The organism is Alteromonas sp. CH_MED4-4 (assembly GCF_037029575.1).
Lineage (GTDB): Bacteria > Pseudomonadota > Gammaproteobacteria > Enterobacterales > Alteromonadaceae > Alteromonas > Alteromonas macleodii.
The window spans coordinates 57,672-115,342 of sequence record NZ_JAYMEU010000008.1 but is presented as its reverse complement, the minus strand read 5'-3'; the positions used below and the strand labels follow the sequence as shown (position 1 = coordinate 115,342).

The following is a 57,671-nucleotide window of genomic DNA, read 5'->3' as shown; positions in this document are numbered from 1 at the left end:
CCAGAGGCACTTGAAAAGTGGCCTGCGCGCATGATTGAGAAGATCCTTCCTCGTCATCTAGAAATCATTTATGAAATTAACCACCGCTTTATGGCAGAGGTTGATAAGAAGTGGCCTGGCGACAATGCCATGAAAGCTAAGCTTTCAATCATTGAAGAAGGTAACGAGAAGATGGTTCGTATGGGCCACCTGTCGGTAATCGGTTCATTTGCCGTTAACGGTGTGGCAGAAATGCACTCTCGTCTTGTTAAGTCGTCTCTGTTCCCAGAGTTCGATGAACTGTATCCAGGTAAGCTAACTAACGTAACCAACGGTATTACACCACGCCGCTGGTTGAAAGCGTGTAACCCAGCGCTGTCTAAGCTAATCGATAAAAAGATTGGTGAAGACTGGCCGCGCGACTTAGACAAACTGCAAGGGTTAGCTAAATTTGCGAGCAATAAAACGTTTCAGAAGCAGTTCATGAAAGTGAAGCTTGAGAACAAAGAGTTGCTAGCAGAGGAAATTCGCAAGTCACTTGATATAGAAGTAGACGTTAACGCCATTTTCGATGTGCAGATTAAGCGTTTGCACGAGTATAAGCGTCAACACTTAGCGCTTCTGAATATTATGGCGCTGTACCGTCGTATTCTAGAAAACCCTGATTACGATATGCACCCGCGTGTATTTGTGTTTGGTGCTAAAGCGGCACCGGGCTACAAGCTTGCGAAAGATATTATCTTCGCTATTAACAAGGTAGCGGATAAGATCAACAACGATCCGCGCGTAAATAACAAGATTAAAGTAGCATTCTTACCAAACTACCGTGTATCACTCGCTGAAAAAATGATTCCAGCGGCAGACGTATCTGAGCAAATCAGTACGGCAGGTAAAGAGGCATCAGGAACCGGTAATATGAAGCTTGCGCTGAACGGTGCGGTAACTATTGGTACACTTGATGGTGCAAACGTTGAAATTGCTGAAGAAGTGGGCGATGACAACATCTTTATCTTCGGACTTACAGTAGAAGAAGTGAACGAGCTTAAAGCGAATGGCTATAACCCACATGACTACTACTATAAAGATCCAGAAATTAAAGCTGTGCTGGATTGGTTAGAAACGGATTACTTTACGCCAGGTAAACCAGGTGCATTGGTGTCAATTAAGCAAAGCTTACTTGATAACGGTGACCCGTACATGGTGCTTGCAGATTTCCGTGCTTATTCTGATGCACAAATTGCAGTTGATGCTGCATACCGCGACAAAGAGCGTTGGGCAGAAATGGCCATCATCAATACAGCGAAGATGGGTAAATTTACCTCAGATCGTTCAATTCGTGACTACGTAGAACGCGTTTGGAAACTTTCACCGTGTAAGATTGAAAGCTAATCGCAGAACCGTAAAGAAATAGCCCGGCAGTGGTACACTCGCCGGGTTTTTTATTACCCTCTAAATACTTCTTCATTGTTTCGTATCGGGTTCAAAATACGGCACAGTTTGTTCTTAACGTCACCAGAAATAAGTACTACAGCCATGTTTTTTGTCCAATATTAGGCTAATGTTGTACAAAAGTATAAGACGGTATACAAAATAATACGTTACTGTCGTTGCGCCTTTCGTAGCGCCATGGTTTTATATAACTAGTTGTTTTTAGTACCTCGAAGCGTAAAGCTCAAGGAAAACATCATGAGCCAACACACATCACTGGCAACCATTCCCAATCGCTATGCGTTTATCGATAGCATTTCGAAGCAAGCGTCTCGCAGTGCTTCTATTTCATTGATGCTGGTCGATGTAGTGCGTTTTTCTGATGTGACAACCAGTCTGGGCATTCATGTAGGCGATCGCTTTTTACTTGAAATAGCCAACCGCATCCAACTCCTATTTGGAACTGCGGTATCGATTGGCCGTATCAGTGGTGATGTTTTTGGCATCGTTTTTCCTAATGAAAGTAATGAAACCGTAATGCGACAAATGTTCGAACGCTTAGTCGAGCATTTCAAAACGCCTATGCATTATGATGGTACGGCTTTTATTGCAGACTTTAACGTAGGTGTGGTGTGCAGTATTAAGAATGACTTTGATATCACTTCCTTTGTTTCCCGAGCGGAAACGGCTTTAAAACAAGCAAAAGAAAACAAATACGAAAATTACTTCGCGTTGACTAAGTCAGACAAAACCGACACGGGCAGAAGTTTGGCGCTAAAAGCAGATTTAAAACGTGCATTAGCACAAAATGAACTCGAGCTTTACTATCAACCAAAAGTCGATCTGACAACGCTAGAAGTAGTGGGGGCTGAGTGCTTACTTCGCTGGAATCACCCTCTTGATGGCGTCTTATTTCCAGGTCCGCTAATCGAAGCGGCCGAGTCGTATAATATGATGAGCGAACTGGGCTACTGGACGCTTGAGCAAGCCTTTAGGGCGCTCTCGGAATTGGACCTAATGAAGCGGTCTTTAATGCTGTCTGTGAATATTTCTCCCACACAGTTGTACGACAACCAGTTAGTCCCAACACTGACGATGCTGAGTCGTACGTATTCAATGCCGCTTTCGTTAATCGAGTTGGAGCTTACCGAGGACGTGGCGCTGTCTAATTCATTAATGGTGAAAAAGCAGTTAGATGAGCTGCGAAGCTTAGGCGTATCTATTTCTGTAGATGATTTTGGTAAAGGGTATTCAAATCTTGCTTATATTCGAGATCTGGATTTGGATGCGCTGAAAATCGATAAGTCCTTTGTGATGGAACTTGAAGCTCACCCTGTTAATCGCGCCATTATCGAAGCGGCGAAAGTGATAGGGCATGCAAAAGAGTGCTGTGTAGTCGCCGAGGGCGTAGAAACCGTAGAGCAGCTTCACATACTCAGAGAAATAGGGGTGACACAAGGGCAGGGATACCTGTTCTCTCGCGCCATTCCATTCGATGATTTCGTACAGCTTACCCAACAAGAGATAATTATCGGCAACTCGCCTAGACGCGCTCAAGCGTAGTATCTGAAAGTGCGGCAATCTGTAGTTCCGTTGTTCAATGCTTACAGCTACTGGGAATTAAACAGTGAGATAACGTGATTTTGAAGGCCTGTCTGGGTACACTGGAAGCATTCGAGATTAGACAACGTAGACAAAGCTCACACTTATGCAAGAACTTATCGAAAGCGGCCAATTTTTAACACTTTCTCGCCGTAATTCCGCATTATTTGAACGCTCTCATCAATTTACATTAGCTAATGGTACGCTCGTCCATATTACCGCACCTGGCATTATCAGTTTTTCAGTACAGCCAACCTCTAAGCCTAATAAACGCATTGTTTTATCGTGTGGTGTGCACGGTAATGAAACCGCACCTATCGAAATCTGTGATGATTTGGTTAAGGGGATCCTTACAGGGAACATAACGCTGGCACATGATGTTTTGTTCTTATTTGGCAACCTGCCAGCGATGGATATTGCAGAGCGTTTCGTTGAAGAGAACATGAACCGCTTGTTTAGCGGTGCACACTCGAAGGGCGAAGGTTTAGTGAACGCAGAGCGCGTTCGTGCTAAACAGCTCGAAGATGCTGTGGCGTCTTTCTTCGAAGCGGGTGAGGGCACCCGATATCACTACGACCTACACACAGCAATTCGCGCCTCTAAAAATGAAAAGTTTGCGGTATATCCTTATCTTCATGACAGAATACACAGCAAAGGGCAGCTGGCATTTCTTGCCGCGTGTGGTGTGAAAACCATATTACTGTCGGAAAGCTCGACAACCACCTTTAGCTATTTCTCGTCATATCAATACAACGCGCACGCGTTTACGGTTGAACTTGGCAAGGTGCGTCCATTCGGGCAAAACGATATGCGTCGATTTGAAGATGCGAAACAAGCGATAACGCAGTTAATTACTCAAACCGAGTACGCGCCTACGGTTGATATGGATGACCTTGATATTTATCGCGTGAACCAAGTTATAAACCGAAACGAAGAACAGTTTACGCTTCATTTCGATGACGATACGCCAAACTTCACTGACTACCCTAAAGGCACGGTATTGGCTTCTGAACCGGGTAAAGAGTACATAGCAGAGCAGGACGGCGAAGCCATTGTTTTCCCGAATGCAAAAGTGGCCATTGGACAACGCGCCTTATTAACCGTTGTGCCTACTACGTTGGATAAGCTAGATGTTTAATCTTGATAGCCGTTTACACAATGATACATTTTTTGTCTGTGATCTCTCGCTGTGTCGTGTACTGTTAATGAACGATAGTCAGTTTCCGTGGCTTATTTTAGTGCCGATGAAAAATGATATTGCGGAAATTATCGATTTGTCAGAAGAAGAGCAGATTACTTTACTTAAAGAGTCTGCATTGGCATCAAAAGCCATGCAGTCCTTGTTTTCACCGCTTAAACTTAACGTGGCAGCACTAGGCAATGTGGTAAGGCAGCTTCATGTTCATCACGTCGCACGTTTTGAAAATGATTGTGCGTGGCCAAAACCTGTGTGGGGCAACCAGCCAGCAGTGGCGTATAACACAAACGATGCTCAGGCACTTGTTAAGTCTGTTAAGCAGTGGTTCGAAAACAACAGCTAGAGGGCGCACGCCCTTAATAGCGCAAAATAAACAGTTCACATTAAAAGGAGTTATGCATGATAGTTTCAACTACCCCAACGCTTGAAGGGCATAAAATTGAAGCTTATTACGGTATTGTTGTGGGCGAGGCCGTGATGGGCGCAAACGTATTTAAAGATCTTTTCGCCTCTATTCGCGATATCGTTGGCGGCCGTTCTGGGTCGTATGAAGAAGAGTTAACCACCGCACGTAAGTTAGCGTTTACTGAGCTTGAGCATGAAGCCAGAAGCATGGGCGCAAATGCTGTGGTTGGCATCGATTTAGACTATCAAGTGATTGGCGATAAAGGCAGTATGCTTATGGTGAGCATTAGCGGTACCGCAGTGAAAACAACCCCTTTATAAGATTATGAAGGGCGTATGCTTTGGTGAATTAACGTTTATCAATTAAGTGCCGATTAAAATAGCGATAAGCAAAAAGCGACACAATCCAATTAAAAAAGGGCAGCGTAAGCGTTTCAAAAAGCTTTGCTGCCCTTTTCTATCTGTAAGACTAGGCTTTATTTGGCCGTATTTTCTATTGCTTGCTCTTCAACAGCATCAGCATCAATGGCAATCGTATCTACGATCACTGCGCATGCTGCATCACCCGTAATATTTAGCGCTGTGCGGATCATGTCGAAAATTCTGTCCAAGGCAAATAGCAGGGGTAAACCTTCAATGGGAATGCCGGCAGCAAGCAACACCGCAACGACCAAGAATGATGGCCCAGGAACGCCCGCTTGACCAACCGCGCCAAGGGTAGACGTTAGGATGATGGCAACATATGCACCCATTGATAAATCTATATTGAAAAGCTGCGCAAAAAACACCGCTACCAAGCCATAATAAATGGCATTTCCGCTCATGTTGATGGTGGCGCCTAACGGCAGTACAAAAGATGCCGTTGCGTTTCTTACACCTAGCTCATTCTCTACTGTATTCATAGTAACCGGCAGTGTCGCCATGGATGACGCGGTTGAAAGAGCAACCGCCTGAGGCTTTTTCATGGCGACGAGAAATGATTTAGCCGACGTTTTTGTAAATAGCTGTACCAAAAGGGGGTAAACCACAAAACCAAACACTAAAATTGCCGCAGTAAACACCAAGAAGAGTTTGAATACCACCATGAGCGCGGCAAAACCAAATGTTCCTACGGCCTCTGCCATTAAACCAAATACGCCGATAGGCGCGATTTTCATCACACAGTTGATCATCCACACCATGGCATCAACGATAGTGTTCACGCCATTTAAAATAGGCTCGCGGTTCTTTTTAGGTTGTTTGGAAAGGGCGAGGCCAAAGAATAAGCAAAACACCAGAATTTGAAGAATGTTCGCGTTGGTTAACGAGGCAAATACGTTAGTGGGGATCATACCCGTAACGGTAGCCCAAAATGAAGGTAACTCACCTTTAGAGGCGTATTCACCAGAGAACATACCTTCCACCGCTGAAACGTCGATACCTATTCCTGGCTTAAACACTTCACCCATAATGAGGGCCAGTGTTACGGCAAGTGCTGACGTTAACGCAAAATAAGCAAGGGTAGATAGCCCCACTTTTCCTGCATTAGTGCTGTTGCCAAGCCCCGCAGCGCCAGAGATAAGCGCCACTGCCACCAGTGGAATTACCAGCATTTTAATTAAATTGATAAAAATGGCACCCAGTGGTGCGAACATTTCAGCGCTTTCACCCATAAAGGCACCAACTGCGGTACCAATAATCATGGCAATGACAACTTGTACGCCGATATTGCCCAGTAAGGATTGTTTTTTAGACACGTCTAGAACCTCTTAGAGTGTGTTTAAATGCGAAAAGTGATTTGTGAATGAATAATTGAGAGCCCTAATACTGATGTGCCTGCGTCGGCACAAACAATGGGTACAAGCTTTTGATTATAAAAGCCTCTAATTATAAAAGCTTTACTTAGGCTTCGATTAAAATGCCGCGACAGACTCTATCAGAATAGGGTTATTTCATTGGGGTGTTGCCGTCTTTATCTTGGTCTTGGTCTTGGTCTTTAAGGGATGTACTCGCGCTTTCACTGTCCTTGTTTGAATCGTCGTCACTATCATCATAAGGTTTAGAAGGTGTCGGAAATTTAAATCTAGCACTGTATTTAAGCAGCGTGATATTCCCAATCACAACGCCCAACACTAAAACAATAATGATAATGACCCAGGTAGTACTCATAAAAATTCCGTAGGCTACAGCCCTTTGTTCAATACGTAGCGATTATACAAGCTAGGTAGCTGTGGCAAAATACATGTTTTGCCTTCTATATCGCTTTGTTCGATGGCTTTCGTAAAGCCATCTAAGTGCCTGGCATTTTCGAAAGCACACGCTGTGTTTCGAAAGCTTAAATGCCATGGCTCTACTGCGACGCCACCCCTATTAACAGAAAAAGGACGATAAAAGCCAAACTGTTCCATATTGTCAGCTAGCCAACATGAAAGGGCATGGCACGGTCCGCCAGAAAGGTATTCGCTTTCGACAAGATTAAACTTGCCCCCCCAGTTATGCACGGCAGCTCTGTCGTACACATCGATGTCAGTGCCCCAATGGTGGCGACTGCCGCCGGGAAGTGCTGACCATGTCAAAATAGCATGAAGCTTTTCATTATCGCTTAGTGCCTCGAATGGCAGTTCATCACCGTTGGTATCAAGAAGCTGTGCTTGACCTGCCCATTTGCGGTTAAAAATGGCAGTTTGCCTGTCGAAACCTCGAAAGCTACTGACCAACTGTAAGTCTATACCGTCTTTTTGCGCAGCATCTTGCATGGCAAGAAACGGCGATATCACGTCGCGATGCAGTCTATGGCCGTTGCCAGCATCAACGAGATAGTCGTTGTGCTGGCCTAACCACGCTTTTTCTGGCACTTGATTCATAACCATCAATAGCGGCTATTGAGCCAGCAAGCGTTCTAAGATACCGAAGTACATATCAGCAAGCTGTTCAAGGTCAGACATTTTCACGCACTCGTCAATTTTGTGAATAGTGGCATTCACCGGGCCTAGCTCTATCACTTGTGCGCCTGTTGGCGCGATAAAGCGACCATCTGATGTACCGCCAGCAGTAGACAGCACGGTAGGTGTTCCTTTAACCGCCGCTATTGCACCTTGAGTGGCTTCTAACAGGGCACCCGTATCGGTCAAAAAGGGTTGACCGTTAAACGTCCATTTAATCTCGTACTCCAGTTCGTGGGCTTCCAAAATTGCCGTGACTCTCTCAATGAGAATTTGGTCGGTTACTTCCGTTGAAAAACGGAAGTTGAAGCAAACGTGCATCTCGCCCGGGATCACATTGCCCGCACCTGTACCCGCGTGAATGTTTGATATCTGGAAGCTGGTGGGAGGGAAAAAGTCGTTACCGTTATCCCAATGAGATTTAGCTAGCTCGTCAAGGGCCGCCATTGCACTGTGAACAGGGTTTTTAGCTAAATGAGGGTAGGCGACATGGCCTTGGATACCTTTTACTATTAAATCACCCGTTAATGAACCTCTACGGCCATTCTTAACAATATCGCCTACTTCATCGGTTGAAGAGGGTTCGCCAACAATACACCAATCAATTTTTTCATTGCGGGCTTCAAGGGTATCAATAACGCGGGTGGTACCGTTTATAAAAGGGCCTTCTTCGTCGCTAGTAATAAGGTACGCAATACTTCCCTTGTGATCAGGGTATTTGTTCACAAACTCGCGGGTGGCTACTAGCATAGCGGCAAGACTGCCTTTCATGTCAGCTGCGCCGCGCCCATGTAGATAGCCGTCAACTTCTGTCGCGGTAAATGGCGGTGTTTTCCATGCTGACTCAGGGCCACTAGGCACTACATCAGTGTGGCCTGCGAAACAAAATACTGGGCCTTCTTTACCTCTGCGAGACCAAAGGTTCGTCGTGTCTTCAAATACCATGGTTTCATTATTAAACCCTAAAGCGCCTAAAAACTCGCCCATGGCTTCTTGGCAACCTGCGTCTTCTGGCGTTACAGAACGGCGGTTTATTAATTCTTTCGCAATTTCAATAACAGAGTCGTTTAGCAAAATATTTCCTCATACTGCGCGGGTTTGAAGCCAATATAAAACGCGTTGTCATGAACAAGGATAGGGCGTTTAACCATGGCAGGATGAAGCTCTAGCAGGGCCAGTGCTTTATCTTTATCTAGATTCGCTTTCTCTTGCTCTTCTAGCTGGCGAAAGGTCGTGCCGCGTTTGTTGAGCATTGCTTCCCAGCCAAGCTCAGACTCGGCTCGTACAAGAAAGTCGTTATCTATCCCGTCCTTGCGGTAATCGTGAAATGTGAAAGCGATATCGTTGTCTGCTAACCATTTTTTTGCTTTTTTAATGGTGTCACAGTTTGGGATCCCATAAAGGATTGTGCTCATGGTGATTTATTCCGTACTACTTTGTTGTTTGTAAATGAAAGACGCTGGTTAGAACAGTGCCATTATGTGGCGCTGTTTCGAAGAGCTAGAGAAAATAGAAAACCGCAATAGCCCGAAAACAGTGCGCCTGTACATTTTTGTTTTTCAATGTGCTCCATCATACAAGCTGTTGATACGTTGATAAACTCACTTGCGATGATTTTTAATAGTAAATCATTCAGGGCTGAAAGCCTGTTTTACAATTAGGTCAACAGGCCCTAGAGGTAAAGTGTCAACAACGTATCTTCGCCCGCTTCGACAAACTTTTGATGCGTAGGCACCACGCCGATAAGCGCATTTGCATTAAGCAACGTCATTGAACAGGTATTGCTAACACCGCGCTGCTTTAGCCATGCAGCATTCACGGTAAAAAGTACTTGTTTAAGTCTTATTTCATCGCCCCGCTTCAGAGAACAGGCGAATTGTGCGCCATGCAAATGACTAGTATCGCCACCATATTTAATCTTGCATTTGAGGCCCGCGCTAGACTGTATGTCGATAGCGTAATCTAGCGGAGAAACGCTCAATACTTTACCAGCGAAAGGCGATAAGACAGTATTTGATGTTGAGCTTATTGCTGCACCAGGCCCCATAAGGCCACTTTTATAATAGGGATCGTCAATGTGTGAGAGTGAAACCACTTGCCCTGAAAACGGGCTTAAAGTTACAAACTGCTTGGTAAAACTGTCTGGTGCGTATTGTAGTTGCTTAGCATTCACGGTATTAAACGTCCTCACTTACCGAATAGCCAGCTTTCTTAAGCGCACTAATGGCATCTTTTAGTTTATTGTCTTTTACTAAAAAGAAGTCAGTGTCGAAGGTTGATACCACAAATATAGCCACTTTTGCTGATGCTAACACTTGGCCGATTTGGGCCATGATCCCTACCATGGACAAGTGCAAAGGCCCTAACAGTTCAAGTGCACGCCAACCTTCATCACTATCTAGTGACGGTACGTCTACCGAGTCAGGCACAACAATAGATAGTTCATCTTCTGTTTTACCTAAGAAAAAAAGAGGGCTATTAAGCACAGATGCGGGGATATTGGTTTCAGGATCCAAGCTGTGAATGGTAAACAAAGATTCTCTGACTAAAAGTGTTTGTTTGGGCATGAGAAACCGAAAAAAAGATAACTTCGAAGATATTCACATTAAACCACTAACTGTGATTAAGTGCTACGTGTTATCCACTTAATCTGTGGATAAGTTTGTTGAGTAGTTTGGGGCTTTGTTGTAAGTGTATGTATTTAAAGGGATAAATAAACTGTACAAACAATGTTCAGTGGATAACATTCTCAATTTCACAAGCATTTTCCACAGGCCATGTCTACAACTAAAATAAAAAATGTTTTGTAATTTTGCAATTTCTTAGCTTGACAACCATGGCTTTTTTCAGAAATTTGCGTATTACTAAAACGCGAGATTCAAATGATCGAACGCTTTTGGACATGTTGATCTTTGATGTACAGCAAAGGTCAATAGACTCTAGCCTTTTTACCTTTAAAACATCAGTACATTAAAATGATCTATTAGTTAACAAATATTCAGTAAGGTACTACTGTTAGTAGTTAATTTAGTCTTGGGTTTTGCTTATTGAAGCAATGGGGCATTGCGCTTATCAGTTATGTAGCTTACTGGGTATTTGATCTCTAACCAGAACAAGAGCGCTGACTAGAAAAAATGCCTCAACCATAAATAGAGCCCTAACAAAATAACAGCCCTAAACAAAAAACAGAGGGAGAGACAATGTCAGATTCTTCATGGTGCGATATTACGGTAGAAAACGCAGACGAACTTGTCAGCTTTTATGAAGCTGAAATACCAGTCCGCATAGATAATTACCCACTCAGCGAGAGTTAAAATGTTCGTAATCGCGGCGTGTTACCGCAGGTATAGTGGTTCTACATCAAGGTGACACAACAAAGAGTACGGACATTTTAAACTCGCCCTTCGGGAAGGTCTGGCAAGCTTCCTAGCTTCATTCTGGGAATTTGAAAGGGAACAGCCATTCCTGCATTCCCACGCTTTGCTAGGAAACTTGCCAGCGCCTTCTGAGTGGGCAATTATCTATGCGGACTGGTATAACTGGATGGAAGAAAGAGCCCATAGATATGGGTGGCTACAATGATTATGTCATGATGAAGGCCGACGGCACACCTGTGGGCGGCATTTGTCATAAGCAGGGTGTAAACGCGCAGTACCCAAGCGGATGGATTAATTACTTTACCGTAGAAAATCTAGATGCCGCGTTGAAAGAAGTTACTTCCAAAGGTGGAAAACAGGCGGGTGATATACGTCATCACGGCAAAGACAGCTTTTGTGTCATTATTGACCCAAGCGGCGCTGCGTGCGCGCTTTATGAAAAAGGCAGCAAGTGATGAGACTTGCTGCCCTAGTATTGCGTTAGCTATCTACTTACTTGTTTAGTACGCCGCGATTTACCTGATCGCGTTCAATCGACTCAAATAGTGCCTTGAAGTTACCCTCGCCGAAACCTTCGTCTTGTTTGCGTTGGATAAATTCAAAGAACACTGGGCCGAAAACGGTTTCAGAAAATATCTGAAGCAGTAGGCGAGGCTCACCATTTTCGGTTGTGCCGTCCAATAGAATACCGCGCTTTTGTAGCTCATCTACGTTTTCGCCGTGCCCAGGAAGACGCTCTTCAAGCATATCGTAGTAGGTATTTGGTGGAGGCGTCATAAACTTCATGCCTTTCGCTTTAAGCTTGTCTAAACACGCCACTAGGTCGTCACAAGCGAAAGCGATATGCTGAATACCTTCACCATTGTACTTCATTAAGAACTCTTCAATTTGGCCACCACCGCCAACCGCCTCTTCATTTAGCGGTATGCGAATTTTACCGTCTGGCGCCGTCATTGCTTTCGATAATAGACCCGTGTATTCACCTTTAATATCGAAATAGCGAATTTCTTTAAAGTTGAATAGCTTTTCGTAGAACCCTGCCCAGAAATTCATGCGGCCGCGGTACACATTATGGGTGAGGTGATCGAGCGTATGGAAGCCACATCCTTCAGGATGGCGATCAACGCCTTCAATCCAATTGAAGTCGATGTCGTAAATGGTATTTTCGCCTTCATAACGGTCTATAAGGTAAAGCATCGCACCGCCAATACCTTTAATAGCAGGAAGTTTCAGTTCCATTGGACCGGTATGGGTATCCATAGGCTGAGCACCGCGGGCAAGCACTTCTTTATATGCGTGCTGTGAATCTTTAACGCGGAATGCCATACCACACGCTGATGGACCGTGTTCTTCGGCATAATAGGCTGCATGACATTTCTTTTCGTAGTTACTTAATAAATTGATGTCGCCTTGACGCCATAATTCCACGTCTTTTGATTTGTGGCGAGCAACAAGGGTAAAGCCCATAGCTTCAAAAATGGGTTCCAACATGCCCTTTTTAGGCGCAGTGAACTCTAAAAATTCAAACCCGTCTAAACCAATAGGGTTTTCAAACAAATCAGCCATAGCGATACATCCTCAACGTAAATCACATTTTATAATTGTTACCTGATTGTAAGGGCGCAGTGAAAAAGCAAGCAATAGGTGTCGAGTTCAAGGATTTTGGGCATGGAAAGCAAAGCTGTAACGTTTTGTTTTCACCCGTGAGTGAGATGCTGAGTTAGGGAAAGCTAACTTTCCCTAACTGTTTGAAAATAAATGCTATTAAGCAAAGGTGATGCTTGTCGGTAGTGTTCAAAAATCAGTACAATTGCTTGTTTAGGTATCGGTACGTGTAACGTTACAAATCCCAGGGCGCTTATTTTTCACCATCGTAGTACTTTTTAAGGCCTTTCCAGCACGCCAAATAATTTCGTTGACGAATATCACTGTTTAAAGCGAACTCCGTTGGCGCAATGGCATAGCGAGATTCAAACATAAACGCCAGCGTGTTTTCATAACGCTGCGGTGAAAGCTCGGCGTTCGAGGCTTTTTCAAATACTTCAGCTTCTGGGCCATGGGGAGTCATACAGTTGTGAAGGCTCATGCCGCCGGGCACAAAACCGTGTTCTTTGGCGTCGTACATCCCCTCAATTAGCCCCATAAACTCGCTCATAATATTTCTGTGGTAATACGGTGGGCGAAAAGTATTTTCAGCAACCATCCACCTTGGAGGGAAAATAACGAAGTCAACGTTCGCCGTACCTTCCAGCTCAGATGGTGAGGTAAGCACGGTAAATATAGACGGATCCGGGTGGTCAAAACTTACGGTGTTCATAACGTTGAAACGGGACAAATCATATTTATAAGGGGCAGAGTTACCTACCCAAGCCACCACATCAAAGGGAGAGTGATCGAGTTTTGCTTCGAACAAATTTCCACAGAACTTGTTTACCAAAGTGTGAGGCGTCTCATTATCTTCAAACCAGGCCGTGGGATAGCAAAAATCACGCTGGTTCGCATAGCCATTCGCGCCTACCGGGCCGCGCTCTGGCAGCACAAAAGGATGACCGTAGTTTTCGCATATATATCCGCGAATTGGCCCATTAATAGGGTTAACCGAAAAACGAACGCCACGAGGAATAACGGCTATTTCACCTACAGACAAGTTGAGTCTACCAAACTCAGTGGTGATCAGCATGTCACCTAGCTGGGGGACAATAAGCATTTCTCCGTCTGATGAGTAGAAAACACGATTTTGCATATTAGCACTGGCACTGTAGCAGTGAATGCCCATACCTACTTGGGCTTTAGCGTCACCGTTAGTGGCGATGGTTACAAGCGAGTCTACAAAATCAACGTCTTTGTCTGGTAAGGGAACAGGATCCCATCTAAGTACATTCGGAGGGCAATGGACATCAGACTCAGGTGCTGTTTTTACCAGGCCGTTTTCAATTTTTTCAAAGTCGCCCATGGCAATAGAGGGGCGTAAACGATAGGTCCAGCTGCGGCGGTTTTCTGCTCGTGGGGCAGTAAATGCTGTACTGCTAAACTGTTCAGCGTAAAGCTTATAATTCACTTTTTGTGGGCTGAACTGGCCTTTAGGAAGGGCACCCGGCAGTGCCTCTGTCTCGTGCTCGTTATTAAAACCCGTTAAATACGACAAATTATCCATAAACCCTCCCACAGGCGGCCATCGATGTGGCTGTACAGATGAATGCTAAATAAAGTAGTTACAAATGAAACTATGTGGTTTAGGCTAGAGGTAAATGAAATGTAAATCAATGGCCGTGGGCGAGTAGAGGGAATGGAGCCAACGTCATTTGGTACGCTAGCTTTACACCTTTTATGTGAGGGCCATTACAAGGTTACACGTATTGCGTGTTTTTAATGCACGATGTTAGCTGTGAAAGTTACCTGGGTTAATGTTGAACGCGCCTGAACGCTCGACCGATGGTAGCGACACTGTGGGTATAAGTAACGCCTAAGGTAAATGAAAAACAACCATGGCTTTTAAGGCGGTCACAGAAGTAAAAATAGCAAGAGTAATACGGTGATAAGGGCTTAAAACATGCAGCTAGAAGATATGCTTGCCTACAAGGTAGCCATGCTTGCGAGCGATTTAAGTGAATCGCTCTCAAAAGAATATGCAGAATATAAACTTACTAAACCAGAGTGGCGAATCTTAGCCACATTAGGCGGCCGAAATGAAAGCTCGCCAAAATCACTGCTAACGGCAAAAGAAATCGCTATTGCAACACGACTAGATAAAGTGCAGGTTTCGCGAGCGCTGGAGCGATTGGTTAAGCGAGATGCTATCGTTAAGCGTGTGAGCAAGCGAGATAAACGGGCCACATTAATTTCATTGTCAGTGGAAGGAGAACGAATCTATCGGGCACTGTTGCCTAAAATTGTGGCTTGGCAAAATAAGCGTTTGGAAAATATCACTGAAGATGAGTATCGAATATTTGTAAAAGTGATAGATGCACTAACGCCTTAAGATTCGGGTGAAGTCGTTGAAAAGTCTGGTCTGAGCAGATGTGAAGGCATTGCTATAAAGGTTACTTTCGCGCCTTTAACTGTTAAATTCCCCCGAACTAATCAAATGGGGAAGTTATTGGATTCATTAGTCATGTTGCTTCCCCTTAAATATTTATCAAGCGCTTTATACAGCGCTTCTATTTGGCGCACAGTGAGGACATTGAGTGGCACCCTTAGAAATATACGCAGGTAAAAAAGCACGTGAATCCATAATGAAAAACGGGTTTACGCCTGAGTTATTTAGCTATTTTCTGGGGGCATCTGGCGGCCCGAAATGGTTTTCTCTGGCTGGTTTAGACCGCGTACTGTTCCCTGAGTGGTTTGCCAACGTTAAGCATCAAATTCATGTGATTGGCTCTTCAGCAGGTGCGTTTCGTACCATTTGCGCTGTTCAAAATGATCCCCTAGCAGCCATAAATCGTCTAGCCTCTTCTTATTCAACAACGACCTATAGCAGTGATAAGCCTACGCCTAGAGAAATTACGGCTAAAGCTGAAGACCTGCTGAAAGAAATGGTGGATGAAGCAGGTAAGCAAGAAGTGCTGTCTAACTCCCGCTTTAAAGCGCACCTGATCGTTGCTAAATGTTTAGGTGCTACTCGTTTTGAAAGTAAGTTTAGGCAACTTTCGGGCTTGGCGATGAGTGCAGCGGCCAATACAGTGAACCGACGACACCTTTCACGTTTATATACACGCTATGTGTTCTCTACCCCGAATACTGAATTTGCGATAAAAGACCCGTATCAACTGCCTACTCAGTACTACACGTTAACCCACGGAAATATTCATACCGCGCTGCTAGCATCGGGTTCTATTCCTGTGGTTATTGAGGGCGTACAGCAAATTGAAGGGGCGCCAGCCGGAATGTATAGAGATGGCGGTATTATTGACTACCATTTCGATTTGTCCTTCGGACCAGATGATGGCTTAGTGTTATACCCCCATTTTTATGACAAGCCCATTCCAGGCTGGTTCGACAAGGGCTTGAAGGGCAGAGTGCCTCATCGTTCAAGCTACGATAACGTTGTAATGCTTGTGCCTTCTGCATCGTTTGTTGCTAATTTGCCTTATAGCAAAATCCCCGATAGGAAAGATTTTGAAGTACTCGATGCAAAAACGCGCATCCAGTATTGGCAAACAGTATTGAAAGAAACCGACAGGTTGGGTGAATATTTTATGCGTGCTGTTAACGACGGATCTTTAGTAGACGCTATCAAGCCGCTTCCATTTAAAATGATTTAAGTTAATCGCAATTGTTGAAGAAAGTGGCTAATTGCTGTCAAATTAGTCACTTGAATCGTCATTTGATAAGTTTTCCTTGCAGGCAACGCTCGTGCTAAGTATTATACGCGCCGTTGCTTGGCATTCGCCCACCTATCAGGTGCAACAAAATTCTATATGCGTCTATAGCTCAGTTGGTTAGAGCGCTACCTTGACATGGTAGAGGTCCCCTGTTCGAATCAGGGTAGACGCACCATCTTACGACTTAATTTCATCTTTTATTTTCCCAAGTTCTGCGCAACACGCACTGGTCCCCTTTTCTTTATTTAGCGATATTCACGAGTAATTTAACTTTTTAATGTCGGGTGGTCTGTGTGATTTGGACTACACTAAAAGAATGGTGGCCATTTTTATATCTTTGCTATCTAACAATTTAGCACTCGCGGGAGTACGATGAGCTTACAGAAATACCAAGAGCCCCCGTTATTTGAACAACATGGTTCGGCTGAAAGGCGGTTCCTTCAGCTTATTAGTGCCTTGCCAAAGGTATCGGTGCAAGGATATGACAAGCACCGAAAAGTTATCTACTGGAATAAATCAAGTGAAGACATGTATGGCTTTCGTGAGTGCGAAGCACTAGGTCAAAAACTTGAAGATCTCATCATTCCCTCGTTCATGAAAAGTGAAGTGATAAAGTTACATCAGCGATGGATAGATTACGGTGAGGCAATTCCTTCAGACGAACTCGTGCTTGAGAAGAAAAGTGGCGAGCCTATCCATGTTTTCTCATCTCACGTCATGCTGAAAGAAGGCACAGATTCACCCGAAATGTATTGTGTGGATATTGACCTGAGTGAGCAGCACAACATCAGGCAAGAACTTGAGCGAATGGCATCCACAGATTTGTTAACCGAGTTGCCTAATCGACGCCTGTTAGAGCAGTTTTTGACGTCGTCCATCGAGGATGCATCGCGCAATGAGTCTGGCTTCGCTTTGTTTTTCATTGACTTAGATATGTTCAAAGAAGTTAATGACACGCTTGGGCATACCTGGGGTGATGAATTACTGCGCTCTGTTTCTAAGCGGCTGTCAGATTGTCTAAGCGAACAAGGCTTACTGGCTCGGTTTGGTGGAGACGAATTTGTTTTTGTCGCCACACAAGTGACTTCTGAAAATGAAAGTGCTGACATTGCTAAGAAACTTACTGAGTGTTTCAAGCAGAGCTTCGCACTTAGCACTGAAAACGTGCATATCACTTCAAGTATCGGTATTAGTATGTACCCTAAAGACGGAAGTGAGATTGATGATCTTCTGAAAAATGCAGACGTCGCAATGTATCAGGCGAAAGCTGAAGGCCGAAACCGTTTTCATTTTTTCACCCACGCTTTAAGTCAGAAAGTTCGACAACAGCGAAGTATCGCAGCTTATCTGCATGAGTCTTTGGTTAACGATGAGTTTGAACTCTTGTATCAACCTCAAATCGATTTGCTCACTGAAAAAGTGGCATCGTGTGAAGCGCTGTTAAGGTGGCGTCCTAAAGATGAGGATCAGGCTGTTCCACCCAATATCTTCATCCCCATCGCTGAGCGCAGTGAGTTAATTGTTCACATTGGAAATTGGGTGTTAGAAAAGGCGTGCAAACAGGCACAGCTATGGAAAGAGCAGGGCATTAATATTCGCGTTGATATCAATGTTTCAGGAAAAGAGTTAGAGCAGAATGCTTATTTCGAACGCCTAAGGGAGTGTCGAGAGCGGCACGGTTTAATGCCTAAAGATATTGGGTTAGAGCTTACTGAGAATGTGCTCATTAAGTCTGACAATACGATTTTAGAGAATTTGAGAGCGCAACGCGACCAAGGCGTTGAAATATCGATTGATGACTTTGGTACGGGTTATTCTTCGCTTAGTTATTTAAAACAGTTTCCCGTTAGCCACTTAAAAATAGATCGTTCATTTTTAAGAGGTGCTCCGGAAAATGCCTACGATAGCGCGTTAATGGAGGCTATCGTGAATGTTGGTCACAAACTCGATTTAAACATTGTTGTTGAAGGCGTGGAAACTCAAAATCAATCGAACTACTGTAAGTCTCTTAACGTTGAATATGTGCAAGGCTTTCTGTATTCAAAACCCATTAGCTCTGACGCCATTATAAAGCTGCTTAACGAACAGTAAATGCGGTTAAAAGGAGGTGTATATGAAAGAGATTTTCACAACACCGCCTTAAACGTTTCATTGAATCTACGCACAATTAAGTCGTATAAAGCGCGGGGGCTCACATAAAGCGTCAATACCTATCCTGACGTTCAGTGCCTCAGACCAGCGAGCTTACACTTAGTACATTGTCCAAAGTGAGGGTTTAGAAAAGTAATAGCCTTGTTGGTGTTCAACGTCTAGTTTGCTCAGTGCAACAGACTCAGCCTCGTTTTCTACCATTTCCGCAATAACATGGATATTAAGGCCTTTCGCAATATTGATAAGGCTAGAGACAAATAACTGATTATCTTTGTTGGTATGAATTCCCTGGGTTAGCCGTCCCGAAAGCTTAACGAATTGAGGCTGAATTGCCCTTAAACCCGCAAGCGAGGCAAAGTTATCGCCAAAGTGTTCTATGGTAATTCTACAGCCCAGCTGTATGAGTTGACGGCAAAAGTTCTCGGCTACTTCTCGATGGTGAATAAGCGCTGCATCTTCGACTTCAAAAATAAGTCGTGGGCATAGCGTTTCCCGTGTTCGAAGCTCTTCAATTAACCATTTTCTAAACTCGCCGTTGGCAATTGAGGCGTTACTAATATTTATAGCAACCTGATGAGACGTTACCGTTAGTTTTTTAAACACAATGCCTGCTACCAACTTATCGACTTGAGGAATAAGGTCCAATCGCTCTGATGCGGGGATAAGTTGCGCCATGGGTATAACATCATTGGTGTCTTTGTCTTTAAATCGAGCAAACGTTTCGTAATATGCTGGTGCGTTTCGCTCTACATTCATCACGGGTTGAATGAGAATATCGGCATATTGCTGCGCCACGATGTAATTGAGGCGCTCACGCCATTTTGTATTGCTATGAACCTGAGACACTTCTGAAGAAAACTGCCATCCTTTTTGCGTTTTCATTGCCGCCATCAACGCACTGTCAGCACTTTCCATTACCTGCTGTAACGACATTTGGCTAGAAAAACGTGTAACGCCCATCCACGTTGCTTTGCTTCCATCTCGAAGTGGCGTGGCGTTTGCAAACTGCTTCGACATATTTTCTAACATCAAATCCCGTTCGTCCCGCCCCATAATTTCACTTATCAAGGCGAAATCTCCGCCTGATAACCGAAATACAAAGCCACTTTTGCAATTGTGCTTCGCCTCATGCACAAGAAAGTCCGCGATAGATTTTACATAATTGTCACCAGCTAACATGCCCAACTTAGTATTTATAGTGGTAAGTTGAGCGAGCCTGATGAGAATAAGCTCTTTTTCCTGGAAATTAGACGTGTCAGACAACAGCGCGCGAGTGTGTCGCTCGAATGCACTGCGGTTCGACAACTTCGTCAATGTATCTTTATTGGCTTCTGTTTTGAATCGCTCAGATTGCTGAGCAATGTCATTAAATTTTGATGCTAACGACGTGGTTAGGGTGTTCACTGTGCTGGTAAGTTGGCGGTAATCTGTTGTAAACGCATTTACCTGCGAGGGGGTGAAGTCGTGGCTATTTATCTCATTAAGCTTCTTAATGGTGTTGGCAATGGGGCGCCTAGCAAATTTGGTTACCGTGACGATATATAGCGCGAGGGCGAAAAATAGCCCACAAAAGATAATAGCATTTTTGATGAGAATAGCGGTGATTTCAGTGTAAATATAAGACGTGTCTGACGTAACTAACAAATAACCATCATTGTTCGAAAAAGGAATTTTCTTGTTAACGGCAGGTGCGGAGTCCAGCTGTAAGTACCAATTAGGAACAATAGTGTTAGGCGAGCGCTCGTACTTCGCAAACACATTTCCTTCGACATCAATGACTTTGGCTGCAGATAAAAACGGCTGCAATACCATTTGACGAAGCATGGCATCAATCACTGATTGCTTCGACTGAGACGACAAGGCAGAGGTTTGTAAGACGGTTGTTTCGTAACGCAGCCGTGCTTCTTCAGCTTCTTGCTCGATTGACACTGAAGTGCGAGATTTTATTTCGCTTAGCTCAATACTCGACAACACCGTAAATGCTAAAAGCATAAGGGCAAAAACGCCCAAATTAATTTGACTAGACAGCTTCATTGCTAGCAGTTAGCTCCTTTAACTGAGAAATTTATTATTCGCCTCAACCAAATCGAGTGCTATCACTTTGATTGAGGCTTTTGTTATACCCGCCAATAGTGCCTAAGCGGCGAATAATAAATGTACTGCAAAACATAGAGTTAAGCGAGCAATTAAAAGCCCAGAATAATGAAGCAAGCGCTGTTTATTAGCTACTCACCTTTCGTCTAACCACCAGGTTTTGTTCGGAGCTTCGCCTGCACCCTTAACCGGAACAACTTCGCCAAAGATAGGAATACTGGTGGGAACACCCTTAGTACCAGCAAGGTCTGTGATTTTTATTAAAGGCTCATTCCAATTATGTAGTGCTAAATCAAAGGTACTGTTGTGCACAGGCATCATGACACTCGCTTGAATATCAATATGGGCTTGCAAGCTCTCTTCAGGCAGCATGTGAATGTCAGACCATAGCTCGTTGTATGCGCCGGTTTCAATCATCGATAAATCAAACGGACCGTACTTTTCACCAATAGCTTTAAATCCGTCAAAATAGCCCGAGTCACCGCTGTAAAAGATGTTGGTATTTGCAGATTTGATAACCCAACTTGCCCAAAGAGTTTCGTCTCTATCAAATAAACCTCGCCCTGAGAAATGCTGAGACGGTGTGGCCACTATTTCAATGTCGCTCACTTTTGTATTTTGCCACCAATTTAGCTCAACAACTTTATTTGCATCCACACCCCAGTCACGTAAATGATTGCCAACTTTTAGCGGTGTAATAAACACGTCGACTTTGTTTTTTAGTATTTCAATACTGCCTTTATCTAAATGGTCGTAATGGTCATGACTTATGATAACGGCATCTAATTTAGGCAAGTCTTCCAGTGAAATTGGCGCTTGGTGGAAACGCTTGGGCCCCATCCATTGGACGGGAGAAGCACGTTCACTAAAGACCGGATCGATCAAGATATAACGTTTGGCAAGTTTCAATAGGGTAGTAGAGTGGCCCAGCTTTATCACGCTGTCTTCTGCAACTGCGTCAAGCATTTGTGGTGTAAGTGCCGACACGGGTATGTCAAACGTTGGCGTTGCAGCATCTCTATTGTCACGAAAATACGCTTTGGTGACTTTCCACATGTCTCGCCACGTCGTTTTATATTCAATATGAGTATTAGTGAATTTTTCAGGTTGCGGCGCGCTCGCAGCAAGGGTGTTTGAAGAACCACAGAAAGATGTCATAAATAAAACTCCAACAAGAAAGCGTGTGCGATTAAAAACGGGCATGCTCTCACCTTAAACAAAAAAAGTATACTGCACAGTGTAGTTTACCCATAATAAACTAATTTTGTTAAAAGTAAACTGGTGGGTGTAGTTTTTGTTGAGAAGGATAGATTGCAGCTAAGCGATAGTATGCAGCCAGCATGAGTAGACTCTCCTCATGCTGGCTGTTAACAATATTAGGTCCGCACCGTTTTTGTGCTACCTACACGAACTAGCGCACAACTAATCGAATTTGTTGTGCGTACTTTTTATTCTGACTTTATACCGTGGAACGTACAGTGCAGCACAGGCAATATAAGCAGTGTAAGTACGGTGGCAACGGTCAGACCAAATACAATAACAACTGCCATTGACGCGAAGAACGCATCAGAAAACAGCGGGATCATACCCAGTATGGTGGTAATGGCTGCCATTGAAACGGGACGTACACGAGATACTGACGCGGCTACTACGGCATCGAATGCGCCACTGTTACCCTTTGCCTGTACGTTTATTTCTTCCATTAATACGATCCCGTTTTTAAGCACCATACCAATAAGGCTTAAGCTGCCGAGCAGCGCCATGAACGTAAAGGGTGCACCAACTAGCACCAACCCGCCAATAATGCCGATAGTGGTGAGGGGAATTACGCCCCATATCGCTAACGCCTGACGAAGCTTGCCAAACAGCAAAACGGTGATAATGAACATACCTAATATACCAATAGGCATACTTGCAAATAGGGCGGTTTGCGCGTCTGTTGAGGTCTCATATTCGCCGCCCCATTCAATGTGGTAGCCATCAGGCAGTTGAAGCTCTTCTACAAGAGGGCGAACTTTAGCTTGCACGCTCGCAGCCGTCTCACCGGATAAAGGCATGGGCTCTGCATAAACCGCCAGCATCCGCACCCGGTTGCGGCGTTTGATGATAGGGTTATCAAGCGATACATTCACATTGCTGATAACATCAGCCATGCTTATATATTTACCTTGTTCTTGGCTCCATACGTTGAGTGAGGCGAGGTTATCTATGTCATAGCGCTGGTTTGGATCGTTGCGCATGACAATAGGTATTAAATCGCTACCTTCGCGGTAAAGGCCCACAGTCTCACCTTCATTGTTCAGTAAAAATGCGGTGTGAACGGCATCTCGCGTTACGCCGATACGCCTGGCTTGTTCTTCCAGAAACACAGGTTCAACAAATGGGACTTTGTTGCTCCACGACAAGCGAACGCTGTCCATGGTTTTCTCTGCTTGAAATATCGCTTCAATGTCGCTGCTAATCTCACGCAAAACTTCAGGCTCTGGTCCGTAAATTCTCGCTTCAATTGCCGCTTTTGCAGAAGGGCCTACTTGAAGTGCTTTTACCTTGTATTGCACATTAGGGAAGTCTTCTCGCACCAGCTCGATAATTTCTCGCATACGAGCATCACGAGACTCAACCGTATCAGTTTCAACGATAAGCTGACCATAACTGGCGTATCTGTCTTCTGGCGCATAGGTGAGGGTAAGGCGCTGTGCTCCACCGCCAATAACGCTTGTTACGTTGGCGATATTCTCCATGCCTAACACGTTGTCCTCTAAGCGACGAATAGACTGCTCGGTGGTTAAGATGTCGCTACCTTCAGGCAACCACAAATCGACGAAAAACAGCGGTGTGGATGAATCTGGGAAAAATGCATTTTTTACGAATTTACCTGACGCCATGCTGCCTACTAATGCAATAAGTACCAGTACAATTGTCACGTAACGATGATTGATAGCAGCAGTAAGCACACGCTTGTATACCGTAAAAATAATGCCCTTATATGGGTCGTCATCTTCGTCATTAGTACCGCGCTCTTTTTCAGTTTTAAACAGTAAGTCGAAAAAGAAGGGGGTAATGGTAAGTGCGGTGATCCAACTTAAGAAAAGCGAAAAGCACAGTACCCAGAAGAGGGAGCCGACGAATTCACCTGTGGCATCTGGCGATAGACCAATTGGCGCAAAAGCGGTAATGGCAATCACAGTCGCGCCAAGCAGCGGCAACCCATTTTGCGACACCACGTCTTTTGCCGCCTGAAGCTTGGTTTGTCCTTTTCTCACACCAATCAACATGCCTTCGGTGACCACGATGGCGTTGTCGACCAACATGCCAAGAGCAATAATAAGCGCACCCAAGGAGATTTTTTGCAACTCAATGCCTTTTACCGACATCAGTATAAAAGTGCCAAGAATGGTAAGCACAAGAATGAGCCCCATCAGAACGCCACTGCGCCAGCCCATGAAAAGTAGCAGCACGAAAATAACGATGGCCACGGCTTCAACAAGGTTGATAAGAAAGCCAGTTACAGAATCGTCGACCACTGTGGGCTGGTTGTAAACGGTATCCAGCGTCATACCTAGGGGCATACGCTGCTCTAGCTCGGCAATTTTGCTATCAAGTCGTTTACCTACATCAACTACATTTACCGCCGACGCGAACGACACACCAATTGACAGAGCCGGCGTGCCAGAACTGTGATAAAGGATTGAAGGGGTATCGTTAAGCTTGCGCTCAATAGTCGCAATATCTGTTAAGCGAATAAGGCCGCTTGCAGGTGAGCCAATCACCACCTGACCTAACGCTTCTAGGTTATCAAATTCGCCAGTGGGCTGTATGGACAGGCGCTTGCCCTGAACCTTAATCGACCCCGCGTTGCCCACTACATTTTGCGCGGTTAAAAGGCCTGCAATGGATTCTGCAGAAACGTTTAGGGTTTTCATTTTATCGTGATCTAACGACACAATAATCTGTTCATTAACGGTACCGGCAACCGACACCTTTTTTACACCGTCAACAAGCTGAATCTCTCGCTGCATTAAATCTGCAAAGTCTTCCATTTGCTTAAGGGAGTAGTCTTCGCTTTTAAGGGTAAGTAGCAGGCCAAAAACGTCACCAAAGTCATCATTCACAATCGAGGTGCTGGTGCCAGGTGGCAGTGATGCTTGTGCATCGCCCACTTTACGGCGCAAGTTGTCCCAGTATTGCTCTAGGTCCTTGGCCTGGACACTGCTTTTAAGCTCAACGGTAATTTGTGATAGCCCAACCATGTTTACTGAGCTGATTCGTTTTACGTTGGGTATACGCTGAATCGCCTTTTCAAGCTGCAGCGTTACTTCTTCCTCAACTTGCTCAGGCGTTGCCCCTGGGTATTGAGTAATAACCAGAGCATTTCTAATGGTGAATTCGGGAAACTCTAGCTGACCTAAGCCAAGAAAAGTCACAATGCCGCCAACACCCAAGATGATGGCGACCATCCAGCTAATTACTTTTTGACGAAAAAAATACTCGACCATGGCTTATAGGCCCCCTTCTTTCGTCCACTCCGTAACAGCTTGGCCTTCTTTTACAAGATGAGCTCCAGCAGCAACGATTTTATCATCGTCGTTTAGCGGGCCTTCAACTAACAGACCGTTGGAAATGCCGCGCGTAATCATCACTTCTACTGCTTCTACGGTGCCCTTCGTTGCGTCGCTATCACTAGGCTTAAAACGCCATACAATCGCTTTGTCTGGATCTGCATTGTCGGTAACCACCGCACCAAAAGGTACTAGCCAAAGCTTTGCGTTAGACTCAATGAGTTTCGACATATCAAGTAATACGGTGGCGCTCATGCCCGCTAGAACATTGATGTCGTCTGGTTCTGGCAGAGTAATTGTTACCTCATAGCTAAGCTCGCCTTGTCGCGTGGTGCTTTCGTGATCCTTATACATGGCCGCGTAACGTTTATCTGGCATACCTGAAAAGCTCACCCATGCCATTTCAGATGTACGATTTTCACGGGCTCGTGAGCGATCAATCATACGCATTTTTTGCTCTGGCAATTGAAACGTAACGTCGATTGCACCCGGCATATGAAGCTCGGCAATGGTCTGCTGTGGTACAATGACTTGGTAATTTTCAACAGGAACAGACGCAATAAGCCCCGCAAACGGTGCGCGAAGCTCCGTATAGCTTAGCTGGTCCTGTGCGTTGGTCAGACTGGCTTTAGCGGCTAAAAAATTGGCTTTCGCTTCATCAAAAGTAGAGCGGCTTACCGCGCCTTTTTCAACGGAAGCCTCCATACGTTCAAACATAGCCGATGACACGTCAAACTGAGACTGGGCAGTGGCTAACTGTGCTTTCGCGTCTCTATCATCAAGTCTAGCGATAAGCTGGTTCTCTTTAACTTCCTCGCCCGCTTTTACTTTGAGTTCTTGGAGTTTGCCGCCAATGCGAAACGAAAGGTTCGAATATTCAGCCGCTTCCACTTGCCCCGGGAATTTAGCGATGGTTTCGTCCGAGTGCTGCACTTTATAAAGCGTTACCGGTGTTGATGAGACTGCCTTGGGTGGCGTAGGGGCTTCTTCACACGCACTTAATCCAGCGAGTGCAGTAAATACCATCACAGTGCGCAGGGCTAAGCTGTGAAAGAGACTTTTTTCAGACAACATGGTAACTCTCCATTTAAATAGACCACTTTTTATTCCCACTTAGGCAATGGGTTATCTTGTACAAGGCGCGTGTCAACTTCTGAACGTGAAAGATAAAAAGCCAATATACGACAAGTTTGATATACATACAGGTTATAGCGCTTTTTTCCCTTTTCGATCAGCTTTTTGTTTATTTTTACAAGGCGATAGTATGCTACCGCCCATAAATATTCGTGGGTGACCGGTCACTATCAGACAATTACCTTCTCGAAATACCGCCGGCTAGTTCGCAATTCACCCTAATCAGGGTTTTCATCGGGCGCTAGTTTTTCAGCATATCCTTTAGGCGGTGGAGTCCAGCCACGCATTTTCGAATGCTTGTCGTGTAAATCTGCTTTTAGCGCATTTTCGATTAGCGATTCAAGTTCAATAAAGAGTTTCAGATAATTATTGTCTACTCGTTCTCCGCTGGCCTCATCCGCCCACGCGTGATAAAGCACATCGTTTTGCTGAGCCTCAATATTTTTATACGCCATTTTTTGCCGTTCAACTTGGAAAGGGTGAATGTTGAGTGAGCGAAGTGCCTCTGCGCCCATTTCAAGAGCGCTGTGGTACGTTTCTGATACCACAAAATCTGCGCCCAACTGGCGCAAGCGATACCCATGGCCGCGGTCAAAGGCACGCGCAAGCACTTTAATGTTAGGAAATGCGTGCTTGGCGTATTTCACCATTTCGGCAGCGGTTTCTTTATCGTCTATAGCAATAACTAATAGCGATGCTTCATGAGCGCCAGCAGTATGCAAAATGTCTGGTTTAGATGCATCGCCAAAATAGGCTTTGGTGCCAATCCGTCTGATAAGGTCTATTTGCTCAGAGCGAATATCAAGCACAACGGTATTTACATCGTTGGCCACTAAAAGACGGTTAATGATTTGTCCAAAGCGCCCAATTCCAGCAATAACGACTGTGCCTTTCTCGTCAATTTCATCTTCAGCTCGCTGTGATTTCGCGTTTTTGTAGCGAGGAATGATGGCCTTGTCGAAAAGAATAAAAAGTCCTGGCGTTAGGAACATTGAAATGGCAACAACCAGCGAAAGAACAGAAATAATGTCGCTGGGAAGCACATAGTTTTGCGAGGCAAAACTTAATAGCACAAAGCCAAATTCACCCGCCTGAGCAAGGCTTAATGTGAATAGCCATTTGTTAGTGCCTTTTATTTTAAAAATTAAGGCGATGATAAACAGCACAATGGCTTTCACAAGCATAACAGCTACGGTTAGCCCTGCTATTAGCATTGGGCTCTCACTAAGTACGGAAAAGTTAATGCCTGCGCCTACCGTTATGAAAAAGAGGCCTAACAGTAAGCCTTTAAACGGCTCGATATTAGCTTCAAGTTCATGCCTGAATTCACTGTTTGCTAAAACTACACCAGCCAAGAATGCACCAAGGGCGGGAGAGAGACCTACAAGTCCCATTAGTGCTGCAATTCCTATAATGAGCATGAGCGCAGTGGCGGTAAAAATTTCCCGTAAACCCGATGCAGCAACAAACTTAAATAAGGGGCGACTTAAGTAGTGTCCTCCGATGGTTAAAAAGGCAATTGAGCTAATGATCACAAGACCTGAAGCCCATGGGGCAAGCCCTTCAACTAAATTAAAGCTATCGTGTGACCCTGTATCGCCGCCATGTGCATTTCCTGCTTCGACCAGTTCGGGTATGGCAAGAAGAGGGATAAGCGCAAGCATGGGAATAACCGCGATATCCTGAAACAGCAACACAGAAAAAGCGCTTTTGCCTCCTTCCGTTTTTTGCAGCCCTTTTTCCTGCAACGTTTGTAAAACAATGGCAGTTGAAGAAAGGGCGAATATAAGGCCTATTGTAAGGGCAATGCTAAAAGGCTGATCAAGCAATATGGCTACGCCTGTGATAAGGGCGGTGGTTAACGCTAACTGAAGGCCGCCCAATCCCATTAATTTTGACTTCATCGCCCACAGCGAGCGAGGCTCTAGTTCTAGCCCAACCAAAAACAGCATCATGACTACACCAAATTCAGCAAAATGTTGAATGGCAACAGTTTCGTCACCAACAAGGCCGAATATGGGGCCAATCACTAGCCCTGCTATTAAATAGCCTAGTACAGACCCTAATCCAAGACGCTTCGCAATGGGCACTGCAATTACGGCGGCGACCAGATAGATAAATGCATATAAGAAATAACCAGTCACGTTACTCTCCTTGCGATGTACAAAGGTCTGCGAGATTCTCGATGTGCTTTGCTTTTTCTAGATTCAGGGTGTTAGTGGTCAATTTGTTTAGCAAGGTTGTCCACTTACCTCTATGTTCAGCAACGCGATGCTCTTCTTGCGCGGTACGAGAGCCAAAGATCGCAAAAGGAGCAATGTAGGTCATGTGCGTGATCTGAGCCATTTGCTCTAAAGGCTGGAGCAGTTGCCTGATGGTGTAATGATTAAAGCCATCAGTTTGATAGGCTTCTTCCTTACCGCCTGCACTTAATGCGCAAAGAAATAATTTATCTTTAAGTGCAGTGCCTTCATGCCCATAGGCAAAACCATATTCCAACACTAAATCTTGCCATTCTTTTAAGATTGAAGGTGTGGAATACCAGTAAAGTGGAAACAGAAAAATAATGACATCGTGGTCAACTAAACGCTGCTGTTCCCGCTCAATATCAATATTGAAATCTGGATATTCCGCATACAAGTCAACAGCAGTAACGTGTTTATTCATTTTTGCTTCGTGAAAAAGCGGCACATTTACTTCTGAACGGGTTTGCGCGGGATGGGCAAAGAGAACCAGTACTTTCTTACTTTTCTTAGTGCTCTCTACATTGCTTTCAATGATGTTCTCGTCAGTCATACATTTCTACTCAGTGCTACATCCAGCTCTAGTTGAGCGATAAGGAGCCGTTGATTTTTGATGTGCAAAACACGGCAAAGGTCAAAAGACCCTAGGTTATTCATTAATTCAATCTGTACGTTTAGAGCAAATAAGAATGTGTTTTTCCTCAAAGTTATAAGGTTACTAATATTTATTAGGTTGAAAAAAGTAACCTGATTACCATTATGTACTCACGTATAAAAACAGCTTCTAATAGAAGCGTCGACGGAACACTATTTTTAACTTTTGATTAGGGCCTGTTGACCTTTGATGTACAAATTTTGGTCTAGATGGAAGCCTTTTAATCGCGAAACAGTCCTGCAAGCCTAGTGGGCTAAGTTAAAGGACTGTAACAAAGAGTAAAAGGCTTCCATGACGACCCCTTTGGGCAGCGCCTGTGTGCCACCTATACTGCGTTGAATGTTTTCGATTTAGAACCACTAGACCGTCAAACATTCGTCTTGTCTAGATGGCACACAGACCGCTGCAAAATTGTACAGCAAAGGTCAGCAGGCCCTAGGACAGTATAAACATGAAAACACCAGTAAAAACACTCGCACTTGCATTATCTTTACTTTCTCCCCTTGTTTCTCTTTCTACTCAAGCCCTGCCGCAAGGAAGTGAGCTTAAAGCTGGGGCTGCGGTATGGAACTTGTTTGATGACGCAGACCGTTACGCATTGCACGTCGCCTACATCCATAAACCGCTGGACTCGTTTTACGGTTTACGACCTACCGTACTTCTGGTTAATGCGGACCAAGGCCAACATTACTTCGCAGCGGGTTTGGCAAAAGATGTCTACAAATACAATGACTTTTCAGTACGCGTTGCCTTTCACGCGGGCATTGTTGATGAATCTGAAAATTTAGGCGACACCATTGAGTTCTATTCATCACTTTCCGGACTCTACAATTTCTCTGAATCTTTTTCGCTAGAGGCTGAAATTGGCCATATTTCTAACGGTGGGCTAGGGGACACGAACCCTGGTTCAGAATCGTTTGTATTGAGCGCTCACTACCATTTCTAATCTCGCCTAAACAAGCAATGCCTACTTCGTTCGTTGAACAGCCCGCTTAAAACGCGGGCTGTTCATTTTTGGCAAAGACTTTTTTAACTTAACTTTCTGTCGGGCAAGGTGCGCCGCCGTTAATCCAAACCGACATTGCCTTAGCAAACTGTGCATGTGTCCCAGGAGCAGGTGTTCTGCCTGGGCCGGGGTTCCATGCCCATCTCACTAATGGATCATCACTGACATGATGCTCAAATTCTTTTTTAAACGTTTTCATGTCATCTCTTCCCCCACGTTGAGCAAGAAAAGAGTTCAAACGTGGGTTTAACCAATTGTTGCATAATTTTGAGGGTGTCATGTCGCTGCCAATAATCATGGTAGGAGGCGGCATGTGCCACACGAAACCTGGCATAAGGTCGTTTGCTGCACCAGGCGGCCTGCCGGGTTCACGCGCATTTTCATCTTGGTGACATCCGCGGCAGTTTACGGGGTGCGTTTCGCCAACCTGAACAAACTTTCCATCTTGCACCGCCATTTTCAAGTTATTCACAGAGGTAATGTTCATAGGGTGGGGGACGCTGTTGTCGCCCACTGTCGGTCGGTGAGCGCCATCTTCAATAACACCGTGACAGTTCACACACCGTGGATGTGTTGCTACATCGAACAAGTAGTTAAATGCTGTCGTTGGGTTAGGATCTTGCTGATAAGCTTCAAAAGCAGGTGTTGAGTTAGCCATTTGTGAAGCGTTAGCAGTTAAACTTTCATGATTGCTATCGTCATTTTCATGTAAGCTACACCCGATGAGCATAAGTGCGAATAGGGCGCTTACTCCTAAAGCAGATATCATTTTCATCATACTGCCCTCATGCTTTTAGTGCTGCGGTAACGTGTTGAGCAAGCATGGGCAAATGACGTAGCCGTACACCAATGGCTTGGTACACGGCATTGCCGATAGCCGGCGCGACACCAATAACGCCTGGTTCACCCAGCCCTACTGGAAACTCCTCACTTTCAACAAGTTCAATATCCATCTCTGGGACATCGTTCATACGTAGAGGAAGGTAGGTATGTAAGTTTGTTTTTGAAACCTGACCGTTTTTCACTTCGTTATGTTCAAACAGTGCCAAGCTCAGTCCCCACAGCAGTGAACCTTCAAGCTGTGCCATCGCGCCATCTGGATGAATAACAATACCAGCATCAGACACAACCCATAACTTCTTAACCGTTATCTTTCCAGTACGCTTATTAACGTGAACATGAGCTGCAGTCGCGAGCCAAGCTGGCATAGTGCGTTCTTGACCTGCACTTACGCTATAGCCAATGCCTTCATCAGCACCAAGTTTAACTTTCGCCGTCTTTTTCTTAAGAATTTCAAGCGTATTGGCAAGTCGTGTGGCACCGCCGACACTTTCAGGTGCTTTGCCCCCTTGTTTACCTTTACCATCTAACATAGCAAGTCTGAAGTCGACGGGGTCTTTGTTGGCTTTCACTGCCACTTCGTCAATAAATGATTCTAAGCCCCATACAATCCAACCTTGACCTACCGAACGCAGCCAACCTGGCGTAAACGTATCTTGCGCTACCTTATTGTTAACCGCGCGTGCGCGATGGTGAGACATGGTGTACCAGTGGTCGGCACCAGATGCCGAAAACATATCGACTTTCCCTTCACCGTTTACTCCTGGTGCTAGAAATCCTGGTGCCATTTTTAGTGTTGGCCAGCCTGCCGCTAGCGCATGCTCCATGCCTAAAAATTGATTATTTTCATCGAACGACGCATTAAACAGTGAAGTAGAGGCAGAGCGGGGTTGATCAAATAATGTATCATCCGGGCGCATGAATACCAGTTTGACTGGCTGGCCAGCAGCTTTAGCTGTAAGCAAAGCAGGAACAACCCAATCACCAAAAAGGCGTCGCCCAAAGCCACCGCCAAGATAATACTGGTGAAGGACCACATCACTTTCTGGGACCTCTGCGGCTTTAGCTACAGTAGGAAGTGTTAGGCTCTGCCACTGGTTACCCGTATGTATATGCCATTTACCACCTTTAAATTCAGCAATGGCGTTAAGTGGTTCTAGCTGGAAATGATTGGCAGTCGCTGTGGTGTATAAAGCTTCAATGGTTTGTGCCGCTTGTGTTTGCGCCAGCTCTATATTTCCTTCGTCTACAAAAACGGTGCCTTCCTTACGATCGCGTACAATTCTCTCGCCTTCTTTTTGTATATCAGCTTCAGAAACATTGGCGGTTTTACCGGCGTTGTAGCTAACTTTCACCAAATCAACAGCTTTTATCGCAGTAGGGTAGTCTGTAGCCAATACAGTAACCCAACCTTCGATAGTACCGCTCGGATCGGTAAGCACTTTATAACCTTTATATCCCGGTAGACTCTTAGCCTTACTGTCGTCGACATTTGTTACTGTACTGCCATAACGAGTCGGAGGCAGAATGGGGCGTGCATAAAGCATGTTTTCCACTTCCACATCAATGCCGTATACCGCAGTACCGTTAGTTTTAGGCGGGATGTCGAGTGCTTTGTAGTCTGCGTTAACACCGATAAGGTGGCGTTTTTTACCCGGTTTAATTGGCAATTCAGCAAGCTCATCTGCACTGAATGTTTTGTCTACTTTGCCATTCGCTACGATATCGCCGTAGCTAATTTTTTTGTTACCTGAGATAACAAAGCCTTTTTCTGCCTTACAACTATCGGCAGGCACGCCAAGTAGCTTCGCACCTGCATCAATTAACACCATGCGGCCAGCGGCGCCCGCCTGAGACATTGGCTTGTAAGTATGGAAAATTGACCAAGAGCCGCCTGTTACCATGTAGCCCCATTTCGGGTCTGTATCAACGTGAACTATAGACACTTTCTCCCAGTCGCACTCAAGCTCATCAGCCAAGATTCTAGCGATTGGCGTGCCGATATGCTGACCCATTTCCGCTTTGGCTATGTTGACGGTAACGTTGCCATCTGTATCCATTTCAAACCAAATATTTGGAGAAAACTGTTTGGCTTCAATACTTTCTTTCGCCGACAGCAGGGATGGAATAGCGGCAGCACCAAATGCCATGAATAAAGACGTTTTCACTGATCCCACTATAAAAGACCGGCGAGATAAGTTGATCATGTCTTTCTTTTCTTGAGAGATATTTTTCATGCTCATGCGTTTTCCCCTTCTGATGAAGCGGTTGGATCAAAGTATTGAACAGAAGACGTTGCAGCGCGCTTAATCGCCTTTTTTATGCGCGCGTAAGCCATACAGCGGCAATAATTGGTGCTCATGTGATTAACAATATCTTGGTCGCTCGGGTTTGGATCTCTATCTAGCAATGTCGCTGCTTGCATGATTTGGCCAGACTGGCAATAGCCACACTGAGGAACCTGCTCTTCTACCCAAGCAGATTGCAGCGGATGCGCGTTGTTGAAGCTTTCAATAGTGTTTACGTTCTTATCTTTAGCTAACGAAACGGGATAGGAGCAAGAGCGAATAGCGTTACCATCAATATGTACCGTGCATGCGCCACACATCGCTACACCGCACCCAAACTTGGTACCTTTTAGTCCAAATTCATCGCGTATTACCCAAACGAGAGGCGTATCTGATGCAGCATCTGTCTGCACTCTTTTTCCATTTAACGTAAATTCAATCATGGTTTGTGTCACCGTGAAGTTAATGTTTAATATGCTCTCGCCAAGGCGCTGTACTTGGTTTGAACGGTCGGTTTTGCCTGTTTTAATTGGTATTATTAAAATCTGGCCGCGTTGGCTCTCCCTTTAATAACCGCTCACTCCATAGACGCCCGAATGAACCTTTCGAATTGGAGTTAGACTAATTAACTAAAGGTATACTAGAGGCCAAACTTGCTTATGTGGTCTATTTTAGTTACCTTGTTCAAACAAACAATTAGTATACTTTTAGTAACTAGGTGGCTTTTTTAGGAAAATAGATGGAAAGTGAAATAAAAACAGACGCTAAGGGTAGAAAAACCGTTCTAAATACTTGTACAGAGCCTTGTGCTATAGAGCGTGGAATGCGCCTAATTGGTGGAAAGTGGACGGGTTCTATTATTTATCATCTCAAAGATGAGCCTGTTAGATTTAACGACCTGTGTAGAATGCTTGGCGGCGCCAGCCGGAAGATGGTTGATCAGCGCCTTAAAGAGCTGGAAAACAACGGTATGGTGATCCGCAACGTTATCGACTCTCGTCCAATTGCGGTTGCTTATAGTCTCACCGAGTTTGGGCGCTCAGCGCTAGATATTCTCGAACAGCTAAGAGTCTGGTCTGAAAACCACACGAATGATTAAATACCGCTAGCGGTGAGCATTTATCTCACCGCATTTGCTTTATAAAGAGCTAGACCGACACTAGCGGTAATCGAAGTACTTTTTCAACAAGCTCTCCGGCTTTTTCTTGGAAACCAACAAAGTGTTCAGTAGCTTCATGAGCATCAAGGGCATCCTGAGATTGCCATTTCTCCGTAATAACAAACACACCCTCTTCACTTGCATGTAGGTCATACATCACTGCGCCGACTTCTTCTCGGCTTGATTTAACCAAGGGTAACAATGCGTCTAAAAGTGCATCTTGTTGGTTTGGTTGAGAATAGATTACGACTGAAAACTCGATCATTTTACTGTCCTATTGAGAAAAAACGCTAACATAGGCAACTAACGGAGTAATGGTTAGCGTTTAAAGCTGACTAGCAACTTTTTTCAGGTGAAAAGCAATCTCCACCATCAAATGCCTTTTACCGCTATGTCGCAGTTAGACGCTATCTAAGCCTTTTTCTTAGATGCATTTTTTAGCGAATGAAAAAAGTTAATCTATAATGATTTATACTAAAGTATAAAAGGGTGCTCATTATCCTTTGAGTGCCACCTCTTGAGGCGACGGAATGCAATTACCGAACGGGGCGATGCCCTATGTTTGAAAAAACTTTTCACTTTTGTCCTGTTGGGCTCGCTCACGTAAGCGTGGATGGAAGCTTTATACGTGTAAATAAGCGACTGTGTGATTTTTTAGGATATTCTGATGAAGAACTAACGACGTTAACCTTTCAAGAATTAACTGCGCCAGATTATCTTGATGAAGATCTAAGTTACTTAGAGCGCCTGATGGCAGGTGATATCGATGACTATGCGATTGAAAAGCGATATGTAAGGCGCGATGGCGAGCAAGTTTGGGCGAAGTTAACAGTGTCTTTAGTAAGAGATCAGCGCGGCAACCCAGACTATTTTATTTCTATTGTGGAAGATATCGACGAGAAAAAGCGCATCCAGTCTGAGCTCTTTCAAGTTGATGCCTTGTTTAGCAAAATTGTTAGCGCATTTTCTGATAGAACGTTTATATGGGTGGCGACGCCAGACTTGTCTAAACTGCAATACGTTAACGATGGCTATTCAAACATATTCGGTCGCAACGAGTACGAACTTTACTGTAACCCTATGAGCTTTATTGATCATGTACATGAAGATGATAAAGCACGGGTGTTAAAACTGTTCAGTCAACGCCCTTTGCAGAATTGGGATATTCAATATCGTATATACGACTCGAAGGGCGAAGTGAAGTATCTTCACGATCGCGGAAGCTTGATATTTGACGACCGTGAAATGCAGTCGCTTATCTTAGGTACGGCCGACGATATAACAAGAGAGAAAACGCAGCAGCAAGCTCTGATGAGCGCCGTCACTAAATTAGAGCACCTGTCGAAAACCGACTCGCTCACTGGACTTGCCAATAGGAGAGAGATATTTAGCCAGTTAAGTGACGAAATTTCTCGTATGGATCGTGGCCAACAAACGTCAACGCTTGTTTATATAGACTTAAACAAATTCAAAGAAATTAACGATAAATATGGTCACAAGGTAGGAGACAAGGCGCTTGTTGAGTTCTCTGAAAGAATGAGTAGTTTGTTGCGTGATAGTGATAGATTCGGTCGTATTGGCGGAGATGAATTTGTGATCCTGCTCTATGGCACGGGTGAAAAGGAAACGGAAGCTTTTTTTAATAGGGTTGCCCAAAGCGACTTTGAAGTTAATGTAGATGGCAATAAGGTAGTACCAATTGGCTTCAGTGTTGGCTGGGTTGAGTGGAGCGAAGGGATTGAAACCGTGCAGGAGTGGCTAGATAAGGCCGATGAGGTAATGTACGGAAAAAAGCGTTATCAGCAAGTTTTAACCGCGATTGATAAAGCGATGTAGACAGCTATTCCTGAGACTCGATATCTACATCGCTTTCGCCATTCTATTTTTGTCTTTGAGCGAACCAGCGCGCTATTTCCTGACGCTCTTCGTCTGTCATTTTTGTCTTGTTTAAAAATGGCATGTCTTTGGTCACAGTGGTTCTTCGAACCACTTGTGGCGCAAACCTTTCAATATCTTCCCACGTATCTAATACTACGCCTAAAGGCGCGACTTTAAAGATATCGTCGGTTGGCGTGCGCGAGTGGCAACCCACACAATGGGTTGTAATTAAGCTTACTACTCGCTCATTGCTTACTTCAGAACTCGCTTGGGCGACTGCATTGTTAGCCGTTACTTTTTTACCTACTTCATCGACAAGGCTTACATCTTTATGTCCTTCATTCGATGTATGTGATGGCGACTGTGGCCATGACACCCATAGCGCTATTGCTAGCATAGCGACTGCACCAGACACTAAAATACCAGGTTTAGTGGTGCCCACATGACGCAAGTTAAAGAAATGACGTATCCAAGCGGCAGCGGCCATTATCGCAATGAGTACCAGCCAATTTTGCGAGTGTTGATACGTCATGGGGTAATGATTTGAAATCATGATAAACAGCAGTGGCAGCGTAAAGTAGTTATTGTGTACCGAACGCAATTTAGCGCTCGCCCCCCAATTAGGATCAATATCTTTCTTATCGGCTACAGCTGCTACCATTTTGCGCTGGTTCGGCATGATGTTGAAAAAGACATTTCCTGCCATGATAGTGCCAATAAGCGCACCAACATGAATATAGGCACCGCGACCGCTAAACCACTGGGTAGACAGGTAGCTGACAATACAAACAAGCGCGACTAATCCAATACCAAAGGCAAGTGGATACTTTGCCAATGGGCTACGACACGCAAATTCGTATAAGGCTAGTCCGCCAAAGATTAACCCTAAACCTAAAGATATTGCCGTGGTCGGTGACATGGCGTTTACCGAAGGGTCGATAAGATAAGCGCTAGCACCAAAGTAATAAACAATTATGAGTAGTGCGAAGCCCGATAACCACGTGGTATAGGCTTCCCACTTAAACCAGTGCAGTGTTTCTGGCATTTTCTCTGGGCCATAGGCGTATTTTGCGACCTCATAAAAGCCGCCACCGTGAATAGCCCATAAGTCGCCTTTGATACCTTTATCCTGCTTCCATTTAGGTGGCGTGCGTAGATTGTTATCCAACCAAATGAAGTAAAACGACGCGCCAATCCACGCTACACCCGCTACAACGTGGAACCAACGTACAAATAAACTTATCCAATCTAGCCACGGCATTATTGTTCTCCTTATTTAGGGCCCAAAGGCCCTACAGCAGCCTGTTATTAATGATGTTCTTTTTTATAGCGGCAGGTGCCGCTTATCCACGTTTGGTCGATAGCGCGGTCATCACCTAAAATACTCAAGGCAAAAAACACATCGTCAAAGTCCGCGTCTTCTTTTATTCTCAATTGTGTCAATTCGTCAAACCTAGGCTCAACAACGATAAAGTCAGCAGTGGTGCCTGGGTTTAAGTTGCCTATTTCATGATCAAGCGCATGAGCTACGGCCGCGCCTTGGGTCATAAGATAAAAGCCTTCTAACGGGCTGATGGGCTCGCTGCGCAATTGACTAACCTTGTATGCATCGCCGTAGGTTTTAAACATGTTAAACGTAGTGCCTGCACCCACATCGGTGGCCATGGCCACATGGACCTTGTTAGCACGCGCTGCGGTCATATCAAAAAGGCCACTTCCTAAAAACAGGTTAGATGTCGGACAGAAGGCCACCGTAGCGCCGCTTTCGCCTAAGCGTGCCCATTCGTTAGGCGTAAGGTGAATGCCATGGCCAAACACCGCACGTTCACGCACAAGGCTGTAGGTGTCATATACATCTAAATAGCCGTCCGCTTTAGGGAATAAGCTCTTCACCCATGCAATCTCGTCTAAGTTCTCAGACAAGTGTGTTTGAATGAAAACGTCGGGATACTGCTTGGCAAGTTCCCCTAATGCAGCAAGCTGAGCTTCAGTACTGGTTGGCGCAAAACGGGGCGTTAGCGCATAGCGGTTGCGGCCCTTGTTATGCCAAGCTTCGATTAATTCTGCACTGTCAGCTTGTGCTGTGTCGGCGCAGTCATTAAGCGCACTAGGGCAATTCCTGTCCATACATACTTTACCGGCCACAATTGCCATATCAATTTCGCTTGCTGCACTAAATAATGCGTGGCTACTGCTTTTATGAACCGTAGTAAAAACAAAACCTGTGGTAGTACCGTTCTTTAGCAATTGGCGCAAAAATACGTTAGCAATGGTTTTAGCGTGTTCACTGTCAGCAAACTGCATTTCTGTGGGAAACGTATAGTTTTCAAGCCAGCTCAACAGCTGTTCGCCATAATGAGCTATGCTCTGTGTTTGCGGATAATGCAGGTGGCTGTCTATTAAACCTGGCAAAATCCACTTGCCTGAAAAATCTGTCACAGTGGCAGCCGGGTAGCGCTTTGCTATCTCTTCAAATGTGCCAATGTCTTTTATTTCTTTATTGTCTACTAACAAACCACCGTCTTTGAATATAGCGATGTCATTATCGAACTGTGTAGTTTGGTTAGGAAAGTGCGCAATGCTTGCACGAAAAAGCTGCATGTTTGTTAGCTGCCCCTGTAGCTGCTGAAACCGAATGGAGAGATAAGAAGTGGCACATGATAATGGCCGCCATTCTCATCAAGTTCAAATGTAATATCAATGTGTGGGTAGAAACTTTTGCCATGCGTTTCTACAAGGTAAGGCTTGCAGTGAAAGCGCAGGGTATAAACGCCTGCGGCAAAACCGTCTTCAACGCCCCAGTTGTTAAAACGCCCGTCATTATCCGTTTCACCCGAAAGGGTGCTACCGTCAGGTAGTGTAAGTGTAAGGGCAATGCCTTGTGCTGGCTTACCTAATGTAGTGTCGAGTACGTGGCTAGAAAGCGTATTCATACTGTTTTCCTTAAAAACTATTCAATGCGTATTGACCATATTTTTGAAAATACGGGGGGTTAATCCAGCGCTTTGTTAATACGCAATAGGGTTATCTTTATTTGCTCTGCAGCAGCATTGGTAATCTCTTGCTGTGTGGTATTGGGTAGCCTAGCTTGTAATGCTTCTAACATAGTCTGCGCAGAAAGACCGGTGGCACAAATAATAAAGATAAACCCATGCTTGTCTAAATAGGCGTGATTGGCTTCTTTTAACTGGTGTAAAACGGCCTCGGACGCGCTGGCTGTACCCGACTGCTCGCCCGCAGCAATGGCTTTGGTCTTTGCAAACTTTTTGCGCAACGAATCAACGTCACCAATCATGGGGTGTGCCGTAAAAGCTTCAAGGTAGTCGTCATCACTGCACTTGGCCCACGCGCTCTTCGCTTGATTAACAAGTGCATTCTTGTCGCTGTAGGGACGTGCTTTTACCATTTGATAAACCCAGGTTTTCGCCGCGCAGCATTGCTCAAACCAAGAAGACGCCTCTTCAGCGCTTAGCGTATTTAATTTTTTAAGTGTCACTGGTGGTGTCCTTTTCTTTGTGAAACGCTGTAGCGGGTTTCTCACTGTCTTTGCTACTGTTGCCCGCCGTTACTTCTTTTTCATGAAGACGTTCGATAATTTGCGCAGATATAGAAACGGCAACTTCAATAGGTTGCTTGCCTGGAATATCTCGGTTACCTATAGGCGTAAATAGCCTAGCCAGCGCGTTGTCGTCAAACCCACGCTGAGTCAGCTTGGTAATAAAGCGCTTTGCTTTGGTGTCTGAACCAATTAACCCAACAAAGGGGAGGGAAGGTTGCTTTAACGCCTGTTCTGTAATGCGATAGTCCAATTGATGATCGTGGGTGAGTATAATCAGCCAACTGTTCTCATCAAGGTGTCTAACTTCGCTCTCTGGTGCTTCTTCCACGACTTTGTGCACGTTGGCTGGCAAAGACGATGGAAACAGTTCCTCGCGACTGTCTATCCACGAAATGCGTACAGGCAATTGAGCCAAAATAGGCACCAATGCTTTTGCAACATGGCCAGCACCAAAAATGGCGATGTGCTGCTGATGAACGTTACACACGTCAAATAGCACCTTTACTGCGCCGCCGCAGCACTGTCCTAAAGAACTGCTTAACGGGTAGCTGTAAAGTTCAGTGCATGCTTCGCCTTTTGCAAGGTACTTTCGTGCGCGGGCAATGGCATCAAACTCAAGGTGCCCGCCGCCAATGGTATCGATGCTTTGTGAAGCGGTAACCACCATTTTACTACCGGGTTCACGAGGCGTAGAGCCTGCAGTGCCAACCACAGTCACAAGCACATAGCCTTCATTGCGCTCTTGGCATTCGGCTATTCCCTCATGCCAGTTTGTTGCACGAAATGATTGGGGCGCGCGAGATGACTTTGCTGCCGTGAGTGTCATAAAACACCGCCTCGACTGGACGACTGCTGCATAGCACTTACTGCATTTAACACCCGTTCTGGTGTGGCTGGTGTATCTAGCTGCGGATCAACTGTGTAGCCAGATAGGCTAGATATGGCGTCTTTAAGGGCGCACCACACTGAAATAGCCAGCATAAATGGTGGCTCGCCAACCGCTTTTGAGTGGTAAATGCTGTCTTCAGCGTTCTTTCTACCAAACAGCTTCACATTAAACTCTTTTGGCGTATCGCCAATAGCTGGAATTTTATAGGTCGCCATATTTTCACTTATCAGCTTACCCGCTTCATTCCATTTAAGGTCTTCTGTGGTAAGCCAACCCATACCTTGAATAAACGCGCCTTCTATTTGGCCAATATCAATGGCAGGGTTAAGGCTGTTGCCAACATCGTGGAGGACGTTAACTTTATCTACCGTATATTCACCGGTAAGTGTATCGACAGAGACTTCGCTCATTGAGACGCCATAGGCAAAATAGAAAAACGGACGGCCTTCACCGGTGTCGCGGTTATACTGTAATTTTGGGGTTTTGTAGAAACCGCTTGAAGACAAAGATACACGAGCAAAATACGCTTGCTGCACAAGCTCGGTAAAGGTAATTTTGTGCTCATCCAATACCACGTGCTCATTAATGAATAGCACGTCGCCAGCGCGGTTCTCTAGACCTAAGCTTTTGGCAAAGCACTCGGCCAAACGGGCTTTTAGCGTAATACATGCATTTTGTACGGCTTTTCCGTTTAAGTCAGTGCCGCTTGAAGCTGCTGTTGGTGAAGTGTTAGGTACTTTGTCAGTGCGTGTTGCAGTGACTTCAATCATATCCAAATCTAGTCCAAATTCATTGGCTGCAATTTGGCCTATTTTGGTGTGAAGCCCTTGGCCCATTTCAGTACCACCATGGTTCACCTGAATACTACCATCAGTATAAATGTGCACTAAAGCGCCAGCTTGGTTTAAATGCTTCGCGGTAAATGAAATGCCAAACTTAACCGGCGTTAGCGCTAAACCTTTCTTAATCACCGGGCTTTCGCGGTTAAACGCTGCAATAGCTTCACGGCGCTGCCAATACTGAGCGGTTTCTTCTAGCTCGGCAATCATATCGGGCAGAAGGTTATGTTCTACCTTCATTCCGTAGGGGGTAAAACTACCTGTCGTGGGGCCGTATAAATTACGTTTTCTTACCGATAGGGGGTCGCTGCCAATAGCACGGGCAATTTTATCAATCATGGCTTCAGCCATAATCATGCCTTGCGGTCCGCCAAAGCCTCGATAAGCGGTGTGCGATACCATATTGGTTTGCAATCTGTGACCAACAATGTCGCTATCACCTAAGAAATAACCGTTGTCCGCATGGAACATGGCTCTATCGACAATGGCGTCAGATAAATCAGGCGAGTGCCCACAAATACCGTTGATTGTCATGCGGGTGGCTTCAATTTTACCTGTCCCGTCAAAGGCCACGTCGAACTCGTTTTCGAATGGGTGACGTTTGCCAGTAACATGCATATCGGTGAAGCGTGGTAAGCGAAGCTTAACCGCACATTGATTGCGCGATGCCAGCAGAGCCGCTATACAGGCCCATTGCGCGGCTTGCGTTTCTTTTCCGCCAAAGCCGCCGCCCATACGTCGCATGTCTACCATTACACGGTGCAATTTTACATCGAGTACTTCGGCAACGAGTTTTTGTACCTCACTGGGATGTTGACTAGACGTATAGATTTTCATGCGATCTTCTTCATCAGGGATCGCAAGGCTCACTTGTCCTTCTAAGTACATATGTTCCTGTCCACCAATACTGAGCGTACCATGTGCTTGGTGGATCGCTTTTTCAAATGTACTTTCAACGCGGTCAGTATGTTGGCCGAACCGATGTAGGGGACGCACAAACGTTTGCTGCTGGTGCGCAGCTTCGGCACTAAGTATAGGTTTGGCTTCACTCACCTCTACTTTCCCTTTTAGCGCAGCTTGTCGGGCAAGGTTTACCGAAGTGGCAAGCACTGCAAATACAGGCTGACCGAAGAATTTGATTTCGCCATTAGCAAGTAACGGATCGCCTTCGAACACAGGTCCAATATCTTTATGGCCAGGCACGTCGTCAATCGTAACCACATCTACAACGCCTTCACTTTGGCGAACAGCGTCAAGATTTATCGAGTTAATCGTACCTTTTGCGCATTGGCTTACACCAACGGCAGCATAAAGAGTGCCTTGAGGTTCAATAACATCGTCAACATAGTTGGCGCTGCCTTGTACTTGGCGTGTTGCGCTCTCGTGCTTTTTAGATACGTGAACGACACTTTGCTTGTCGTTTTGTTGAAGTGGATTAGGGGCATCAATTAACTTACGCATGCTGCACCACCCGTGTTTCAATTTGGTTTGCTGTTTGGTTTTCTAACCAGAAGCGATGCCACAGGTTAGCTAAAACAGTTTTACGGTATTGGGCTGTAGTGCGCACATCATCGATAGGTGAAAATGCATCGAATAAGACTTGTTTGCCCAACGTTAAACATTCGTTGCTAGCGAACTGCTTACCTTTCAAAACGTTTTCTAACGCATTGCAGGTTGACGGAACTGCTGCTACACCACCAAAGCCACTGCTAATGGCTTCTACCTTACCGTTGCCGAGTGTGACATTAAATACGGCGCATACTGCAGAAATATCATCTTCAAATCGTTTCGATATCTTATATGCAGCTAATGCTTGATTGGGCTGTTTTAATGGTATTTCTATTGCACTTATCCATTCATCTTTCGCCAGCATGGTCTCGCGATAGCCTGTGAAGAATGTGCTAATTGGGATCATACGAACGCTCTCGCCGTTATCTAAATGCAGTATGGCATTCAATGCGAGTAATAACGGCGGCATATCACCAATAGGGGAAGCGTTAGCCACGTTACCGCCAATGGTAGCCTGATTGCGGACAGGCAACGAGGCAAATCGGGTAACAAGCTCAGCCACTTGCGGAAATGCATTTAGTAATAAAGGTGCCGCATCATTTAGCGGTACAGCTGCACCAAGAATAAGAGAATGCTCGCTTTTGGTGCATTGTTTTAGTGCATCAATATGCGTCACACTGATAAGCGTTTCTACATCTTTTAGCTGTTGCGTGAACTGAAGGCTTAAATCCGTGCTGCCAGCGACTAGCTGTGCAGTTGGATGCGCTTGAATCAGAGTCTTCAGTTCTTCGCGAGACGTTGGCGTATGGATATTTCCCGTACCAGTGGGTTTCTCACCAGATAATGACAGTAATGTAGAAAGGGTGGCAGCTTGGCGTGCAGTGAATTGATCATCAGGTGTTTGTTCGCACACCGCCATCGTAGCGTCGATAATAGGGCGGTAGCCTGTGCAGCGACATAAGTTGCCTGATAAAGCGTGCAGCACATCGTCGCGATTTGGTTTTGTATTGCTGTGATATAAGGCGAACATCGACATGATAAAACCAGGCGTGCAAAAGCCACACTGAGAACCATGGTGATCAACTAACGCCTGCTGTACGGGGTGTAAGTGTTTACCATCGTTTAAATGCTCAACAAATAAAAGCTGCTTACCATGAACTGCACTCATTAGCGTGATGCAGCTATTCACTGTTCGATAATTAAGTTCTGCAGCGCTATTTGAAGAGGCTGGTTCCACAAGTACTACGGTACACGCACCGCAGTCTCCTGCTGCACAGCCTTCTTTTGTGCCTGTTTTTTTGCGATGCTCGCGAATAAATTGTAGAAGGGTGAGGTCGGCCCGCGCTTCATTTAATTCAACGACATCGTTATTTATTAGAAAGCGAATCATACTCACACCTTCTTGTAATATTCATTCTTGTATTCATTAATATAGCTGTATTTTTTCAATAAAAGTAGACCATTTGGTCAATTTATTGCTTATAAAAAAAGGCCGAGTTCTAAAAGGCCATGATTTTGCGCAAGTTTGCTTGGAGAAAAGAAGTGATACCTTTCTACTTTTCTTTTGCTAAGCACTACGTCGATTTGTTAATAAAGAATAAGGCAAGATTCGTGCAAGGTTTTGAACTATTCGCGTAATTCGTGTTTTAGTATGGTTAACACTCCCTGCATAGGGGATGTATGATCTATAAGAGCATAGCAACTCGTCGGCAATAAATGCTAACCTATCGAAAAGGCATGCAGCATTTATACTGCCCGTGCGCTTGCAAAGTAGATTGCAAAGGAATTTTAATAATAATGATGAAGGTAAAAAGCGCTGACGCTGGCGTTGGCGCTATGAACAGAAGAAAAATACTCCAAGCCGCTGAAAAATGTTTTGCACAGTTTGGCTTCAAAGGCACAGCAGTACAAAAAATTGCTGATGAAGCAGGACTTCCTAAGACTAACGTTTTGTATTATTTCAAAACAAAACAAGAGCTCTACGTAGCGGTACTAGAAGAAACCCTCTCGCTGTGGAACTCACGTTTTGATAAAGCCACAGTAGAAGACGACCCAGCCGAGGTACTCGCCAATTATATCGCCGAGAAAATGGAAGTGTCGCGAACGCATCCAATGGCCTCTAAGATCTTTGCGATGGAAATTATCAATGGTGCACAAAACTTAAGTGGCTACTTTGATGAAGAGCATGCGCTTTGGATGAAAGGGCGACTTGCGGTTATTGATGCATGGGTAAAGGCCGGCAAACTGCCACCTGTTGAAGGTGAATACTTGCTTTACACAATCTGGGCGAGTACCCAGCACTATGCTGACTTCTCTGCGCAAATAACCCGTCTACGCGGTAAAAAGATGACAAAATCAGATTTTGAAGACGCTACAAAACAAGTGGTAAAACTCGTGCTCGGTGGCTGTGGGTTATCTGTGCCAGAAAACTTCGAGGTGTAGCATGACAGAGTCTGTTTACCCTCGTGATCTGATTGGTTATGGTCAACATGTACCTCACGCTAAGTGGCCGGGCGAAGCAAAAATCGCGATTCAGTTCGTATTAAATTACGAGGAAGGTGGCGAAAATTGCGTGCTTCATGGTGACGAGGCGTCGGAAATATTCCTATCGGAAATTATCGGCGCACAAGCGTATAAAGACCGCCACCTCAGCATGGAGTCTATTTACGAATACGGCAGTCGTGCAGGGTTTTGGCGTTTACACCGTTTGCTTAATAAATACGACATTCCCGTTACTGTGTTTGGCGTCACTATGGCTATGCAACGACACCCTGACGCTGTAAAAGCCATGATGGATTCAGGTTGGGAAATCGCCAGCCACGCCATGCGTTGGGTGCACTATCAAGACATGGATGAGGAGCAAGAGCGTAAACAAATTGACGAGGCGATTATTCTTCATGAGCAGTTAACGGGCAGTAAACCTGTAGGTTGGTATACAGGAAGAACGAGTCCGAATACGCTGAAGTTGATTGCAGAGCGCGACGATATCTTATATTGCGCCGATTCATATGCTGACGACTTACCTTACTACGACTGCCATTACAGCAAGCCGTTATTGATGGTGCCGTACACATTAGACACCAATGATATGCGCTTTGCCACGCCTCAGGGCTTCAACAGTGGGGAACAGTTTTTCACCTACTTAAAAGATGCGTTTGACGTGTTGTATGAAGAAGGAGAAGAAGCGCCTAAGATGCTATCTATCGGCCTTCATAATCGCATAATAGGACGGCCTGCTCGACTCGCCGCACTTAAGCGCTTTATCGAGTACGTTAAGTCTCATGATAAAGTATGGCTAGCGACACGAGAGCAAATTGCCCGTCACTGGTTGGAGCTTCATCCTAAAGATGGTGGTGACAAGCCGCGTACGTAGCGTTTACAGTACGCCTACTATATTTGAAGTAAACGTATACCTTTTTCACTTGCCTAGTTTAAAAAGAAAGGTGGCGTTGAAAGCCACCTTTTTTGTATCTAAAGCGTTAACTTACAGGCACGCAATAAGCGCCGTTGAATTATTTTAAATCCAATAAGTATCGTAATAAGAAAACAATCGCCAGTACATAAGTGAGCGGTGTTACTTCTTTAAATTTTCCCGTACCTACCTTAATGCCAACATAAGTAATAAAGCCAAGGGCAATGCCTTCGCTAATGCTGAATGTGAGCGGCATGGCGATAAGTGCAACAGAAGCAGTGGCTAACGCACCTAAGTCGTCGAAATCAACCTGTCGAATCGATTCCATCATTAAAATACCTACCATCAATAGCGCTGGCGTAGTGGCCATTAGCGGGATAACTTTCATTAGCGGTGTTAAAAATAGCGAGAGTAAGAAGCAGACAGAAACCACTACTGCGGTAAGCCCGGTTCTGCCGCCCGCCGATACACCCGTAGCGGACTCCACATAGCTAGTTACTGGAGATGTACCCACTAATGCGCCAGCAATACTCGCTGATGCATCGGCTGTCATTGCTGAGCCAATTTTCGGTAGCTTGCCTTCAGGAGTAAGTAGATTGGCTTTTCGAGATACGCCGATTAAGGTGCCAATGGTGTCGAACATATTCACAAACATAAGTGCGAAAATGAGGTCCCACGTTTCAGCAATATGGTCAATAGGATACCAAAAATCCATGGCCATAAATGTGTTTGAAATAGACTCCGGCATGCCTACAACAGCAGAAGGTGTTGCAGTTAAAGTGCCGTTTTCAGTAGGAATAAAAGCGCCAATTAGTGTGAGTGTTACGATAGAGATTAAAATAGCGCCTGTGACGCGTTTAACCATTAAAACGATAGTAAAAATAATGCCTAGTAAGGCAAGCATTACCGCTGGCTCAGAAAGGTTGCCAAGCTGTACGAAGGTTGCGGGATTATCAACAATTAGCCCTGCGTTTTTAAGGCCGATAAAGGCAATGAATAAACCTATGCCACACTGCACGCCGATTTTAAGAGAAGGAGGTATGGATTCGGCTATTTTGGTACGAACCCCGGTAAGAGAAAGGAGTAAAAAGAGAATGCCGTTCCAGAAAACAATACCAAGCGCTGCTTCCCATGGGATTTCACGACCAAGACAAATGGTAAACGCGAAAAAGGCGTTCAAGCCCATGCCTGGGGCCAACGCAATAGGGTAGTTAGTCATTAGCGCCATCATTAAAGTGCCAATACACGCCGCTATTGCTGTCACTGTAATTAGGCCCTCTACGGGCATGCCACTCAGCCCTAGAATACCTGGGTTCACCACAAGTATATAAGACATGGCTGCGAACGTAGTAAGACCTGCAATGATCTCTGTTCTTACTGTTGTTCCGTGTTCCTGCAGCTTAAATAGCCGTTCGATTACATTGTTGGACATCAAGAGTTCTCTGTTAATATTTCATTGAGTGTTTTGTTCGTTGAAAGCAATAAACTGACCAATTAGTCAACTTGTTGGTGCGTTTTGTGCTAACTTACTTTTCAGTACAATGACTATTAATAATCATTGCGTGACTCAAGGTCACTAGCCAGGCAGCACAAAGCCAGCCAAACGGTTAGTAATCAACATAGATGATGTTAAAAAAACCGCAAACAAAACCTAAATGAGCAATAGAACTCGTTTACAGATAGCATTAAAGATAAACTATTACGCACCAAGTAAATGCCATTGCATTGTTATGGTGCAAATAAGTGAGGGGCCATGTCGCTGTCATCAATAATTAAAAACATTCCAAAGGCCGAACTGCATCTGCATATAGAAGGTAGCTTAACGCCTGAACTCATGTGGCGCCTAGCTGAAAAGCACAGTGTATCACTTCCTTATGCTAGCGTGGAAGAGATTGAAGCGGCGTATAACTTTGAAGATTTACAAAGCTTTCTTGACTTATATTATGCAGGGGCGGGGGTGCTTCGCGATGAAGATGATTTTTTTGCTCTAATGTGGGAATACTTAACGCGTTGCTACGAGGACAATATCGTCCACACAGAAATTATGTTTGACCCGCAAACCCACACAGAACGAGATATAGGTTTTGATGTCTTTATGCCGGGTTTTCTAAAGGCGATGGAAAAGGCCAAAGATGAATACGGTATCAGTAGCTATTTAATCATGTCTTTCCTTCGCCATCTGCCTGAAGATGCTGCCTTCGATACGCTTTCTGCTGCTGAGCCTTATTACGAGCACATTACGGCGGTAGGGTTAGACAGCTCAGAGCTCGGTCATCCGCCGTCTAAATTCGAACGAGTATTCAAAAAAGCGAAAGCGTTGGGTTTTAAAATTGTTGCCCATGCTGGAGAAGAAGGACCGGCATCTTATATTTGGGAAGCCATTGAGTTACTTGATGTTGACCGTATTGATCACGGTGTCCGCTGCCAAGAAGACGAAGCGCTTATGGCTGTTTTGAAAGAAAGGCAAATTCCACTTACCGTTTGTCCGTTGAGCAATCTCAAGCTTTGCGTCATTAATGACATGAAAGACCACAACATTGTTCAACTTTTAGATACAGGGCTATTGGTTACCGTAAATTCGGATGATCCTACCTATTTTGGTGGTTTCCTAAATGACAACTTCGAAGCGCTACACGAGTCGCTAGGTATTGACGAAAAAATAATTCGCACGTTGGTAGCAAATAGCTTTAAGGCAAGTTTTTTACCACAAGAGCAGAAAGACGCACTTGTTGATCAGGTTCTTTCAGCTTAATCAGGAAGAAATACAAGTTCAGAGTAACAAGGCAAGAGACGTAAACATCTGGGTTAGCTTCTGCGCTTGATGCGAGAAGCTAACGATTATTTAAGACTGCATAACCGCAACGGTTTGCTTAATAATATTGTCTAATTCATTAACGTCTTGATCTATTTCGGTAAGGTCGTTTTGCTTGGCTTTATTTTCAATAGATGAAGCTTTTTCTCGAATGGCATCGGCACCCACATCACCTGAAACCCCTTTCATAGCATGGCTAGTGAATCTCACGGCTTCAATGTCTAATTTAGACGCTGCATCGTGAAGTGCGTGTTGCTTTTGCTCTATTTGGCCTAAAAACATTTCAACAATGCGGTTGAGGAGCCCTTCGTTTCCGCCCAGCCGACTTATCGCAGCATCGCGGTTCCATAACTGTTCTTTCGTAAGCGTTTCATTAGTGTCAGCTGTGTCCATGTCTACCACCGTAATTAAATTGTATGTCGAGTGTACAATATTTGTTCTAAACAAAAAACAGCTACGTCAATTGCTTAGATTACGATTTTACTTAAACAACATAAACCTAGACGAAAGGCTAATTTTTTTTACGTATATCGGGCGATACTTAAACCGTCATAAGTTTAATAGTGTGGTATTTCTCATGGATAATGAGACACAGAAAGTAGTCATCATTGACGATGAACCAACAACACTCTTGTTATTAGAAAGTGCAGTAGAATCTCTAGCAAAGGTTGTTACGGTCTCGCAAAGCGCGAATGCGTTTTCGGTGATAAAAGCACAACTTCCTGATTTGGTTGTTCTAGATATAAGCATGCCTGAGCTATCTGGCTTTGAGGTCTGCAAGCAGTTAAAAGCGTGTCCAGAAACGGCAGCTATTCCAGTAATCTTTGTCACTTCCCATAGCGATCCAGAAAATGAACATGTGGCATTGTCGTTAGGTGCCATAGACTTTATATCCAAGCCCATTGATATTGGGTTGTGCCAGATGCGAGTTAGAAATCATCTCACTATTCAGGACCAAAAAACGAAGCTTGCTCGTGTTAATCACGAATTAGAAGCAGAGAAAAAGCAGCTTGCTATTACTCTCAAATCTATAGCTGACGGCGTTATTTCAATTAACGCAGCAGGGGATGTAACGTTTATTAACCCGGTAGCGCAAAGGTTAACCGGTTATAGTGAAACGGAAGCCCTTGGCAAACCTATCGATGAGGTTATGAATTTAAGAGATGCCTCGACAAATGAGCGTCTTTTAAACCCCGCTCTTTACGCACTAGAAGTGATGCGTCCGGTAGCTATGTCTTATAACGCCACGCTGGTAAGCCGACACAATCAAGTATTCAGGGTAGAAGATACAGCGTCGCCCATCATTGATGAGGATGGCCATCTGTCTGGCGCGGTTATCGTTTTCCAAGATGTGTCAGAAGCCATAGAAATGGCAGTAAAGATGACACATTTAACCAACCATGATCAGCTCACGGGCTTGCCAAACCGAGTGCTGTTGCACGATAGAGTTGTTCAGGCTATCACCCGTTGTTTTACCTCTAAGCAAAGCATAGCGTTATTGTTAATTGATATCGACAATTTCAAGTACCTCAATGACAGCCTTGGGCATCAAGTCGGCGATTATATTATTGCGTCTATTGCAAAGCGCCTTGCTAAGGTTGTTGGAGAAAGCGCTACGCTGGCCCGCGTGGGTGGCGATGAGTTTGCCTGCTTACTTACTGAAATTGGTTCAGGCTACAGTGCAGACAGTATTGCTATGGCGTGTTTGCAGGCGGGCAGAGAGCCCATTGATATAGACGGTAAGGCCCATCAACTTAGCTTAAGTATTGGAATTAGCCTTTATCCCCAAGATGCTGTTAATGCGGAAGAGATGATGCGCCATGCAGACTCAGCCATGTACCGCTCTAAATCAAAAGGCAAAGACACTTTCAGCTTTTTTTCAAAAGACCTGCAGCATGCCATGCATCATCGTGTGGAAATGGAAATAAAGCTTAGAAATGCCATAGAGAACGACAGTCTAGTCATTTACCTACAGCCTAAGTATGACTTTGACGATAGTGCAGTATTAAGTGCGGAAAGCTTAGTCAGAATGTTCGACGAAAATGGAAAAGTTATTGGACCCGATGAGTTTATCCCACTGGCAGAAGAAACTGGGCTAATTCATCAGCTAGGAAAGCAAGTGTTGCAAAAAAGCTGTGAGTTTGTCGCTAAATGCAACGAATTGGGGCAAGACTTCAAAGTGGCGGTAAACGTAGCTGCTAAACAGCTTTCAAACCCAGGGTTCGCAAAAGAAGTTGCTGAAATTATCAACGAAGCGGGTATCGCCGCGTCGTCTATAGAATTGGAGGTAACAGAATCAGCCTTAATGCACGACTTTGAACAAACCAGAGATATCCTGAACGACTTGGCTTCATTGGGCGTTACTATTGCGTTGGATGATTTTGGTACGGGCTATTCAAGTCTCTCTTATTTACGTCAGTTCCCATTGAATGTGCTTAAGATAGATCGCTCTTTCGTTATTGATATGGATAAAGAACAGCAGGCACATGATATCGTAACGGCAATAGTGCATTTAGCATTAAGCTTAGAGTTAACCATTGTTGCCGAAGGGATAGAGACCCAATCTCATTTTGCCGCGCTCAAAGCACTTGGGTGTCACTTAGGGCAGGGGTATTTTATGTGTCGCCCTATGGCGATGGCGGATTTCTTCACGAAGTTCATCGATGATTGCCAAGTAGCGTAAAGTTCACTGGCCGCTGAGTAGAGTGCTAATCGATAGTCTCTTCTTTATAACCTTGTCGTTCAAACCATACCTACTTGAAAGCAAACTAGCTGACTTTTCGATACAAATTTGGATGTAAGGTGTTAGACTTGCGTAAAGCGTTGTTATTACTTTGATATTGTAAAAGCAGAAACAACGCAAGCGAGAATGGTCACCTTGGTGTAGTAACAATAAAAGTACCTGATGAATCGAAAAGAAATAAAACCCTACGCAGAGTGTAACGTACTTATTGTGGACGATGAGCCGATGAGTCGTATGCTGCTCGAATCCATCCTAGAGTCGGTGTTTACCTGTGCTACAGCCGAGTCGGGAGAAGAAGCCATATCCTACTGCGAGGCAAACCTTCCTGACCTAGTCCTGCTTGACATGAACATGCCAGACATTAATGGGTTAGATGTTTGTACCGCTTTAAAAGCCTCGCCTGAAACGAATCATATCCCCGTCATTTTCGTTACATCTACAATGGATATTGAGAGTGAAAATGCGTGCTGGGAAGTAGGGGCGTCAGACTTTGTCATGAAACCGGTTAACGCCTCTACGTTAACGCATCGCATCAAAACACATCTGCAAAATAAGCTTCGCACCGAATTCCTTGAAATGATGACATTTCACGATCAGCTAACGGGTTTGTACAATCGTACGTATTTAACCAAGGAAATTCCGTTACTCATTAAGCAAGTTGCGAGAGACAAAGGTACGGTTGGAGCAATAATGATCGACATCGATTATTTTAAGCTTTTCAATGATACGTACGGGCATCTCGAAGGCGATATTTGTCTTCAAAAAGTGGCGCAAATTATATCGGATACGGTTAAACGGCCGAAAGATGCCGTTATTCGCTTTGGCGGCGAAGAGTTTTTGGTCGTCCTCCCCTATATCGACCATCAGGGCACAAAGCTAGTGGCACAACAGCTTGTTGAGGCTGTCGCCAATGCAAGCATTCCACATGGTAAAGGGATAGAAAACCGCGTATCAATAAGTGCAGGCTTTGCAGTTTGGAAAGCTACGGATGTGGTTGAAGACGATGTGGCTGCGCTTATAGAAGACGCTGACATTTCACTGTTTGAAGCAAAAGAATTAGGGCGAAACCAAGCCAAGGGCTGAGGCCACCGCCCAATATCCCATCATAAAAATAGAATTTCTAGCCTATTGTTTAATATCCCGTATTCAAATCCCAAGCTATCATTATAAATGCGGGGCCGCTGTGCACGAATCGAGCAAGGCGGCAAGAATCTTGTGGTCTTTACGCTTGGGTAGCGAACCATGGTTTATTTTGACGAACAATCGAGTTTGAATGTGAAACTGGAACACCAGTTGAAGGCATCGCTAACCAGTTTGGTACAGCGAGGCTGCGATTCGTTTGGCGTGTTTCAAGGTTTACTTTTACAGCTGGACGAAGAGACAGTTAATATATTGGTTAAAGCTTCGTCGGCGTATGCACCCAACTTTAAGTCGGTCCCTTCTTTCTCTACCTGTGTGCCTGTAGACAACTGTTTCCCTGTAAACAGCGCTAAGTGTTCTACTGCATTTAAACAATGGTTTTCTACTTATTTTAATGCCGAAAAGTACATCCGAGGCCGTGTTCATACCCTAGATGGAAGCCAAGTGTGCTTGGTCTTTATTAATGCGTGCCCGGAACAGCCGGTAAACCTCGACAAGCTGTCGCTGTTAGACGATTGCCTGAGCGTGATGTTGGATAAGTTTCATCTCGAAAAAGCAGAGACCAATCAAAACACGTTGTACGAAAAGTTACAAAGTGTAGCGAACATAGGCACGTGGGAAGTTGATTTGACCACGAATGCACTTAGCTGGTCTTCACAAACTCGGCTTATTCACGAAGTCTCAGAGGACTTTGTACCCACATTAGAAACAGCTATCAACTTCTATAAAGAGGGGTTTGATAGGGATGAGATTAACCGCATTGTTTCCCATACGGTGGCTACGGGTGAACCGTGGAGCGCAACTCTTGAGTTAGTTTCAGCGAAAGGTAATTCGGTTTGGATTGAAACTCACGGCATGGCCGAAATGAAGCAAGGGAAATGTATTCGGTTGTTCGGAACTTTCCAAAATGTCAACAAGTCAGTGCAACTTAGACTTGAACTCGAAGAAAGAAGAAGAGAAGCTGAAGCTGCGTCAAAAGAGCGTGGCATGTTGTTATCACGTATAAGTCACGAGCTAAAAACACCGCTTAATGGCATAACCGGCATGCTGCAGGCAATTAAGTTTGAAAATAAAGAAAACGTGCGCATGCGTAAAGCGGATGTGGCGCTGCATAGCGCTGACCGTCTATTGTCTCTTATCAACGATGTGCTCGATTACACGTCGATTATCAATGGCGAATTCTCACTCAAATATAGTGACTTCTGTGCGCGCTCGTTAATAGAAGATATTCTGGATGTGTTTAAAACCAAATGTGCAGAGAAAGGTGTGAGGCTTTACGCTGTACTTTCTTTTGACGAAAACACTTATGTAAATGGTGATGCCGCCAGAATTAGTCAAGTCATCACTAACCTGCTCTCTAACGCGGTTAAGTTTACGCCCAAAGGTTATATTTCGGTACAAGTAGCGTTAAAACACCAAGGTGACGTTCCTATTCTGCTTGCCTCGATTGAGGACACTGGTGTGGGCATGAGTGATGAAATATTGTCACGTATTTTTAGACCATTTCAAAACGATACCGCCAGTGCCTCTGAAGAGTTAAATGGAAATGGTTTAGGGCTGTCTATCGTCAATCAACTTGTCGGCAAAATGGACGGCGAGCTTGAAGTGCGTTCAAGCGCAGGGAAAGGCTCCTGTTTCGATATAGCTATACCTGTAGAAATGGCAGTTTTAGATAAAGAAAAGCAGAGTGACGTTATCCTCTCTTCAGACCTGCTTAGCGTTCCTCTTAACGTTTTGGTTGTTGATGACAACGATATAAACCGTTTCGTGCTTGCATCCATGCTAGAGAAGTTTAATTACCTTCCAGATGAAGCCGAAAATGGCGAAGTGGCCGTTCAAATGGCCCGAGCTAAAAAATACGACATTATTTTTATGGATTGCGCTATGCCTGTGCTCGATGGGGTAAGTGCGACTAAGGTTATTGTCCAAGAAAACTTATTGCCCAAACACGGTCGTATTGTGGCTGTAACGGCAAATACTACACCTGAAGATAAAACTAATTGTAGCAATGCGGGCATGGCCGATTTTCTTGCCAAGCCCGTGGTACAAAATGACGTTACTCTTCAGGTGCGCCATGCACTAAATGCTAAATCAGTGACAGCGTAGAGGTTAAAGTGCGTTTATTCCGCTGAAGGGGGCGTATCTTTTACGGTTTCCCAATGCGTTACAATATAGTCTGTAACCTGTGAGCCGACTTTATAGGCGGCTTCTATTGCGGCTCCCATTGCTGCATATCCATCGCCAGAACTCTCTAACTTTAAGTTCTCCGCTGCGCTCAACGATGGTGGCTGCATGGTAAAATTGCTCGCCGTTCTAAGAATAAGTAAGCGGTCTTTGTTGACTAACCCTGCATTGTCCAAGTAGCTCAAGCTTTGAAGTGTTGCTGAGTCTTCCATGCCCGAGGTAACAAAATTTCCTTTGCCCTGCGTCCAGTATGCCACCCAATCGTTTGCCCACGCATTTAGTTTTTCGCCATGCCAAAAAGTAGAAGCAGATAAATGCGCACCCATAGATACATTTGGAAGTGCCCTCGCATTAGCTGAGTTGGTGTACTTGTCTCTCAATGCATCCATCGCTTCGTTGTTTAAAAGCTTGGTGTCTTTTGTCAACGAATAGGCCCACTTTGCTAACGGTAAGTTCAGCGCGTACACCTCGCCATTTGGGCTGTTGTTTACGTCTACAGCGTCAGCGTTTTCAAAGGGCGCATGAGTGAAGAGGGGGAAATAACCCGTACTCCACTGAGACGGAATTTCTCTAGCGTCAATTTGATGTGCTAGGTCGCCATCGACTACGTAATCGGTCCAAATTGCACTTCCAATGGTGTTATCCGCTGGGTCGACTCCCGCGATCCCTGCAACCAACCAATAGGCTTGGGATAAATCAAAGCGAGGATCAAGACCTAGTGCCATTATTGCTGCTGAAGCGCGCGCAATGCCCATTCCCGTAACCATACCGATTACACCTGTATCAGGGTTGGCGTAAATATCGTGAAAGCCATGAGGCAAAGGGTATTGGGTTGTGAGTTTCTGGCGAGCCTTCCACAATTGAAATTCACCAGGCGCGTCGCCTTCGTCGCTGCCAATTTCGAACATACTTACCACAACAACTTTCACTTTCATTGGCGGCTTAGCGTCATTGGTTTTAACACTGGCAGAATAACTACTGCTACAGAAACCCAAAAACATAGCCAATATAAGCAAAGCGTTGAAAAAGGCAGACCGTTTTTGTTTAAGCAGTGGATAAAAAGAAAGATGCATTTAGTACTCCTAAAAAAGAGCCCAGCATTATCAAACTGGGCTTCTTATCGAAAAAACTTACAGGCCTGAGAGCGTGTGTCGAACGTTCAATCTACACATGAGGCACGACCACGCTCAAAGAGTATGCGAACTTAGAATGAGTAAGTAAATTTAGCATTCCAGTGACGCGGTAGTTCAGGTAGTACAATTTGACTACCAAATAGATCAGGGAAGTTAGAGCGGAAATAACGCTCGTCAGTTAAGTTTTTAACGGTTAAGTTTATCGACCAATCTTCTGCTTGATATGACAAGCCAGCATTGACTAACGTGTAGGCTGGAAGTGTCACTGCAGCTGAGTAGCCAGACGCGACCTCATCCACATCCACAATACTCACGTTGGCAGCATAACCATTTTGGAAGTCATAGGTTGCTGTCAGCGTGTAAATATTTTCAGGAATACCGGCCTTTCGTCCGTCAGAGTTTGTTTCTCCTTCACCAACAAGGTTAAGACCTACTACGTTCCCGCCAAAAATTAACGAAGGATCATCAAGAGCAACTAAATCGTCAGCACCTAAGAACCCAAATTGGTTTCCATTGGCAAGTGCAGTTAAGTTGATAACTTCTATATTTGTATAGCCAGCAGAAACAACAAGGTTCTCATTGACTACCCAACGAAGTTCAAATTCAGTGCCTTCGTTATTGGTTGTGTTGTTGGTGACCGTATTCTGAGTATTGAAGTCGGTACGCTCTTGCTCAAAGAATGAAAGGGCAAAATAGAGTGTATCGTCAACGAGAGAACCTTTAATACCGTATTCCATCAGCTCAGAGGTGTCGAATGCACCGCCACCACCAGGTTGATTGAGTTGGCCAACACCAATCTCGGCGCCCTGGCCTGCAACAAGGGTAGCTTGCTCTGCTGCAGTGATATAAGGAATAAGGCCAAATTCAAATTCATATGAAATACTAGCGTTCCAAGACCATCCATCTACGGTTTCTTCAGCATAAACTGGTGTTTCATCTCCAGTAGCACCCAGAAGTAAATCCGTGCGCGATGTGCTTTCAATATCAATAGTGTCGTATCGTAAACCTAGTACTAAGTTTAAACCCCAGTCCCAAGTTAAATCGGTCATTGCAGCAATGCCTAAGTCTAAGTAATTACCTACGTCATAGTTGTCGTAGTTTTTACCCGAGCGGGTAGACAAAAGGCGGCGATCTAGCGCTGAAGACGGCATGGTTAGGTCGCGACGATTAAAGAACTCGTAAGTAAAGTCATCGCCGTGCTCAAAGTCGGTAT

The 57,671-nt window shown here is 44.8% G+C and carries 48 protein-coding genes and 1 tRNA gene (2 of these 49 cut by a window edge); 19 read left to right on the top strand and 30 right to left on the bottom strand.

From position 1 onward, the window contains the following. From WA381_RS07730 to WA381_RS07710, 5 genes are all read left to right on the top strand, one after another. Positions 1-1,368: the 3' portion of a glycogen/starch/alpha-glucan phosphorylase gene (locus tag WA381_RS07730; RefSeq protein WP_014949036.1), read on the top strand. Its footprint begins 1,110 nt before the window's first position; only the last 1,368 of its 2,478 coding nucleotides appear in the window; the start codon falls outside the window, past its left edge; the stop codon is at positions 1,366-1,368. 297 nt (positions 1,369-1,665) lie between these two features. Next, positions 1,666-2,970: a putative bifunctional diguanylate cyclase/phosphodiesterase gene (locus WA381_RS07725; protein ID WP_156086201.1), complete on the top strand. Its 1,305-nt coding sequence runs from the start codon at positions 1,666-1,668 to the stop codon at positions 2,968-2,970. A 145-nt stretch (positions 2,971-3,115) separates the two neighbouring features. After that, a complete protein-coding gene (gene astE / locus WA381_RS07720; protein ID WP_156086202.1) occupies positions 3,116-4,147 on the top strand; it encodes a succinylglutamate desuccinylase in 1,032 nt (343 codons plus the stop codon). Then, positions 4,140-4,550, top strand: a complete 411-nt coding sequence (locus tag WA381_RS07715; RefSeq protein ID WP_156086203.1) for an HIT domain-containing protein — start codon at positions 4,140-4,142, stop codon at positions 4,548-4,550. The genes astE and WA381_RS07715 overlap by 8 nt, the downstream gene beginning before the upstream one ends. 56 nt (positions 4,551-4,606) lie before the next feature. After that, positions 4,607-4,933 (top strand): heavy metal-binding domain-containing protein, encoded by a 327-nt coding sequence (locus WA381_RS07710; protein ID WP_014949040.1) that lies wholly within the window; start codon positions 4,607-4,609, stop codon positions 4,931-4,933. Between the two features lie 155 nt (positions 4,934-5,088). Here WA381_RS07710 and WA381_RS07705 read toward each other — a convergent pair whose 3' ends face one another. The 7 genes from WA381_RS07705 to WA381_RS07675 form a co-directional block, all read right to left on the bottom strand. Next, positions 5,089-6,348: a dicarboxylate/amino acid:cation symporter gene (locus WA381_RS07705; protein WP_081333974.1), complete on the bottom strand. Its 1,260-nt coding sequence runs from the start codon at positions 6,346-6,348 to the stop codon at positions 5,089-5,091. Positions 6,349-6,538: 190 nt separating this feature from the next. After that, a complete protein-coding gene (locus WA381_RS07700; protein WP_156086204.1) occupies positions 6,539-6,760 on the bottom strand; it encodes a DUF2897 family protein in 222 nt (73 codons plus the stop codon). Between the two features lie 14 nt (positions 6,761-6,774). Then, the gene (locus WA381_RS07695) at positions 6,775-7,461 is read right to left on the bottom strand and encodes a M15 family metallopeptidase (protein ID WP_156086205.1); all 687 of its coding nucleotides are present in this window, start codon (positions 7,459-7,461) and stop codon (positions 6,775-6,777) included. 9 nt (positions 7,462-7,470) lie between these two features. Next, positions 7,471-8,607 (bottom strand): succinyl-diaminopimelate desuccinylase, encoded by a 1,137-nt coding sequence (gene dapE / locus WA381_RS07690; RefSeq protein ID WP_156086206.1) that lies wholly within the window; start codon positions 8,605-8,607, stop codon positions 7,471-7,473. Then, the gene (locus WA381_RS07685; protein ID WP_014949045.1) at positions 8,601-8,948 is read right to left on the bottom strand and encodes an ArsC family reductase; all 348 of its coding nucleotides are present in this window, start codon (positions 8,946-8,948) and stop codon (positions 8,601-8,603) included. The genes dapE and WA381_RS07685 overlap by 7 nt, the downstream gene beginning before the upstream one ends. A gap of 257 nt (positions 8,949-9,205) precedes the next feature. Then, on the bottom strand, positions 9,206-9,706 hold the full coding sequence (locus WA381_RS07680) for a PTS sugar transporter subunit IIA (protein ID WP_014949046.1): 501 nt from the start codon (positions 9,704-9,706) through the stop codon (positions 9,206-9,208). A gap of 4 nt (positions 9,707-9,710) precedes the next feature. Further along, positions 9,711-10,100: an ACT domain-containing protein gene (locus WA381_RS07675; RefSeq protein ID WP_014949047.1), complete on the bottom strand. Its 390-nt coding sequence runs from the start codon at positions 10,098-10,100 to the stop codon at positions 9,711-9,713. A gap of 956 nt (positions 10,101-11,056) precedes the next feature. On the opposite strand from WA381_RS07675, the gene WA381_RS07670 reads away from it, so the two are divergent. After that, positions 11,057-11,365, top strand: a complete 309-nt coding sequence (locus tag WA381_RS07670; RefSeq protein WP_231506449.1) for a VOC family protein — start codon at positions 11,057-11,059, stop codon at positions 11,363-11,365. A gap of 37 nt (positions 11,366-11,402) precedes the next feature. Here the strand turns inward: WA381_RS07670 and hppD are convergent, their stop codons facing one another. Both hppD and hmgA read right to left on the bottom strand, forming a co-directional pair. Continuing rightward, positions 11,403-12,476 (bottom strand): 4-hydroxyphenylpyruvate dioxygenase, encoded by a 1,074-nt coding sequence (gene hppD, locus WA381_RS07665; RefSeq protein ID WP_014949049.1) that lies wholly within the window; start codon positions 12,474-12,476, stop codon positions 11,403-11,405. A 292-nt stretch (positions 12,477-12,768) separates the two neighbouring features. Beyond that, positions 12,769-14,064: a homogentisate 1,2-dioxygenase gene (hmgA, locus tag WA381_RS07660; protein WP_156086207.1), complete on the bottom strand. Its 1,296-nt coding sequence runs from the start codon at positions 14,062-14,064 to the stop codon at positions 12,769-12,771. 396 nt (positions 14,065-14,460) lie between these two features. Here hmgA and WA381_RS07655 point away from each other — a divergent pair, with 396 nt between their 5' ends. The 4 genes from WA381_RS07655 to WA381_RS07640 all read left to right on the top strand — a co-directional run bounded on the left by WA381_RS07655 (position 14,461) and on the right by WA381_RS07640 (position 18,322). After that, on the top strand, positions 14,461-14,889 hold the full coding sequence (locus tag WA381_RS07655; RefSeq protein ID WP_014976177.1) for a MarR family winged helix-turn-helix transcriptional regulator: 429 nt from the start codon (positions 14,461-14,463) through the stop codon (positions 14,887-14,889). A gap of 205 nt (positions 14,890-15,094) precedes the next feature. Further along, on the top strand, positions 15,095-16,171 hold the full coding sequence (locus WA381_RS07650; protein WP_156086208.1) for a patatin-like phospholipase family protein: 1,077 nt from the start codon (positions 15,095-15,097) through the stop codon (positions 16,169-16,171). A 158-nt stretch (positions 16,172-16,329) separates the two neighbouring features. Then, positions 16,330-16,406 (top strand) — tRNA-Val (locus tag WA381_RS07645). 197 nt (positions 16,407-16,603) lie between these two features. Beyond that, on the top strand, positions 16,604-18,322 hold the full coding sequence (locus WA381_RS07640; protein ID WP_156086209.1) for a sensor domain-containing protein: 1,719 nt from the start codon (positions 16,604-16,606) through the stop codon (positions 18,320-18,322). Between the two features lie 159 nt (positions 18,323-18,481). On the opposite strand, the gene WA381_RS07635 is transcribed toward WA381_RS07640, so the two are convergent. The 6 genes from WA381_RS07635 to WA381_RS07610 all read right to left on the bottom strand — a co-directional run bounded on the left by WA381_RS07635 (position 18,482) and on the right by WA381_RS07610 (position 28,965). After that, complete coding sequence (locus tag WA381_RS07635; protein ID WP_061485506.1) at positions 18,482-20,416, bottom strand: EAL domain-containing protein; 1,935 nt, start codon at positions 20,414-20,416, stop codon at positions 18,482-18,484. Between the two features lie 195 nt (positions 20,417-20,611). Beyond that, entirely contained in the window at positions 20,612-21,679 is a 1,068-nt protein-coding gene (locus WA381_RS07630; RefSeq protein WP_081106076.1) for an MBL fold metallo-hydrolase, read from the bottom strand. Positions 21,680-21,924: 245 nt separating this feature from the next. Next, a complete protein-coding gene (locus tag WA381_RS07625; RefSeq protein WP_156086210.1) occupies positions 21,925-24,972 on the bottom strand; it encodes an efflux RND transporter permease subunit in 3,048 nt (1,015 codons plus the stop codon). 3 nt (positions 24,973-24,975) lie between these two features. Next, complete coding sequence (locus tag WA381_RS07620) at positions 24,976-26,109, bottom strand: efflux RND transporter periplasmic adaptor subunit (protein ID WP_039225671.1); 1,134 nt, start codon at positions 26,107-26,109, stop codon at positions 24,976-24,978. Positions 26,110-26,387: 278 nt separating this feature from the next. Next, positions 26,388-28,313: a monovalent cation:proton antiporter-2 (CPA2) family protein gene (locus WA381_RS07615; RefSeq protein ID WP_110287923.1), complete on the bottom strand. Its 1,926-nt coding sequence runs from the start codon at positions 28,311-28,313 to the stop codon at positions 26,388-26,390. A gap of 1 nt (position 28,314) precedes the next feature. Next, a complete protein-coding gene (locus WA381_RS07610; protein WP_014949058.1) occupies positions 28,315-28,965 on the bottom strand; it encodes an NAD(P)H-dependent oxidoreductase in 651 nt (216 codons plus the stop codon). A gap of 553 nt (positions 28,966-29,518) precedes the next feature. On the opposite strand from WA381_RS07610, the gene WA381_RS07605 reads away from it, so the two are divergent. After that, positions 29,519-30,013, top strand: coding sequence for an acyloxyacyl hydrolase (locus tag WA381_RS07605; RefSeq protein ID WP_101564083.1), 495 nt, complete (start codon positions 29,519-29,521; stop codon positions 30,011-30,013). An 88-nt stretch (positions 30,014-30,101) separates the two neighbouring features. On the opposite strand, the gene WA381_RS07600 is transcribed toward WA381_RS07605, so the two are convergent. Genes WA381_RS07600 through WA381_RS07590 form a run of 3 tightly spaced genes read right to left on the bottom strand, consistent with a single transcriptional unit; the run spans position 30,102 to position 33,644 of the window. Continuing rightward, positions 30,102-30,851: a hypothetical protein gene (locus WA381_RS07600; protein ID WP_156086211.1), complete on the bottom strand. Its 750-nt coding sequence runs from the start codon at positions 30,849-30,851 to the stop codon at positions 30,102-30,104. 7 nt (positions 30,852-30,858) lie between these two features. Continuing rightward, positions 30,859-33,156, bottom strand: coding sequence for a xanthine dehydrogenase family protein molybdopterin-binding subunit (locus tag WA381_RS07595; RefSeq protein ID WP_156086212.1), 2,298 nt, complete (start codon positions 33,154-33,156; stop codon positions 30,859-30,861). After that, positions 33,153-33,644, bottom strand: a complete 492-nt coding sequence (locus tag WA381_RS07590; protein ID WP_156086213.1) for a (2Fe-2S)-binding protein — start codon at positions 33,642-33,644, stop codon at positions 33,153-33,155. The genes WA381_RS07595 and WA381_RS07590 overlap by 4 nt, the downstream gene beginning before the upstream one ends. A gap of 296 nt (positions 33,645-33,940) precedes the next feature. Here WA381_RS07590 and WA381_RS07585 point away from each other — a divergent pair, with 296 nt between their 5' ends. Then, complete coding sequence (locus WA381_RS07585) at positions 33,941-34,300, top strand: winged helix-turn-helix transcriptional regulator (protein WP_014949063.1); 360 nt, start codon at positions 33,941-33,943, stop codon at positions 34,298-34,300. A gap of 49 nt (positions 34,301-34,349) precedes the next feature. On the opposite strand, the gene WA381_RS07580 is transcribed toward WA381_RS07585, so the two are convergent. Next, positions 34,350-34,625 carry a putative quinol monooxygenase gene (locus WA381_RS07580; protein WP_014949064.1) on the bottom strand — a complete coding sequence of 92 codons (276 nt, stop codon included), beginning with the start codon at positions 34,623-34,625 and terminating at the stop codon, positions 34,350-34,352. A gap of 293 nt (positions 34,626-34,918) precedes the next feature. Here WA381_RS07580 and WA381_RS07575 point away from each other — a divergent pair, with 293 nt between their 5' ends. Then, on the top strand, positions 34,919-36,196 hold the full coding sequence (locus tag WA381_RS07575) for a diguanylate cyclase (protein ID WP_110287928.1): 1,278 nt from the start codon (positions 34,919-34,921) through the stop codon (positions 36,194-36,196). Between the two features lie 43 nt (positions 36,197-36,239). Here the strand turns inward: WA381_RS07575 and WA381_RS07570 are convergent, their stop codons facing one another. The 7 genes from WA381_RS07570 to xdhA are packed head-to-tail and all read right to left on the bottom strand — an operon-like array spanning position 36,240 to position 44,424. Continuing rightward, positions 36,240-37,499, bottom strand: coding sequence for a urate hydroxylase PuuD (locus WA381_RS07570; protein WP_156086214.1), 1,260 nt, complete (start codon positions 37,497-37,499; stop codon positions 36,240-36,242). Positions 37,500-37,546: 47 nt separating this feature from the next. Then, complete coding sequence (gene guaD / locus WA381_RS07565; protein ID WP_049588801.1) at positions 37,547-38,839, bottom strand: guanine deaminase; 1,293 nt, start codon at positions 38,837-38,839, stop codon at positions 37,547-37,549. A 5-nt stretch (positions 38,840-38,844) separates the two neighbouring features. Further along, on the bottom strand, positions 38,845-39,171 hold the full coding sequence (uraH, locus tag WA381_RS07560; protein ID WP_014976192.1) for a hydroxyisourate hydrolase: 327 nt from the start codon (positions 39,169-39,171) through the stop codon (positions 38,845-38,847). A 59-nt stretch (positions 39,172-39,230) separates the two neighbouring features. After that, positions 39,231-39,734 (bottom strand): 2-oxo-4-hydroxy-4-carboxy-5-ureidoimidazoline decarboxylase, encoded by a 504-nt coding sequence (gene uraD, locus WA381_RS07555; RefSeq protein ID WP_156086215.1) that lies wholly within the window; start codon positions 39,732-39,734, stop codon positions 39,231-39,233. After that, positions 39,724-40,623 (bottom strand): xanthine dehydrogenase accessory protein XdhC, encoded by a 900-nt coding sequence (gene xdhC / locus WA381_RS07550; RefSeq protein ID WP_156086216.1) that lies wholly within the window; start codon positions 40,621-40,623, stop codon positions 39,724-39,726. Before xdhC ends, uraD begins: the two co-directional genes overlap by 11 nt. Beyond that, positions 40,620-42,986 (bottom strand): xanthine dehydrogenase molybdopterin binding subunit, encoded by a 2,367-nt coding sequence (xdhB, locus tag WA381_RS07545; protein WP_156086217.1) that lies wholly within the window; start codon positions 42,984-42,986, stop codon positions 40,620-40,622. Before xdhB ends, xdhC begins: the two co-directional genes overlap by 4 nt. Then, the gene (xdhA, locus tag WA381_RS07540; protein WP_156086218.1) at positions 42,979-44,424 is read right to left on the bottom strand and encodes a xanthine dehydrogenase small subunit; all 1,446 of its coding nucleotides are present in this window, start codon (positions 44,422-44,424) and stop codon (positions 42,979-42,981) included. Before xdhA ends, xdhB begins: the two co-directional genes overlap by 8 nt. 407 nt (positions 44,425-44,831) lie before the next feature. On the opposite strand from xdhA, the gene WA381_RS07535 reads away from it, so the two are divergent. Both WA381_RS07535 and puuE read left to right on the top strand, forming a co-directional pair. Next, positions 44,832-45,476: a TetR/AcrR family transcriptional regulator gene (locus WA381_RS07535; protein ID WP_014949073.1), complete on the top strand. Its 645-nt coding sequence runs from the start codon at positions 44,832-44,834 to the stop codon at positions 45,474-45,476. Position 45,477: 1 nt separating this feature from the next. Next, complete coding sequence (puuE, locus tag WA381_RS07530) at positions 45,478-46,407, top strand: allantoinase PuuE (RefSeq protein ID WP_014949074.1); 930 nt, start codon at positions 45,478-45,480, stop codon at positions 46,405-46,407. Positions 46,408-46,546: 139 nt separating this feature from the next. On the opposite strand, the gene WA381_RS07525 is transcribed toward puuE, so the two are convergent. After that, complete coding sequence (locus WA381_RS07525; RefSeq protein WP_156086219.1) at positions 46,547-47,878, bottom strand: NCS2 family permease; 1,332 nt, start codon at positions 47,876-47,878, stop codon at positions 46,547-46,549. Positions 47,879-48,199: 321 nt separating this feature from the next. Between WA381_RS07525 and WA381_RS07520 the strand changes: the two genes are divergently transcribed. Continuing rightward, positions 48,200-49,198, top strand: coding sequence for an adenosine deaminase (locus WA381_RS07520; RefSeq protein WP_156086220.1), 999 nt, complete (start codon positions 48,200-48,202; stop codon positions 49,196-49,198). Positions 49,199-49,288: 90 nt separating this feature from the next. Here the strand turns inward: WA381_RS07520 and WA381_RS07515 are convergent, their stop codons facing one another. Then, positions 49,289-49,651 (bottom strand): Hpt domain-containing protein, encoded by a 363-nt coding sequence (locus WA381_RS07515; protein ID WP_014998030.1) that lies wholly within the window; start codon positions 49,649-49,651, stop codon positions 49,289-49,291. A gap of 184 nt (positions 49,652-49,835) precedes the next feature. On the opposite strand from WA381_RS07515, the gene WA381_RS07510 reads away from it, so the two are divergent. The 3 genes from WA381_RS07510 (at position 49,836) to WA381_RS07500 (ending at position 55,247) form a co-directional block, all read left to right on the top strand. After that, positions 49,836-51,941, top strand: a complete 2,106-nt coding sequence (locus WA381_RS07510; RefSeq protein WP_156086221.1) for a two-component system response regulator — start codon at positions 49,836-49,838, stop codon at positions 51,939-51,941. Positions 51,942-52,163: 222 nt separating this feature from the next. Then, positions 52,164-53,084 (top strand): diguanylate cyclase, encoded by a 921-nt coding sequence (locus tag WA381_RS07505; RefSeq protein ID WP_156086222.1) that lies wholly within the window; start codon positions 52,164-52,166, stop codon positions 53,082-53,084. 159 nt (positions 53,085-53,243) lie between these two features. Then, positions 53,244-55,247 carry a hybrid sensor histidine kinase/response regulator gene (locus WA381_RS07500; RefSeq protein ID WP_156086223.1) on the top strand — a complete coding sequence of 668 codons (2,004 nt, stop codon included), beginning with the start codon at positions 53,244-53,246 and terminating at the stop codon, positions 55,245-55,247. Between the two features lie 14 nt (positions 55,248-55,261). Here the strand turns inward: WA381_RS07500 and WA381_RS07495 are convergent, their stop codons facing one another. Continuing rightward, positions 55,262-56,398 carry a purine nucleoside permease gene (locus WA381_RS07495; protein ID WP_156086224.1) on the bottom strand — a complete coding sequence of 379 codons (1,137 nt, stop codon included), beginning with the start codon at positions 56,396-56,398 and terminating at the stop codon, positions 55,262-55,264. Between the two features lie 131 nt (positions 56,399-56,529). Beyond that, positions 56,530-57,671, bottom strand: the end of a protein-coding gene (locus WA381_RS07490) for a TonB-dependent siderophore receptor (protein WP_156086225.1). The gene runs 1,294 nt beyond the window's last position; 1,142 of the gene's 2,436 nt are visible here — the last part of the coding sequence; its start codon lies off the right edge, out of view; the stop codon is at positions 56,530-56,532.

What these genes read in the sequence shown, in the direction of transcription:
- WA381_RS07670 (WP_231506449.1), top strand. Translation starts at nt 11,057, where the DNA reads ATGCGGACTGGTATAACTGGATGGAAGAAAGAGCCCATAGATATGGGT.
- hmgA (WP_156086207.1), bottom strand. Translation starts at nt 14,064, where the DNA reads ATGGATAATTTGTCGTATTTAACGGGTTTTAATAACGAGCACGAGACA.
- WA381_RS07685 (WP_014949045.1), bottom strand. Translation starts at nt 8,948, where the DNA reads ATGAGCACAATCCTTTATGGGATCCCAAACTGTGACACCATTAAAAAA.
- WA381_RS07630 (WP_081106076.1), bottom strand. Translation starts at nt 21,679, where the DNA reads ATGCCCGTTTTTAATCGCACACGCTTTCTTGTTGGAGTTTTATTTATG.
- WA381_RS07575 (WP_110287928.1), top strand. Translation starts at nt 34,919, where the DNA reads ATGTTTGAAAAAACTTTTCACTTTTGTCCTGTTGGGCTCGCTCACGTA.
- WA381_RS07635 (WP_061485506.1), bottom strand. Translation starts at nt 20,416, where the DNA reads ATGAAGCTGTCTAGTCAAATTAATTTGGGCGTTTTTGCCCTTATGCTT.
- WA381_RS07505 (WP_156086222.1), top strand. Translation starts at nt 52,164, where the DNA reads ATGAATCGAAAAGAAATAAAACCCTACGCAGAGTGTAACGTACTTATT.
- hppD (WP_014949049.1), bottom strand. Translation starts at nt 12,476, where the DNA reads ATGGCTGATTTGTTTGAAAACCCTATTGGTTTAGACGGGTTTGAATTT.
- WA381_RS07715 (WP_156086203.1), top strand. Translation starts at nt 4,140, where the DNA reads ATGTTTAATCTTGATAGCCGTTTACACAATGATACATTTTTTGTCTGT.
- WA381_RS07725 (WP_156086201.1), top strand. Translation starts at nt 1,666, where the DNA reads ATGAGCCAACACACATCACTGGCAACCATTCCCAATCGCTATGCGTTT.
- WA381_RS07655 (WP_014976177.1), top strand. Translation starts at nt 14,461, where the DNA reads ATGCAGCTAGAAGATATGCTTGCCTACAAGGTAGCCATGCTTGCGAGC.
- WA381_RS07605 (WP_101564083.1), top strand. Translation starts at nt 29,519, where the DNA reads ATGAAAACACCAGTAAAAACACTCGCACTTGCATTATCTTTACTTTCT.
- WA381_RS07700 (WP_156086204.1), bottom strand. Translation starts at nt 6,760, where the DNA reads ATGAGTACTACCTGGGTCATTATCATTATTGTTTTAGTGTTGGGCGTT.
- WA381_RS07590 (WP_156086213.1), bottom strand. Translation starts at nt 33,644, where the DNA reads ATGATTGAATTTACGTTAAATGGAAAAAGAGTGCAGACAGATGCTGCA.
- WA381_RS07580 (WP_014949064.1), bottom strand. Translation starts at nt 34,625, where the DNA reads ATGATCGAGTTTTCAGTCGTAATCTATTCTCAACCAAACCAACAAGAT.
- WA381_RS07695 (WP_156086205.1), bottom strand. Translation starts at nt 7,461, where the DNA reads ATGGTTATGAATCAAGTGCCAGAAAAAGCGTGGTTAGGCCAGCACAAC.
- WA381_RS07525 (WP_156086219.1), bottom strand. Translation starts at nt 47,878, where the DNA reads ATGTCCAACAATGTAATCGAACGGCTATTTAAGCTGCAGGAACACGGA.
- WA381_RS07500 (WP_156086223.1), top strand. Translation starts at nt 53,244, where the DNA reads ATGGTTTATTTTGACGAACAATCGAGTTTGAATGTGAAACTGGAACAC.
- uraH (WP_014976192.1), bottom strand. Translation starts at nt 39,171, where the DNA reads ATGAATACGCTTTCTAGCCACGTACTCGACACTACATTAGGTAAGCCA.
- WA381_RS07640 (WP_156086209.1), top strand. Translation starts at nt 16,604, where the DNA reads ATGAGCTTACAGAAATACCAAGAGCCCCCGTTATTTGAACAACATGGT.
- puuE (WP_014949074.1), top strand. Translation starts at nt 45,478, where the DNA reads ATGACAGAGTCTGTTTACCCTCGTGATCTGATTGGTTATGGTCAACAT.
- astE (WP_156086202.1), top strand. Translation starts at nt 3,116, where the DNA reads ATGCAAGAACTTATCGAAAGCGGCCAATTTTTAACACTTTCTCGCCGT.
- xdhA (WP_156086218.1), bottom strand. Translation starts at nt 44,424, where the DNA reads ATGATTCGCTTTCTAATAAATAACGATGTCGTTGAATTAAATGAAGCG.
- WA381_RS07675 (WP_014949047.1), bottom strand. Translation starts at nt 10,100, where the DNA reads ATGCCCAAACAAACACTTTTAGTCAGAGAATCTTTGTTTACCATTCAC.
- xdhC (WP_156086216.1), bottom strand. Translation starts at nt 40,623, where the DNA reads ATGACACTCACGGCAGCAAAGTCATCTCGCGCGCCCCAATCATTTCGT.
- WA381_RS07710 (WP_014949040.1), top strand. Translation starts at nt 4,607, where the DNA reads ATGATAGTTTCAACTACCCCAACGCTTGAAGGGCATAAAATTGAAGCT.
- WA381_RS07495 (WP_156086224.1), bottom strand. Translation starts at nt 56,398, where the DNA reads ATGCATCTTTCTTTTTATCCACTGCTTAAACAAAAACGGTCTGCCTTT.
- WA381_RS07585 (WP_014949063.1), top strand. Translation starts at nt 33,941, where the DNA reads ATGGAAAGTGAAATAAAAACAGACGCTAAGGGTAGAAAAACCGTTCTA.
- WA381_RS07595 (WP_156086212.1), bottom strand. Translation starts at nt 33,156, where the DNA reads ATGAGCATGAAAAATATCTCTCAAGAAAAGAAAGACATGATCAACTTA.
- WA381_RS07570 (WP_156086214.1), bottom strand. Translation starts at nt 37,499, where the DNA reads ATGCCGTGGCTAGATTGGATAAGTTTATTTGTACGTTGGTTCCACGTT.
- WA381_RS07535 (WP_014949073.1), top strand. Translation starts at nt 44,832, where the DNA reads ATGATGAAGGTAAAAAGCGCTGACGCTGGCGTTGGCGCTATGAACAGA.
- WA381_RS07600 (WP_156086211.1), bottom strand. Translation starts at nt 30,851, where the DNA reads ATGATGAAAATGATATCTGCTTTAGGAGTAAGCGCCCTATTCGCACTT.
- xdhB (WP_156086217.1), bottom strand. Translation starts at nt 42,986, where the DNA reads ATGCGTAAGTTAATTGATGCCCCTAATCCACTTCAACAAAACGACAAG.
- WA381_RS07510 (WP_156086221.1), top strand. Translation starts at nt 49,836, where the DNA reads ATGGATAATGAGACACAGAAAGTAGTCATCATTGACGATGAACCAACA.
- WA381_RS07610 (WP_014949058.1), bottom strand. Translation starts at nt 28,965, where the DNA reads ATGACTGACGAGAACATCATTGAAAGCAATGTAGAGAGCACTAAGAAA.
- WA381_RS07620 (WP_039225671.1), bottom strand. Translation starts at nt 26,109, where the DNA reads ATGTTGTCTGAAAAAAGTCTCTTTCACAGCTTAGCCCTGCGCACTGTG.
- WA381_RS07520 (WP_156086220.1), top strand. Translation starts at nt 48,200, where the DNA reads ATGTCGCTGTCATCAATAATTAAAAACATTCCAAAGGCCGAACTGCAT.
- guaD (WP_049588801.1), bottom strand. Translation starts at nt 38,839, where the DNA reads ATGCAGCTTTTTCGTGCAAGCATTGCGCACTTTCCTAACCAAACTACA.
- WA381_RS07515 (WP_014998030.1), bottom strand. Translation starts at nt 49,651, where the DNA reads ATGGACACAGCTGACACTAATGAAACGCTTACGAAAGAACAGTTATGG.
- WA381_RS07625 (WP_156086210.1), bottom strand. Translation starts at nt 24,972, where the DNA reads ATGGTCGAGTATTTTTTTCGTCAAAAAGTAATTAGCTGGATGGTCGCC.